Source organism: Micromonospora sp. NPDC005161 (assembly GCF_053599855.1).
Genome location: NZ_JBSFYQ010000013.1, coordinates 1 through 55,241, shown reverse-complemented (window position 1 = coordinate 55,241; position 55,241 = coordinate 1). Strand labels below are relative to the sequence as shown.

The 55,241-nt window shown below is 73.3% G+C and carries 56 protein-coding genes and 1 riboswitch (1 of these 57 running past the window's edge); of the genes, 25 read left to right on the top strand and 31 right to left on the bottom strand.

Features of this window, described 5'->3' with window-relative positions:
- On the top strand, positions 1-1,443 hold the 3' portion of the coding sequence (locus tag ACWD5O_RS15025; protein ID WP_450085632.1) for an LVIVD repeat-containing protein. It extends 3 nt beyond the left edge of the window; the window shows 1,443 of its 1,446 coding nt (coding positions 4-1,446); the start codon falls outside the window, past its left edge; it ends in the stop codon at positions 1,441-1,443.
- A 106-nt stretch (positions 1,444-1,549) separates the two neighbouring features.
- Here the strand turns inward: ACWD5O_RS15025 and ACWD5O_RS15020 are convergent, their stop codons facing one another.
- On the bottom strand, positions 1,550-2,557 hold the full coding sequence (locus tag ACWD5O_RS15020) for a linear amide C-N hydrolase (RefSeq protein ID WP_450085631.1): 1,008 nt from the start codon (positions 2,555-2,557) through the stop codon (positions 1,550-1,552).
- A 191-nt stretch (positions 2,558-2,748) separates the two neighbouring features.
- Between ACWD5O_RS15020 and ACWD5O_RS15015 the strand changes: the two genes are divergently transcribed.
- Entirely contained in the window at positions 2,749-2,961 is a 213-nt protein-coding gene (locus tag ACWD5O_RS15015) for a hypothetical protein (RefSeq protein WP_450085630.1), read from the top strand.
- Complete coding sequence (locus ACWD5O_RS15010) at positions 2,919-3,140, top strand: hypothetical protein (RefSeq protein ID WP_450085629.1); 222 nt, start codon at positions 2,919-2,921, stop codon at positions 3,138-3,140. The genes ACWD5O_RS15015 and ACWD5O_RS15010 overlap by 43 nt, the downstream gene beginning before the upstream one ends.
- Before the next feature lie 36 nt (positions 3,141-3,176).
- Here ACWD5O_RS15010 and ACWD5O_RS15005 read toward each other — a convergent pair whose 3' ends face one another.
- From ACWD5O_RS15005 to ACWD5O_RS14980, 6 genes are all read right to left on the bottom strand, one after another.
- Complete coding sequence (locus ACWD5O_RS15005) at positions 3,177-3,653, bottom strand: DUF1203 domain-containing protein (protein WP_450085628.1); 477 nt, start codon at positions 3,651-3,653, stop codon at positions 3,177-3,179.
- Between the two features lie 104 nt (positions 3,654-3,757).
- Positions 3,758-5,359, bottom strand: coding sequence for an asparagine synthetase B family protein (locus ACWD5O_RS15000; protein WP_450085627.1), 1,602 nt, complete (start codon positions 5,357-5,359; stop codon positions 3,758-3,760).
- 4 nt (positions 5,360-5,363) lie between these two features.
- The gene (locus ACWD5O_RS14995; RefSeq protein WP_354962200.1) at positions 5,364-6,332 is read right to left on the bottom strand and encodes a DUF5715 family protein; all 969 of its coding nucleotides are present in this window, start codon (positions 6,330-6,332) and stop codon (positions 5,364-5,366) included.
- A gap of 174 nt (positions 6,333-6,506) precedes the next feature.
- Entirely contained in the window at positions 6,507-7,304 is a 798-nt protein-coding gene (locus ACWD5O_RS14990; RefSeq protein ID WP_450085626.1) for an isocitrate lyase/PEP mutase family protein, read from the bottom strand.
- Positions 7,301-8,374, bottom strand: coding sequence for a cytochrome P450 (locus tag ACWD5O_RS14985; RefSeq protein WP_450085625.1), 1,074 nt, complete (start codon positions 8,372-8,374; stop codon positions 7,301-7,303). Before ACWD5O_RS14985 ends, ACWD5O_RS14990 begins: the two co-directional genes overlap by 4 nt.
- A gap of 183 nt (positions 8,375-8,557) precedes the next feature.
- The gene (locus ACWD5O_RS14980; protein WP_450085624.1) at positions 8,558-9,301 is read right to left on the bottom strand and encodes an ArsR/SmtB family transcription factor; all 744 of its coding nucleotides are present in this window, start codon (positions 9,299-9,301) and stop codon (positions 8,558-8,560) included.
- A gap of 146 nt (positions 9,302-9,447) precedes the next feature.
- On the opposite strand from ACWD5O_RS14980, the gene ACWD5O_RS14975 reads away from it, so the two are divergent.
- Positions 9,448-11,673 carry a family 43 glycosylhydrolase gene (locus ACWD5O_RS14975; RefSeq protein WP_450085623.1) on the top strand — a complete coding sequence of 742 codons (2,226 nt, stop codon included), beginning with the start codon at positions 9,448-9,450 and terminating at the stop codon, positions 11,671-11,673.
- A 103-nt stretch (positions 11,674-11,776) separates the two neighbouring features.
- Here ACWD5O_RS14975 and ACWD5O_RS14970 read toward each other — a convergent pair whose 3' ends face one another.
- From ACWD5O_RS14970 to ACWD5O_RS14960, 3 genes are read right to left on the bottom strand one after another with little or no spacing between them, the layout of a single operon-like run.
- Positions 11,777-12,298: a 2'-5' RNA ligase family protein gene (locus ACWD5O_RS14970; protein ID WP_354962205.1), complete on the bottom strand. Its 522-nt coding sequence runs from the start codon at positions 12,296-12,298 to the stop codon at positions 11,777-11,779.
- 30 nt (positions 12,299-12,328) lie between these two features.
- A complete protein-coding gene (locus tag ACWD5O_RS14965) occupies positions 12,329-12,934 on the bottom strand; it encodes a response regulator transcription factor (RefSeq protein WP_354962206.1) in 606 nt (201 codons plus the stop codon).
- Positions 12,931-14,085, bottom strand: coding sequence for a sensor histidine kinase (locus ACWD5O_RS14960; protein ID WP_450085622.1), 1,155 nt, complete (start codon positions 14,083-14,085; stop codon positions 12,931-12,933). The genes ACWD5O_RS14965 and ACWD5O_RS14960 overlap by 4 nt, the downstream gene beginning before the upstream one ends.
- A 760-nt stretch (positions 14,086-14,845) precedes the next feature.
- Here ACWD5O_RS14960 and ACWD5O_RS14955 point away from each other — a divergent pair.
- Together ACWD5O_RS14955 and ACWD5O_RS14950 are read left to right on the top strand one after the other, a co-directional pair.
- Positions 14,846-15,124 carry a hypothetical protein gene (locus ACWD5O_RS14955; RefSeq protein WP_450085621.1) on the top strand — a complete coding sequence of 93 codons (279 nt, stop codon included), beginning with the start codon at positions 14,846-14,848 and terminating at the stop codon, positions 15,122-15,124.
- A gap of 102 nt (positions 15,125-15,226) precedes the next feature.
- Positions 15,227-16,954 carry a DEAD/DEAH box helicase gene (locus ACWD5O_RS14950; protein WP_450085620.1) on the top strand — a complete coding sequence of 576 codons (1,728 nt, stop codon included), beginning with the start codon at positions 15,227-15,229 and terminating at the stop codon, positions 16,952-16,954.
- Between the two features lie 45 nt (positions 16,955-16,999).
- On the opposite strand, the gene ACWD5O_RS14945 is transcribed toward ACWD5O_RS14950, so the two are convergent.
- The 5 genes from ACWD5O_RS14945 to ACWD5O_RS14925 all read right to left on the bottom strand — a co-directional run bounded on the left by ACWD5O_RS14945 (position 17,000) and on the right by ACWD5O_RS14925 (position 21,909).
- Positions 17,000-17,404, bottom strand: a complete 405-nt coding sequence (locus ACWD5O_RS14945) for a DoxX family protein (RefSeq protein ID WP_450085619.1) — start codon at positions 17,402-17,404, stop codon at positions 17,000-17,002.
- A 131-nt stretch (positions 17,405-17,535) separates the two neighbouring features.
- Positions 17,536-19,866 carry an endopeptidase La gene (gene lon / locus ACWD5O_RS14940; protein WP_450085618.1) on the bottom strand — a complete coding sequence of 777 codons (2,331 nt, stop codon included), beginning with the start codon at positions 19,864-19,866 and terminating at the stop codon, positions 17,536-17,538.
- A gap of 38 nt (positions 19,867-19,904) precedes the next feature.
- Positions 19,905-20,189: a hypothetical protein gene (locus ACWD5O_RS14935; RefSeq protein ID WP_450085617.1), complete on the bottom strand. Its 285-nt coding sequence runs from the start codon at positions 20,187-20,189 to the stop codon at positions 19,905-19,907.
- Between the two features lie 43 nt (positions 20,190-20,232).
- Positions 20,233-21,093, bottom strand: coding sequence for a manganese catalase family protein (locus tag ACWD5O_RS14930; RefSeq protein ID WP_450085616.1), 861 nt, complete (start codon positions 21,091-21,093; stop codon positions 20,233-20,235).
- Positions 21,094-21,177: 84 nt separating this feature from the next.
- A complete protein-coding gene (locus ACWD5O_RS14925; RefSeq protein WP_354962215.1) occupies positions 21,178-21,909 on the bottom strand; it encodes a sensor histidine kinase in 732 nt (243 codons plus the stop codon).
- A 65-nt stretch (positions 21,910-21,974) separates the two neighbouring features.
- On the opposite strand from ACWD5O_RS14925, the gene ACWD5O_RS14920 reads away from it, so the two are divergent.
- Together ACWD5O_RS14920 and ACWD5O_RS14915 are read left to right on the top strand one after the other, a co-directional pair.
- On the top strand, positions 21,975-22,616 hold the full coding sequence (locus ACWD5O_RS14920) for a response regulator transcription factor (protein ID WP_354962216.1): 642 nt from the start codon (positions 21,975-21,977) through the stop codon (positions 22,614-22,616).
- 149 nt (positions 22,617-22,765) lie between these two features.
- The gene (locus ACWD5O_RS14915) at positions 22,766-23,113 is read left to right on the top strand and encodes a histone-like nucleoid-structuring protein Lsr2 (RefSeq protein ID WP_354962217.1); all 348 of its coding nucleotides are present in this window, start codon (positions 22,766-22,768) and stop codon (positions 23,111-23,113) included.
- A gap of 154 nt (positions 23,114-23,267) precedes the next feature.
- Here the strand turns inward: ACWD5O_RS14915 and ACWD5O_RS14910 are convergent, their stop codons facing one another.
- The 3 genes from ACWD5O_RS14910 to ACWD5O_RS14900 form a co-directional block, all read right to left on the bottom strand.
- On the bottom strand, positions 23,268-24,545 hold the full coding sequence (locus ACWD5O_RS14910; protein WP_450085615.1) for a hypothetical protein: 1,278 nt from the start codon (positions 24,543-24,545) through the stop codon (positions 23,268-23,270).
- Positions 24,546-24,835: 290 nt separating this feature from the next.
- The gene (locus ACWD5O_RS14905) at positions 24,836-25,708 is read right to left on the bottom strand and encodes a hypothetical protein (RefSeq protein WP_450085614.1); all 873 of its coding nucleotides are present in this window, start codon (positions 25,706-25,708) and stop codon (positions 24,836-24,838) included.
- A 108-nt stretch (positions 25,709-25,816) separates the two neighbouring features.
- Entirely contained in the window at positions 25,817-26,689 is an 873-nt protein-coding gene (locus ACWD5O_RS14900; protein WP_450085613.1) for a phytanoyl-CoA dioxygenase family protein, read from the bottom strand.
- Positions 26,690-26,869: 180 nt separating this feature from the next.
- Here ACWD5O_RS14900 and ACWD5O_RS14895 point away from each other — a divergent pair, with 180 nt between their 5' ends.
- The 4 genes from ACWD5O_RS14895 to ACWD5O_RS14880 are packed head-to-tail and all read left to right on the top strand — an operon-like array spanning position 26,870 to position 29,119.
- On the top strand, positions 26,870-27,229 hold the full coding sequence (locus ACWD5O_RS14895) for an Asp23/Gls24 family envelope stress response protein (RefSeq protein WP_354962221.1): 360 nt from the start codon (positions 26,870-26,872) through the stop codon (positions 27,227-27,229).
- A gap of 1 nt (position 27,230) precedes the next feature.
- On the top strand, positions 27,231-27,755 hold the full coding sequence (locus ACWD5O_RS14890; RefSeq protein ID WP_450085709.1) for a DUF6286 domain-containing protein: 525 nt from the start codon (positions 27,231-27,233) through the stop codon (positions 27,753-27,755).
- Positions 27,752-28,333: a hypothetical protein gene (locus tag ACWD5O_RS14885; RefSeq protein WP_450085612.1), complete on the top strand. Its 582-nt coding sequence runs from the start codon at positions 27,752-27,754 to the stop codon at positions 28,331-28,333. The genes ACWD5O_RS14890 and ACWD5O_RS14885 overlap by 4 nt, the downstream gene beginning before the upstream one ends.
- Positions 28,334-28,393: 60 nt before the next feature.
- On the top strand, positions 28,394-29,119 hold the full coding sequence (locus tag ACWD5O_RS14880) for a helical backbone metal receptor (RefSeq protein WP_450085708.1): 726 nt from the start codon (positions 28,394-28,396) through the stop codon (positions 29,117-29,119).
- A gap of 12 nt (positions 29,120-29,131) precedes the next feature.
- Here the strand turns inward: ACWD5O_RS14880 and ACWD5O_RS14875 are convergent, their stop codons facing one another.
- Together ACWD5O_RS14875 and ACWD5O_RS14870 are read right to left on the bottom strand one after the other, a co-directional pair.
- Complete coding sequence (locus ACWD5O_RS14875; RefSeq protein WP_450085611.1) at positions 29,132-30,091, bottom strand: TerC family protein; 960 nt, start codon at positions 30,089-30,091, stop codon at positions 29,132-29,134.
- A gap of 120 nt (positions 30,092-30,211) precedes the next feature.
- Positions 30,212-30,745 (bottom strand): CBS domain-containing protein, encoded by a 534-nt coding sequence (locus tag ACWD5O_RS14870; RefSeq protein ID WP_354962226.1) that lies wholly within the window; start codon positions 30,743-30,745, stop codon positions 30,212-30,214.
- A 190-nt stretch (positions 30,746-30,935) separates the two neighbouring features.
- Between ACWD5O_RS14870 and ACWD5O_RS14865 the strand changes: the two genes are divergently transcribed.
- Complete coding sequence (locus ACWD5O_RS14865) at positions 30,936-31,493, top strand: hypothetical protein (RefSeq protein ID WP_354962227.1); 558 nt, start codon at positions 30,936-30,938, stop codon at positions 31,491-31,493.
- Between the two features lie 198 nt (positions 31,494-31,691).
- On the top strand, positions 31,692-32,084 hold the full coding sequence (locus tag ACWD5O_RS14860) for an FKBP-type peptidyl-prolyl cis-trans isomerase (RefSeq protein WP_354962228.1): 393 nt from the start codon (positions 31,692-31,694) through the stop codon (positions 32,082-32,084).
- 62 nt (positions 32,085-32,146) lie between these two features.
- Here the strand turns inward: ACWD5O_RS14860 and ACWD5O_RS14855 are convergent, their stop codons facing one another.
- Entirely contained in the window at positions 32,147-32,533 is a 387-nt protein-coding gene (locus tag ACWD5O_RS14855; RefSeq protein ID WP_354962229.1) for an STAS domain-containing protein, read from the bottom strand.
- 274 nt (positions 32,534-32,807) lie between these two features.
- Between ACWD5O_RS14855 and ACWD5O_RS14850 the strand changes: the two genes are divergently transcribed.
- The gene (locus ACWD5O_RS14850) at positions 32,808-33,824 is read left to right on the top strand and encodes an SMP-30/gluconolactonase/LRE family protein (protein ID WP_450085610.1); all 1,017 of its coding nucleotides are present in this window, start codon (positions 32,808-32,810) and stop codon (positions 33,822-33,824) included.
- A 123-nt stretch (positions 33,825-33,947) separates the two neighbouring features.
- Here ACWD5O_RS14850 and ACWD5O_RS14845 read toward each other — a convergent pair whose 3' ends face one another.
- Positions 33,948-35,207, bottom strand: coding sequence for an Ig-like domain-containing protein (locus ACWD5O_RS14845; protein WP_450085609.1), 1,260 nt, complete (start codon positions 35,205-35,207; stop codon positions 33,948-33,950).
- Between the two features lie 647 nt (positions 35,208-35,854).
- Between ACWD5O_RS14845 and ACWD5O_RS14840 the strand changes: the two genes are divergently transcribed.
- The gene (locus tag ACWD5O_RS14840; protein ID WP_450085608.1) at positions 35,855-36,811 is read left to right on the top strand and encodes a sugar phosphate isomerase/epimerase family protein; all 957 of its coding nucleotides are present in this window, start codon (positions 35,855-35,857) and stop codon (positions 36,809-36,811) included.
- Positions 36,812-36,834: 23 nt separating this feature from the next.
- Positions 36,835-38,937 (top strand): PQQ-dependent sugar dehydrogenase, encoded by a 2,103-nt coding sequence (locus ACWD5O_RS14835; RefSeq protein ID WP_450085607.1) that lies wholly within the window; start codon positions 36,835-36,837, stop codon positions 38,935-38,937.
- A 46-nt stretch (positions 38,938-38,983) separates the two neighbouring features.
- On the opposite strand, the gene ACWD5O_RS14830 is transcribed toward ACWD5O_RS14835, so the two are convergent.
- The 4 genes from ACWD5O_RS14830 to pdhA all read right to left on the bottom strand — a co-directional run bounded on the left by ACWD5O_RS14830 (position 38,984) and on the right by pdhA (position 44,349).
- Positions 38,984-40,660 (bottom strand): right-handed parallel beta-helix repeat-containing protein, encoded by a 1,677-nt coding sequence (locus tag ACWD5O_RS14830; protein WP_354962234.1) that lies wholly within the window; start codon positions 40,658-40,660, stop codon positions 38,984-38,986.
- A 127-nt stretch (positions 40,661-40,787) separates the two neighbouring features.
- On the bottom strand, positions 40,788-42,173 hold the full coding sequence (locus ACWD5O_RS14825) for a dihydrolipoamide acetyltransferase family protein (RefSeq protein ID WP_450085606.1): 1,386 nt from the start codon (positions 42,171-42,173) through the stop codon (positions 40,788-40,790).
- A complete protein-coding gene (locus ACWD5O_RS14820) occupies positions 42,170-43,186 on the bottom strand; it encodes an alpha-ketoacid dehydrogenase subunit beta (RefSeq protein ID WP_450085707.1) in 1,017 nt (338 codons plus the stop codon). Before ACWD5O_RS14820 ends, ACWD5O_RS14825 begins: the two co-directional genes overlap by 4 nt.
- On the bottom strand, positions 43,183-44,349 hold the full coding sequence (gene pdhA / locus ACWD5O_RS14815; RefSeq protein ID WP_450085605.1) for a pyruvate dehydrogenase (acetyl-transferring) E1 component subunit alpha: 1,167 nt from the start codon (positions 44,347-44,349) through the stop codon (positions 43,183-43,185). Before pdhA ends, ACWD5O_RS14820 begins: the two co-directional genes overlap by 4 nt.
- Positions 44,350-44,527: 178 nt before the next feature.
- Here pdhA and ACWD5O_RS14810 point away from each other — a divergent pair, with 178 nt between their 5' ends.
- A complete protein-coding gene (locus tag ACWD5O_RS14810; protein ID WP_450085706.1) occupies positions 44,528-44,962 on the top strand; it encodes an Lrp/AsnC family transcriptional regulator in 435 nt (144 codons plus the stop codon).
- Between the two features lie 52 nt (positions 44,963-45,014).
- On the opposite strand, the gene ACWD5O_RS14805 is transcribed toward ACWD5O_RS14810, so the two are convergent.
- From ACWD5O_RS14805 to ACWD5O_RS14795, 3 genes are all read right to left on the bottom strand, one after another.
- Positions 45,015-45,986 carry a DNA polymerase domain-containing protein gene (locus ACWD5O_RS14805; protein WP_450085604.1) on the bottom strand — a complete coding sequence of 324 codons (972 nt, stop codon included), beginning with the start codon at positions 45,984-45,986 and terminating at the stop codon, positions 45,015-45,017.
- Between the two features lie 96 nt (positions 45,987-46,082).
- Positions 46,083-46,409, bottom strand: a complete 327-nt coding sequence (locus ACWD5O_RS14800; protein WP_354962239.1) for a hypothetical protein — start codon at positions 46,407-46,409, stop codon at positions 46,083-46,085.
- Positions 46,410-46,621: 212 nt separating this feature from the next.
- Complete coding sequence (locus ACWD5O_RS14795; protein WP_450085705.1) at positions 46,622-46,852, bottom strand: hypothetical protein; 231 nt, start codon at positions 46,850-46,852, stop codon at positions 46,622-46,624.
- Between the two features lie 142 nt (positions 46,853-46,994).
- On the opposite strand from ACWD5O_RS14795, the gene ACWD5O_RS14790 reads away from it, so the two are divergent.
- The 5 genes from ACWD5O_RS14790 to ACWD5O_RS14770 all read left to right on the top strand — a co-directional run bounded on the left by ACWD5O_RS14790 (position 46,995) and on the right by ACWD5O_RS14770 (position 52,448).
- Positions 46,995-47,726: a histidine phosphatase family protein gene (locus ACWD5O_RS14790; protein ID WP_450085603.1), complete on the top strand. Its 732-nt coding sequence runs from the start codon at positions 46,995-46,997 to the stop codon at positions 47,724-47,726.
- A complete protein-coding gene (locus tag ACWD5O_RS14785) occupies positions 47,710-48,579 on the top strand; it encodes an NAD(P)H-hydrate dehydratase (protein WP_450085602.1) in 870 nt (289 codons plus the stop codon). Before ACWD5O_RS14790 ends, ACWD5O_RS14785 begins: the two co-directional genes overlap by 17 nt.
- Positions 48,580-48,724: 145 nt before the next feature.
- Complete coding sequence (locus tag ACWD5O_RS14780) at positions 48,725-50,197, top strand: S8 family peptidase (protein WP_450085601.1); 1,473 nt, start codon at positions 48,725-48,727, stop codon at positions 50,195-50,197.
- 130 nt (positions 50,198-50,327) lie between these two features.
- Positions 50,328-50,828 carry a hemerythrin domain-containing protein gene (locus tag ACWD5O_RS14775; protein ID WP_450085600.1) on the top strand — a complete coding sequence of 167 codons (501 nt, stop codon included), beginning with the start codon at positions 50,328-50,330 and terminating at the stop codon, positions 50,826-50,828.
- A 75-nt stretch (positions 50,829-50,903) separates the two neighbouring features.
- A riboswitch (ZMP/ZTP riboswitch) is annotated at positions 50,904-50,993 on the top strand.
- 18 nt (positions 50,994-51,011) lie between these two features.
- Positions 51,012-52,448: a glycine hydroxymethyltransferase gene (locus ACWD5O_RS14770; RefSeq protein ID WP_450085599.1), complete on the top strand. Its 1,437-nt coding sequence runs from the start codon at positions 51,012-51,014 to the stop codon at positions 52,446-52,448.
- Positions 52,449-52,627: 179 nt separating this feature from the next.
- Here ACWD5O_RS14770 and ACWD5O_RS14765 read toward each other — a convergent pair whose 3' ends face one another.
- Positions 52,628-52,888: a hypothetical protein gene (locus ACWD5O_RS14765; RefSeq protein WP_089020799.1), complete on the bottom strand. Its 261-nt coding sequence runs from the start codon at positions 52,886-52,888 to the stop codon at positions 52,628-52,630.
- A gap of 263 nt (positions 52,889-53,151) precedes the next feature.
- Between ACWD5O_RS14765 and ACWD5O_RS14760 the strand changes: the two genes are divergently transcribed.
- Positions 53,152-54,075 (top strand): aminoglycoside phosphotransferase family protein, encoded by a 924-nt coding sequence (locus tag ACWD5O_RS14760; RefSeq protein WP_450085598.1) that lies wholly within the window; start codon positions 53,152-53,154, stop codon positions 54,073-54,075.
- Between the two features lie 19 nt (positions 54,076-54,094).
- Positions 54,095-54,499 (top strand): MmcQ/YjbR family DNA-binding protein, encoded by a 405-nt coding sequence (locus ACWD5O_RS14755; RefSeq protein ID WP_450085597.1) that lies wholly within the window; start codon positions 54,095-54,097, stop codon positions 54,497-54,499.
- Here ACWD5O_RS14755 and ACWD5O_RS14750 read toward each other — a convergent pair.
- Positions 54,496-54,909 carry a hypothetical protein gene (locus tag ACWD5O_RS14750; protein WP_354962246.1) on the bottom strand — a complete coding sequence of 138 codons (414 nt, stop codon included), beginning with the start codon at positions 54,907-54,909 and terminating at the stop codon, positions 54,496-54,498. The genes ACWD5O_RS14755 and ACWD5O_RS14750 overlap by 4 nt on opposite strands.
- Between the last annotated feature and the right edge of the window lie 332 nt (positions 54,910-55,241).

Sequence of the window (55,241 nt, the reverse complement as noted above, 5' to 3'; positions counted from 1 at the left end):
ATCAGACTCCACATGCCACGGTTACGACAACTCCGGATCGTCGGCCTCGCCGCGACCGGTCTCCTCGTCGCCAGCGTCCTCGTCGCCCCGGCAAGCAACGCCCAGGTCGTGCCGCAAGCGGCACCGGCGGCCGCCGCCACGAACACCATCCCCGGCGTCGATGAGATCGTGAGCAGCCCCAACCTGCGCCAGATCGCCAACCTGCCCAAGGTCGCTCCCCTGGACGCGACGAACAGCGACATCGCCTTCCAGGGCAAGTACGCGTTCGCCGGCAACTACAACGGCTTCGTCATCTACGACATCTCGCGGCCCAGCGCGCCGAAGGTCGTGTCCCGGGTGCTCTGCCCGGGGTCGCAGAATGACATCTCCGTCCACGGTGACCTGCTCTTCCTCTCCACCGACTCGTCCCGCAGCGACGACTCCTGCAGCAGCACCGCGCAGGGGGCGGACGTGAAGGAGTCCTGGGAGGGCATCAAGATCTTCGACATCAAGAACAAGGCCAACCCGCGGTACGTCAAGTCCGTGGAGACCGCCTGCGGCTCGCACACCCACACCCTGGTGCCGGGCAAGAGCAGCAAGACGGTCTACCTGTACGTCTCGTCGTACAGCCCGCGGGCCGAATTCCCGGACTGCCAGCCGCCGCACGACTCGATCTCCATCATCAAGGTGCCGGTGAAGAAGCCCACCGACGCCTCGGTGATCGCCGCGCCGAACCTCTTCCCGGACGGCGGATTCCCGGGCAGCGGCACCGGGTCGGCGACGACCGGCTGCCACGACATCACCGTCTACCCGGCCAGGGACCTGGCCGCCGGCGCGTGCATGGGTGACGGCATCCTGCTCGACATCCGCAACCGGGAGGTCCCCCGGGTCATCAACCGCGTGCGGGACACGGTCAACTTCGCGTTCTGGCACTCGGCCACGTTCAACAACGCCGGCACCAAGGTGATCTTCACCGACGAGCTGGGTGGCGGCGGCGCGGCGACCTGCAACGAGGCCATCGGACCGAACCGGGGCGCGGACGCCATCTACGACATCACCGGTCGCGGCGACGCCCGGACGATGCACTTCCGCAGCTACTACAAGATTCCCCGCAACAACGCGGACACCGAGAACTGCGTGGCCCACAACGGCTCGCTGATCCCGGTGCTCGGGCGGGACATCATGGTCCAGGCGTGGTACCAGGGCGGCATCTCGGTCTGGGACTTCACCGACTCGGCCAACCCGAAGGAGATCGCCTTCTGGGAGCGCGGGCCGCTCTCGGCCGACACGTTCGTCGGCGGTGGCACCTGGTCCGCGTACTACTACAACGGACACATCTACTCCAACGACATGGTGAAGGGCCTCGACGTCCTGGAGCTGAACGACTGGCGCACCTGGACGGCGAAGCTGGTCAAGTACAAGGAGCTCAACGTGCAGACCCAGCCCAGCTACCTGAGCCGGTAGGCACCGAGCACTGAACCGGTAGGCACCGAGCACGACGCCGGGCCCGGTCCCCGAATCCCGGGGGCCGGGCCCGGCCACGTCACGAGCGGGTGCGTACGCCGGGGAGTCAGCTCATCGGCAGCTGGTAGCGCCGCTCGCCGCCACCGGTCGCGGTGACCAGCCGGACCTCGCCGCTGCGCAGGCCGTACGTGACGGACCAGCGGGTGTGCCCCTGGCGGACCGACGCCAGCACCCGGTGCGCCGCGGCGGCGTCCACCACCCCACCGGCCCGGGTCAGGGCGGTGGCGATCTGCCCGTACCGGCGGTCCTCGCGGCGACGCTGCTCGGGCACCCCGGCGACCGGCACGTTGGTCAGCGCCTGCCAGCCGCCCGTGCCCCGCTCCACCCGCAGCTCACCATCGACGAACTCGATCACCGCCGAGGCTCCGGTCGCGTCGGCCAGCAGGTAGTGCAGTGGCGGCCCGCCGTCGAAGTCGAGGTTGTGCCGGGTGAACACGGCGATCGCCTCGTCGACCGTGGCGGCCCGGTCCAGCACCAGCCGCAGGATTCGTACCGAGCCGACGGTGGGCTTGCCCGGGTCGGGGCGGGCCGTCGCGGCGTCGTCGGCGGCCAGCCCCACCGCGAGGCCCCGCTCGTTCATCCCGTCGAAGGGCAGCAGCGGCGCGTTGAGCAGCCGCCGGTCACCGGCCGGGTCCGCGCCGACCCCGAGGTAGGAGATGTCGACCAGCGAGACGGCCGCGTACCCGTGGGGCGGATCGGTCCGCAGCACCAGCGCCGGGTTGGCGTCCCAGTCGAAGTTGCGGGCGAACACCGGCCGGGCGGGGTCGCCCGCGGCGACGAACAGCGAGCAGCCGAACGGGCTGGGCGGGGTGGCGTCGGTGCCCACCGTCGGGTCGTACGCCCCGACGTAGGTCATCTCGTACAGCGGCAGGTCGTCCACCCGGCGCAGGCTGGCCAGGGTCTGCGCGGCCTGGGCCGCGTCCTGCCGGGACGCGGTCGGCGTGGCCGCGGGCACCGGCGGCGCGGTGAGCAGCGGGCCTCCGGACCTGGGTGTGGTGCAGGAGGTGATTGCGAGCAGCAGGGCCGTCGTGACGGCCGGCAGGGTCCTGCGCATATCCGTTGGACGCTATGGGACCGATCGACGGTTGTCCACCGCGCCGGTGCGGTCTGTCGGATTCCGTCGCCGCGGTGATCCGGCCGGTCCATGCCCGGCGACCCGTGGACCGCACCGGTGCCTATGGGACCGGTCACCAAGGCGGTCGCAGCGGAGGCGGCCGACGGGACATTGTGCCAGCGTGATTCGACGTGAAACTTGCCGTCGGCGCGGCGCCCGCCCCACCCGAGCCGACCACACGCCGGCGTCCCCAGCCGCTCGACCTGGTGGCGGTGTTCCTCGCGGTGGCCGGCGCGGCCTGCGCGCTGGGCGGGCTGCTGCCCCGCGCCGAGACCACCGCCACCCTGCACCGGATCCTGCGATGCTGCACACCCGTGACGGGACCCGGCTGCTGGCGCTGCTGATCGGCACCAACATCGGGCCGCTGGCCGCACCCTGGGCGTCGCTGGCCACCCTGCTGTGGTTCGAGCGGTGTCGGGCGGCCGGGTTGACGGTGCCGGTGACCCGGTTCGTGGTGACCAGCGCCCTGCTGGCGGTCACCGGCACGCTCGCCGCGGTCGGCGCGCTGCTGTTGACGAGCTGAGCGCCGGTCACGCCACCGCCGGGGAGCGGGCCGGCGTCACCCGGCGGCCCGCTCCACGGCGAACATGAAGCAGCCGTACACCACGTTGCGACTGTGCAGCTCGTACACGGCCGGGTCGGCGAACAACTCCGCGATCACCGCCTCCGGGTCCGTGCCGTCGTGCAGGCGACCGCCGTGGATCCGGCCCTGCCGGTCGTACGCCCGCAGGACCTGGGGTCGCCCCCGCCAGTCCGGCGGGTGGCCGCCCGCCGGCTCCGGTCCCGGACAGGCGACGGCGTGCGCGAAGACCGGGCCGACCTCCCGGTACGGGCCGGCGGCGACCGGCGGCGCATAGCCGAAGAGCAGCAGCGCCTCCCCCGCCTCGGCGTCGCGCAGGCAGCAGCGCAGCGGTTCCCCGCCGCCCGCCGGGAGTACCTCGACGGGTCGGTCGGCGGCGTCCCGGCGGGTACAGCGGACGGTGTCGAGCGTCCCGGCCGGCAGGGCGCGGATCAGGAAGGCGGTGCTGGTCGTCATGCGTCCAGCCTGGCCCGGCGACGACGCGGGTGCTGGCGGTGATCGGACCTGGCGCTGGGCGCCAACCGGTCAGTCCGGTGCGCGGTCACGCCTCGGGCAAACGGTCAGCCGACCAGCGACCGGCGGGGCGGCCGGGGGCCGACCAGCCGACGGACCATCGGCGCGGCGTTCCACTTCGCCGCCCCGACGAGGTCGCGGGCGTGCTCCAGCACGGTGTAGTCGGGTCGGGTCAACCCGTCGGCGATGGCCCGGTCCAGGTCGTTGCCGCACCGGCTCAGCACGCTGTCGAAGTCGCGGCGCACCGGCTCGAGCAGGTCGTAGCCGAATGAGCGGTGCAGCCGGGCGAACAGCGGCTTGTACAGCCGGACCCGCTCGTGCAGGCCGGTGGAGTAGGACATCGGGTTCTTGGGTCGCTGCCGGACGTAGTCGGGCAGCACGTCGGCGAACGCCCGCCGGACGATCCACTTCTCCTGCCCGTCGCGCAGCTTCAGCCCCAGCGGCAGGCGCATCGCCAGCTCCACCACGCTCAGGTCGAGGAACGGCAGCCGCGCCTCGACACCGTGCCCCATGGCCGCCCGGTCGACCCGCTGCAACTCCGTGCGGCACAGGTTGCGGATCCGGTACAGGAACAACCGGCGGGACGCGGCGGCCTCGACCTGGTGGTACATCGGGTACCCACCGAACAGCTCGTCGGAGCCGTCGCCGGTCAGCACCACCTTGACGCCCAGGGCGCGCAGCCGCCGGAAGATCGGCACCGAGACCACCGCGTTGATGATGTCGCCGTACTCGGTCAGCTCGGAGATCCGGATGGCCTCGCGTACGTCGGTCAGCCGGATATCCCGCGGGCGCAGCTCGATGACCTCGTGCGGCACACCGAGGTCGGCGGCGAACCGCCGCGCGTACGCCACGTCCGGGCTGTCCGGCACGCCGACCGTCACCGCCACGCAGTCCGGGTGCACGTCCCGCACCTGCCGCAGGGTCAGCGAGCTGTCCAGCCCGCCGGAGAGCACCACACCGACGGTGAGGTCGGTCTCGACCCGCATCCGGATCGCGTCGGTCAGTGCGGCACGGACTAGCAGGGCGGCCTCGTCCGGGTCGTCGACGACCGGCAGACCGTCACCGAGGGTGAGCAGATCAACGTACGGTCGCAGCCGCACGTGGCCGTCCGGGTCCGCCCAGCCGTGGTGTCCCGGCGGCACCTCGGCGATCGGTGCGCCGTGCCCGACCAGCGCCTTGACCTCGGAGGCGAGGTGCAGGCACCCGGGCTGCCGGGCCCAGTACAGCGGCTTCACCCCGAGCGGGTCGCGGGCAAGGTACGCCCGGCCGGTGCCGCGTTCGACGACCACGAAGGCGTACTCGCCGCGCAGCCGGGTCACCGCCGCCTCGCCCCACTGCTCGAACGCGACGAGCAGCACCTCGGTGTCGCTCTCGGTGCGGAACACGTGCCCGAGCCGGGTCAGCTGCGCGCGCAGCTCCCGGTGGTTGAAGATCTCGCCGTTGAAGCAGAGCAGCCAGCGCTCGTCGATCGAGGTCCACGGCTGCACGGCCCGGTCCCGGTTCACCACCCGCAGCCGGCGGGTGCCGGCGAGCAGCCCGCTCTCCGAACGGGTCTCGGTGACCTCGCCGCGAGCGGCCAGGACGGCGAGCATCCTCCGGAAGGTCGTCGGGTCGGCCTCAGGGCCGATGCTCAACGCGATACCGCACATCGGCTCAGACCCCCATCTCGGTCTCGTACGCCCGACGCAGCCGACGCCGGGCGGTGGGCGCCAGGCAGAGATGCCAGGCCTGTCCCTCGTCGATCACGTTGAGCTCGCCGGCCTCCTGCCGGGCCAGCAGCAGCTCGCCGAGCGCCTCCCGCGCGCCGAAGCGCTCGTACCAGGCCAGCTCGACGTCCATCGAGTAGCCGAGGCAGTGCCCGCTGGGCAGCATCGCGGCGTAGCCCATGCGGCGCAGGCGGTACTGGTGCTCGGCGCTGCGGACCAGACTGGTCACCCACAGTGGCGGGGTGGCCGGCGGCGCCGCCGCGGCGAACTCCCGCCCGATGTCGTTGAGCAACGCGACCACCTCCCGCCGGGCCCGCCGGAAGAGGAGCCCGGCGGTGCGCGGGGTGGCGTCCGGCCGCAGTCGGCGACGCAGCCCCCGCGTGGCCCGGCCCAGCATGGTGGCGGGCTGCTCCTGGTAGCGGAAGCGCAGCAGGTCCCGCCGGCGCAGCCACTCCAGGTCGACCAGGTCGGCACTGCCGTTGACCTGATCGTCGGTGACGAAGGTGGGGGCGTCCTGCCACCACAGCACGTCGATGCGGGAGAGCAGGTAGATCCGGACCAGCGCGGTGAGGTCACCAGCCGAGGTGCGCTCGTTCGGCTGGTAGCGCGCCATCTCCAGCAGCAACGTCTCGCGCGCGCCGATCAGCCCCTGCGGGGTGGCGTCGAGCACCGCGGCGAGCGCCGGTTCGCGCAGCCGTTCGTCGATGAGCACCTGACGGGCGCGTGTGCTGGTCGCGTCGGCCAGGGCACCCACCTCGACCAGCAGGTCCGCGACGGCCGCCCGGTAGGCGGCGAGGTCCGGCGCGGTGGCGGGGAGGCGGCGGGGGGCGGTGCCGGAGGGTCGGCGGCGAGCCGGGGCGGTGGGCGACACGGGCGGACCGGGCTGCTGTCCCGGGCTACGGCTGGGCACGCGCATGACGGGGTCCCTTCTCCGGTCACGACTCTGGGTGGATCGCCCTGAACACACCGTAATCAAGCGGGACCGGAATGGGGCGAACAATCCTCCTATCTGCCCCGAAGGGAGCGGCGGGGCTGACGCGCGGCATGCGGCTCCGGCGGTGACGAACCACCGCCGGAGCCGGCGGGGAAATCAGTCGCCGTCCGCGGGCACCAGGCCCTGCACCGTCGCGTACGACGGCAGCCCCGGCGACGCCGTGAACCCACCGGCAGCGATCGCGTCGGCGGTGGCGACGACGGTGGCCAGCGCGGCCCGGAACAGCAGCGAGCCGGTGCTGACCCGGGCGACCCCGGCCCGCCTCAGCTCGTCGAGCCCGGGGCCGCCCGGTTGGTACAGCGCGTTCAGCGGCGCCTCGATCCGTTCGGTCAGCATCCGCAGCGTCGCCAGATCGACGGCGCCGGGGACGAAGATCCCGTCGGCGCCGGCGGCGCGGTAGGCCCGAGCGCGGGCCAGGGTCTGCGGCAGCGGATCGGCCACCCCGAGCCACCAGGTGTCGGTGCGGGCGTTGACGAACAGATCGGGCACCGCCGCCTTCACCGCCGCGATCTTGTCGGCGGTGCACTCCGGATCGGCCAGGGTGCCGTCGGCGCGCCCGTCCTCCAGGTTGATCCCGACCGCGCCGAGCCCGGCCAGCTCGGCCACGTACCCGGCGACCGCCGCCGGATCGTCGGAGAACCCGGCCTCCACGTCGACGGTGAGCAGGATCGGCAGCCGGGCGAGCCGGCGGGTCAGGGCCAGGGTCTCCGCGCCGGTGGCCGCCACGCCGTCGGGACGGCCGGCGGCCGCGGCGACCCCGAGGCTGGTGGTGCCGATGGCCGGATGGCCGCCCGCGGCCAGTGCCGCCGCCGAGGCGTGGTCCCAGGCGTTCGGCAGCAGCAGGGGGCGGTCGGTGTGGTGCAGGGCGTGGAACGCCGCACGGCGGTCGGTCATCGGACCGTCACCTCCAGGATCGCCGGAACGCGCAGGGTCGGGTGTGGCTCGTGGCGCAGCACGGCGTCGGTGCGTAGGCAGCGCTCGCGCAGCACGTCGAGCACCCCGGTGGCGAGGGCCAGCGCCTGCCGGTCGCCGGGGCAGCCGCGCTCCCCCGCGCCGAACGTGAGCAGCCCGGCCCCAGGCCGGCCGGGCCGGAACGCGGCCGGCTCGGCGAACGCCTCCGGGTCACGGTTGGCGGCGTCGAACCGGAGCAGCACGGGGCTGTTCGGCGGCAGGTCCTGGCCGCCCAGCCGTACCGCGGCGACGGTGACCCGTCGGGTGGCCCGCACCGGCGGGTCGAGCCGCAGCACCTCGGCCAGCAGGTCCGCCGTCGCCACGCCTGCCAGCGGATCCATCGCCCGCTCCGGGGCCGACGGGCCGGCGGACGCGCGGCGGGCGGGCGTGGGGAGCAGGTGGTGGGCGGCGGCGCCGATCAGGCCGGCGGTCGCGTCGCAGGCCTGGACCAGCAGGCCGATCAGGTTCGCCCGCACCTCCGGCCGTGCCGGTGGGCAGAGCTCCAGCAGCGTGGCGACTGCCCGGTCGGCCCGCCGGACCAGCGCCGGGTCGACCCCGGGGTGGTACGCGGCGGCGACGGCCGCGACCGCCGTCCCGGCGGCGGCCGGATCGGTCAGGCCGAGCCGGCCGGCCAGCACCCGCAGCGGAACCGGCCTGGCCAGTTCGCGCATCACGTCGAGGTGCGCACCGGCATCGTCCAGGGCGGCGGTGGTCCGTCGGGCCGCCTCCTGCCGTAGCTCGTCCGGGTCCAGCGCGGACAGTGCGGACGTCCCGATCGCGCGACGCTCGGCGTGCCACTCGGGCGGGCTGAACCGGCTGACCGCGCCGCGTAGCCAGGCGAGGGTGCCGGGCGGCCCGGTGTCCACGGGCGGCACCTGGAAGGCGGGATCGGTCAGCGCGGTCCGAACGTCGGCGTGCCGGGTCACCCACCAACCGCCACCGGTCTCGAACGTGGGCGGTCCGCACGCCGGCGTCTCGACAGCGGGCGGAACAACGGGCCAGTCATCAGTCACCGCCCGACCGTAGGACCCGAACCGTTCGCCCCCCACCGAACAATCCCGTCGCCCGCACCGCCGCGCCGCGCCGCCCGACCAAGATCGTGCTTCATCCTGGATCGAGTGGCCTGCGGGCCTGGGGAAGCCACTCGATCCAGGATGTTGCGTCTGCGGCTCCCTCTGCCACGGCGTCCCCGGGGTTCAGGCGCGGCCGCTGGTGGTTGGCGCAGGCGGCGTGGGGCTGAGGGCGTGTTCGGGGATGTTCAGGGTCGCGGCCAGGGCCGATCGGCCGGTCGGGGTGAGGCGGACAGCACGGCCGGCGCCCCGGGCCGTCCAGCCCCGCTCGCCGAAGCGACGGCAGAGCGCCGCGCCGAGCGCCCCTGCCAGGTGCGGCCGGCGCTCGGTCCAGTCCAGGCAGTCGCGCACCACCGGGCGCCGCGCGGTGCGCAGCACGTCCACGGGTACGCCCAGCCCGGCCGCCCACGCCCACCCGTCGGGCGTCAGCGTCAGCCCGCTGGCCCGGTCCAGCCGCCCGTCGGCCAGCAGCGCGTCGTACATCAACACGCCCAGCCGCCCGGCGAGGTGGTCGTAGCAGGTGCGGGCGTACGCCATCGCGGCACCAGCGGTGGACGCCCGCAGCGAACCGGTCGGCGCGGGTGGGGTCGGGGCGTGCCCGGCCAGGCCCTCGATCAGCTGGGCCACCGACGGCCCGGCCAGCCGCAGGTAGCGGTGCCGGCCCTGCCGCTCCTCGACCAGCAGCCCACCCCGGACCAGCCGGGTGAGGTGGTCGCTGGCGGTCGACGGCGCGACCCCGGTCCGGCGGGCCAGCTCCCCGGCGGTCCACGCGCGGCCGTCGAGCAGCGCAAGGCAGATGCCGGCCCGGGTGCCGTCGGCCAGCAGGGCGGCCAGATCGGCCATCCCCCGGCCCTCGGTGACAGCGCTCATCTCCCCATCATCGTCCTGCCCAGGGGCGTACCAGCCAGCAGGGTCCGGCATCGGCGGTCTTTACAACGTTGTATCCATCGTTGTAGAAACGGTGGACACACCGCTCCTGTCGATGCACCGCCAACCTCCCCCCGAGGCAGGTCCACATGCGACATCTCCGCCGTAGCGGCGCGCTCACCGCCGCGCTCGGTCTGATCCTGACCGCGACCGCACCCGCTCCCGCCGCCGGCTCCGACGGCCCGTCCCGCTACCGCAACCCGATCTCGACCGCCGTCGGCGACACCTTCGCCGACCCGGTCATCGTCCGCGGCGACGACGGCTTCTGGTACGCCTACGGCACCACCGACCCGCTCCGCGAGGGCGAGCGCGAGTTCCACCGGGTGCCCACCGCCCGCTCGGCCGACCTGGTCGACTGGACGTACGTCGGCGACGCGTTCGGCCCCGACCAGCGCCCGCCGTACGCGGCGCCCGGCGCGGCATTCTGGGCGCCGGACGTGCGCCGCCTCGGCGACCGGTGGGTCATGTACGTGACAGTCACCGACACCACCGTCTCCACCGAGGGCAGCGACTACGCCATCGGTGCGGCGACCGCGCCCACCCCGACCGGGCCGTGGACCTTCGCCGCCGAACCCGTCGTCGCCCCGCGTCCCGGTGGTGGTGGCGGCTACCTGTGGACCATCGACCCCAGCCAGTTCACCGACGTCGACGGCCGCAGCTACCTCTACCACGGCAGCTACTACGGCGGCATCTCGGTCACCGAGCTCAGCCCGGACGGGCTCACCGCGGTCGGCACACCGACCCTGGTGGCCATCGACAACAAGTTCGAGGGCAGCTACGTGCTGCGCCACGACGGCTGGTACTACCTGTTCGCCTCCACCGCGAACTGCTGCGCCGGCCCCGCCACCGGCTACTCCGTCCAGGTCGGACGCGCGCGCAGCCCGCGCGGCCCGTTCACCGACCGCGACGGGGTCGCGCTGACCGCGTCCCGGGCCGGCGGCACGCCGGTGCTCACCCAGAACGGCAACCGGTGGATCGGCACCGGGCACAACGGGTTCCTCACGGACATGTCCGGACAGGACTGGATCGTCTACCACGCGATCGACCGCGCCGACCCGTACCTGGACGAGCCGTTCGGCATCAACGAACGCCCGATGCTGCTGGACCGGCTCGACTGGATCGACGGCTGGCCGACGGTGAACGCCGGCGCCGGCCCGTCCGAGGGCAACCGACCCGCACCGGTGACCACCGGCCGGGTCGACGACCGGTTCGACGCCGCCGGGCTGTCCGGCTGGCGACGTGGCGCCGGCGAGTGGCGGGTCACCGACGGTCAGCTCACCGGCAGCGGCGCGCTGTCCAGCCGTACCACTGTCGGCGGCGACGTGCGGGCGGAGGCCGACCTGCGGTTGACCGGCGCGGCCACCGCCGGGATCACCCTCGGCGGCCGGGTCGAGGTCCGGGTGGACGCGGCCGGCGGCCGGCTGGTGGCCAGCGACGCCGACCGGCGTGCTACCGCGCCGCTGCCCGCCGGGCTCGACCTGGCCGCCCGGCACAACCTGGCCATCGAGGTACGCGGCCAGCAGCTGGTCGCCGAGCTGAGCCCGGCCCGCCTCGGTGATCAGCTCGCCGTGGTGTCGCTGCGACTGGACCGTCCGGTCGCCGGTCGCCCCGGACTGGCCGCCACGGGCGGCACGGCCGTGTTCGACAACGTCAGCGTGGCCCGGCTGTACCAGCCGGCGAAGCGGGCGGTGCCGGAGCCCCGGGTCGGCGCGCCGCTGCGGGCGTACTCCGACGAGTTCGGCGACGGGCTGGACGGCGGCTGGCGGTGGGTGCGCGAGGATCCGGCGGCCACCGTCGCCGGCGGCGCGCTGCGCTGGCCGGTGCAGAACGCCGACCTGACCGGCACCGGCAACACCGCAGGGTTGCTGCTGCGTGACGCGCCGCGCGGCGACTACGTGGCGGAGACGAAGGTGACGCTGGACCTGGGCGAGGAGACGGTCCGCAACTACCAGCAGGCCGGGCTGGTCGCGTACGTGGACGACGACCGGTTCGCCCGGCTGGCCCAGGTGGCGATCTGGAACACCCGGCAGGTCGAGTACGGCTACGAGCTGCCCTTCGCCGGCCAGCCGGTGTACGGCGGCAGCATCGTCGGCACCCCGGCCACCACCACCTGGCTGCGGCTGGCGCACCACGTCGACCCGGCCACCGGAGAGCACGAGTTCCGGGCCGGCTCCAGCCGGGACGGGCGGAGCTGGACCTGGGGTGCGGTGTGGACCTTCCCGGCCGACACCACCCCGCGCATCGGGCTGGTCGCGCACGGCGGCGCCGAGCCGCCGGTCACCGCCGAGTTCGACTACCTGCGCTTCTATCGCTGACGCAGTCGGGGGGCCTCCGTCCCGAGGACGGAGGCCCCCCGAGGCCGGTGCCGACGAAGATGGCGGCTCGGTGGACACATCCGAACAGGACGGTCGCGCGGGATCAGATCTGCCGGCGCGTCAGCGGTGCCACCGACCGGTCGGTGCCGTCGTAGCTACGGGCCCCGACGAACGCGCCCGTCGGCCGCTGACCGCCGGCGACGGCGCGGGCCAGCCGCAGGTCCGCGTTGCGGAACCGCAGCGCCACGCTCAGGTGCGGCACCCACCCACCCGGCGCGTGCCACGGACGATGTCCGGCGGCGTCGGCGAGCACGTCCCAGACGGCGGCGTGCAGTGCGGTCAGCGCCGGCGTGGGTCGCACGAGCCAGACCAACGGCGCACTGCCGTCGAGAACGACGATGCGGTCGAGCGTGACCGGCACCGGCAGCGCGGCGTCGAACAGGTCGGTCAGGCGGTGCTCGGCCCCGGGCGGGAACTCGTCCACCGCGGCGAGGGTCAGGTGCGGCCGGTTGGTCGGGTGGGTGTTGCGGGCCAGGCTGGGCAGCCCGGCCGCGGCCAACCGGTCCCAGGCGGACCGGACCGCCGCGTCCAACCCGGCCGAGCAGACCAGTTCCACCGTACGCACCAGGCCACCGTAACCGTGCCGGCGACGCGGTCAGAGCCAGCCGTTGTCCCGGGCGGTGCGCACCGCCTCCGACCGGTCGGCCGCCCCGAGCTTCTGCACGGCGGCGGAGAGGTGGTTGCGCACCGTGCCGGTGGACAGGTGCACCCGGCGGGCGATCACCGCCACCGGGGCGCCGAACTCGGCCAGCCGCAGGGTCTCCAGCTCGCGGGGGGTCAGCGGGCAGGTGGGCAGGGTCAGCGCGTCGGCGGCGAGCGACGGATCGACGTACCGGCCGCCGCCGTGCACCCGGCGGATCACGTCGGCGAGCGCCCCGCCCGGCGAGCCCTTGGGCAGGAATCCCCGCGCGCCCGCCGTCAACGCCTGCCGCAGGTGCCCCGGCCGGCCGTGCCCCGTCAACACCACCACCGCGCAGGCCGGCAGTGCCCGGGTCAGCTCGGCGGCCACCTCGATGCCGTTCAGGCCGGGCATCTCCAGGTCCACCACGGCCACGTCGGGACGATGCGCGAGCGCTGCGTCGACCGCGGCCCGGCCCTCGGCGGCCTGGGCCACGACCTCGATGTCCGGTTCCAGCCCGAGCAGCGCGGCGACGGCCACCCGCATCAGCTCCTCGTCGTCGGCGAGCAGGACGCGGATCACGGAACCACCGGCAGGATGGCTTCCAGGGTGAACACCGCGTCCTCGCGGCGCACCCGCAGCTCCCCTCCGGCGGCCGCGAGCCGTTCGGCGAGCCCTCGCAGGCCGTGGCTGTGCGCGTCCGGACCACGGTCGTCGGCGCCGTCGTTGGCCACCGTCATCCTGGCCACGTCGTCCTCCCGGTCGATGCTGATCCGGCACCAGCCGGCGCGACTGTGCCGCAGCACGTTCGTCCCCGCCTCACGCAGCACGGCGGCCAGCTCGGTGGCGGCGGCCTGCGGCAGGTCGGCCGGTGGCTGAGGCACCGTGCAGCGCACCCCACAGGAGCGCAGGACGCCCGCCACGGCGGCCAGCTGTTCGCCGAGGTCGACGGTCCGGTAGCCGTGCACGGTCTCCCGTACCTCGGTCAGCGCGGATGCCGCGAGCCGCTGGACGTCGGTGGCCTCCTGGCCGGCCCGTTCGGGGTCGATCGGGGCCAGCCGGGCGGCGAGTTCGGCCTTCAACGCGATCACGGTGAGGTTGTGGCCCAGCACGTCGTGCACGTCGCGGGCGAAGCGCAGACGCTCCTCGGCGGCGGCCAGCCGGGCGCGGGCGGCCTGCCCCTGTCGAGCCTCCACGAGCAGGTCCCAGAACCAGACCTGGAACCAGTTGACCGCGGCGACGGACAGCCCGATCCCGCCGGTGACAGCCAGGTGGCGCCCGACGGAGCCGTCGGTCCACCAGGCCACTCCCGCCGACGCCAGCAGGGCGCCGACCGCCACCGCCACCGCGGCCGGGAGCCGGACCAGCAGCGGGGCCATGCCGATCAGGGACGCGCCGAGCCAGGCCCAGGTCGGCCAGACACCTGCCGCCACCGGCCCCACCAGCGGGACGGTCAGCACCGCCACCCCGGCCAGGCTGAGCTGTGCCCGACGCCGCCAGCGGTGGTCGAGCCACGGCGTCACGGCGGCGTACAGCACGGCGGTCTGAGCGGCCGCGAAGGCGAGGATGCCGGCCGCGCCGAAGGAGACGCGGCCGGGATCGGGATCGCGGGTCAGGCCGACCGCGGGCAGCAGCACGCTCGCCCACACTCCGGTGGCCAGCGACAGCAGAGTCGCCTGCCGGGCCCGGTGCAGCCGCCGGTCCGCCCGGGGAGTCACCGCCTCGCTCGCCACGGCACCGATACTAGGGCCGCTCCGCGCCCGGTCCACCCCAGCGGATGTCACGGTCGAGCCGTGCAGTCCGCACGGTTTTCCGGTGACGGATGGAACTGCCGGCTGCTCGCGTACACCACCAGGGTGGACGGCATGGAGATGACACGGACAGACATTGACGCTCTCGCCGTACCGCCGACCGGGCCGCTGCCAGCCGAGCGGCCGGCACCGCCGGGCACGACGCCCGCCACCGTGGCGGGCGGCGGCACGCGGCACCTGCTGCGGCACCTCGCCGAGATGGCGCTCGCCATGGTCGCCGGGATGCTGCTGCTCGGCCCGTTGTGGGACGCGGCCGGCGCCGCGCTGGGGCTCGCCGGCCCGCTGGGCCGGCCGGAGGTGGCCGCCCTGGTGATGGCCACCGACATGACCATCGGCATGACGGTCTGGATGCGCTACCGCGCGCATCGCTGGCTCGCGGTCGGCGAGATGGCCGCCGCGATGTACGTCCCGTTCCTGCTGCTCTTCGCGCCGATGTGGGCCGGCCTGCTGGACGCCGACGCGATGCTGCTCGGCGGCCACCTGCTGATGGTGCCGGCGATGGTGCTGGTGGCGGTGCGACACCGTCACGAGGCCCCGGTGCCCGTACGCCGGCATCCGGCCGTGGTGGCGATCGCCCGCCGGTGGCCGACCGGGCTGGCGCTGCTGATGACCGTGGACAACTGGGTCGACCCGGGCGTACTCACCCCGTGGGCGATGCTGGTGCTGCCCCGGCGGCTACCTGGTGATCGGTCTGGCCCGCGGCACACTGCGCGGACCGGGCGTGCTCACCACCCAACTGCTCGGCCTGGCCGGCTGGGTCACCCTTACCCTGGTCGCGGTGACGGCCGGCGGACGGACCGCCGCGTGGCTGGTGGCGTTCGGTTGGCTGGCGCACGCCGCCTGGGACCTGGTCCACCACCGCATCGGGCGGGTGGTGCCGCGCGGCTACGCCGAGTGGTGTGGGGTACTCGACGCGGTTGTGGGGGTCACCGTGATCCTGGCGATCCTGACCACCGGGTGAACGGAGCGCCCGCCGGCACGGGGCGGCGGGCGGCAGGTCCTCCCGCGGCGCGTTGTGCCGGTCGCCGCAGCGGGTGCGGCGGCGTGATGAAAGGCTTGGCGCATGAGTTCCGCACCTGCACAGCACGACGCACCGACCGACACCACCCCCGACGGCACCGACGAGGCGAACGCCTTCACGGAGCTGGGGCTGCGCACCGAACTGCTGGGCGCGCTGTCCGCTCTCGGTTACGAGGAGCCGACGCCCATCCAGCGGGAGGCGATCCCACCGCTGCTGGAGGGTCGGGACCTGCTGGGCCAGGCGGCCACCGGCACCGGCAAGACGGCGGCGTTCGCGCTGCCGCTGCTGCACCGGATGCCGGCTCACGGCGACGGCGGGGACCCGGTCGCGTTGGTGCTGGTGCCTACCCGGGAGCTGGCGGTGCAGGTGTCCGAGGCGTTCCACCGCTACGGCAAGGACCTGGGCGCCCGGGTGCTGCCGATCTACGGTGGGCAGCCGATCGGGCGGCAGCTGCGGGCACTGGACAGCGGGGTGGACGTGGTGGTGGCCACCCCGGGGCGGGCCCTCGATCACATCGCCCGGGGCACGCTGCGGCTGGGTGGGCTGGCCACGGTGGTGCTCGACGAGGCCGACGAGATGCTCGACATGGGCTTCGCCGAGGACATCGAGGCGATCCTGGAGCACGCGCCGGCGCAGCGCCAGACCGTGCTCTTCTCGGCCACGATGCCGTCCCGCATCGACGGGATGGCCCGGCAGCACCTGCGCGATCCGGTGCGCATCGAGATCGGCCGGGAGCAGCCGGTGGCCGGCGAGGCGCCCCGGGTGCGGCAGAGCGCGTACATCGTGACCCGGGCGCACAAGCCCGCCGCGCTGGGCCGGGTGCTGGACGTGGAGTCGCCCACCGCGGCGATCGTGTTCTGCCGCAGCCGGGAGGAGGTGGACCGGCTGACCGAGACGATGAACGGCCGGGGCTACCGCTCCGAGGCGCTGCACGGCGGGATGAGCCAGGAGCAGCGGGACCGGGTGATGGGGCGGCTGCGGGCCGGCACCGCCGACCTGCTGGTCGCCACCGACGTGGCGGCCCGCGGGCTGGACATCGAGCAGCTCACCCACGTGGTCAACTACGACGTGCCGTCGGCGCCGGAGTCGTACGTGCACCGGATCGGCCGGGTTGGCCGGGCCGGGCGCGAGGGCGTGGCGATCACCCTCGCCGAGCCGCGCGAGCACCGGATGCTGAAGACCATCGAGCGGGTGACCGGTCAGCGGATCACCATCGACAAGATCCCGACGGTGGCGGACATGCGTACCCGCCGGCTGGAGCTGACCCAGGCGGCGCTGCGGGAGAGCCTGCTGGAGGACGACCTCGACCCGTTCCGGGTGATCGTGGAGACGCTGACGGACGAGTTCGACCTGATGGAGGTGGCCCTCGCCGCGGTGAAGCTGGCACACGAGGTGACCTCCCCGGGCTCGGACGACGAGGAGGAGATTCCGCAGGCGCCGGTGCGCGGCCCGCGCGAGGGCCGGCCCGAGGCCGGCGGTCGGGGCGGCGATCGGCGCGGTGGCGGTCGGCCACGGATGGCCGGCAACACCGTCCAGGTCTTCGTCGGCCTGGGCCGTCGCGCCGGGGTGCGCCCGCAGGACCTGGTCGGCGCGATCACCGGGGAGACCGGGATCAGCGGCCGGGACATCGGCTCGATCGAGATCGCCGACCGGTTCTCGCTGGTGGAGGTGCCGCAGGGCGTGGCCGACGAGGTGATCTCCGGGTTGCGCTCCAGCACCATCAAGGGCCGCAGGGCCACCGTGCGCCGGGACCGCGGCGGCGACCGCTGAACGACCGCCGGCGACCGTCGGGTACGACGGTCGCCGGCGCAAGGATCAGAAGGAGTACGGGCCGAACCGGCCCCACGCCACGACCGCGGCGAGGACGAGCAGCACCGTGCAGGTCACGGCGCCCTGCAGCTCCGTCCGGCGCCGGTCGTCGGTGTCCTGCCTCTTCATGTCGCGCAGGTGCACCAGGATGCCGCCGATCATGACGATGACCAGGCCGACCGCCGCGAGCGGGGTGAGCACGGTGGCGATGCCGGTGAGCGGCGGAAGCACCAGCCCGACGGCGGCCAGCAGCTCGGCGGCGCCGAGCGCCTTGACCTGGTGCGGCGGGACCGGGTCCACCCAGCGCATCAGGTCGCGCAGCTTGTCCTTGGGCTGCGTCAGTTTGGCCGTGCCGGCGCCGGCGAAGACGACGGCGAGCAGGATCTGGATGATCCAGAGCACCAGATTCACGGGGGGTTTCCTCCGGGGGTACCGCCTCGCGGCGGAGAGGTAGTTGAGGGTTCAAGCGAGACAGTAGCCCCGTGCGGCACAGCAGTGACCCCCGCCGTCGGAGAGACGGCGGGGGTCGCTGTGGTGTTGGGTCAGGCCGCGAAGAGAGCCGGACCGTCCAGCGCCTTCACGTCGGCCGGGCGCAGCGCCAGGGCGAGCACGTCGGACACGTCGGCCAGGGTGTGCACGGTCAGCGCCTCGCGCACCTCGGCCGGCAGGTCGTCCAGGTCCGGCTCGTTGCGCGCCGGGATGATCACCTCGGTGAGGCCGGCCCGGTGCGCGGCGAGCAGCTTCTGCTTCACCCCGCCGATCGGCAGGACCCGACCGGAGAGCGTCACCTCGCCGGTCATTCCAAACTCGGGGCGGACCGGACGACCGGTGACCAGCGACGCCAGGGCCGTCACCATGGTGATGCCGGCGCTCGGGCCGTCCTTGGGCACCGCGCCCGCCGGGAAGTGGACGTGGATCCGACGTCCGGCCAGAACGTTCGGGTCGATGCCGAAACGCCGCCCGTTGGAGCGCAGGTACGACAGGGCGATCTGTGCCGACTCCTTCATCACGTCACCGAGCTGGCCGGTCAGGGTCAGGCCCGGCTCGCCCTCCATGCTGGTCGCCTCGATGAAGAGCACGTCCCCGCCGGCGCCGGTGACGGCGAGGCCGGTGGCCACACCCGGCACCGCGGTGCGCTCGGCCGACTCCGGGGTGAACTTCGGCCGGCCCAGGTAGTCGGCGAGGTTGCCGGTGTCGACGCGTACCGGCGCCGGGTCCGTCGCCAGCGCCACCGCCACCTTGCGCAGGATCTTGGCGAGGGCACGCTCCAGCTGCCGGACGCCGGCCTCCCGGGTGTACTCCCCCGCGATCAGCGCGAGAGCCTCGTCGGCGACGCTGACCTCCTCGACGGTCAGCCCGGCCCGCTCCCGCTGCCGGGGCAGCAGGTGGTCCCGGGCGATGGCGACCTTCTCGTCCTCGGTGTACCCGTCCAGGGTGACCAGCTCCATCCGGTCCAGCAGTGGACCGGGGATGGTCTCCACCACGTTGGCGGTGGCCAGGAAGAGCACGTCGGACAGGTCCAGGTCGACCTCCAGGTAGTGGTCCCGGAAGGTGTGGTTCTGCGCCGGGTCGAGCACCTCCAGCAGCGCGGCGGCCGGGTCGCCGGCGTAGCCTGCGGCCAGCTTGTCCACCTCGTCGAGGAGCACGACCGGGTTCATCGAGCCGGCCTCACGCAGCGCGCGGACGATCCGGCCGGGCAGCGCGCCCACGTAGGTGCGCCGGTGACCGCGGATCTCCGCCTCGTCACGGACGCCGCCGAGCGACACCCGCACGAAGTTGCGGCCGAGCGCCCTGGCGACGGACTCGCCGAGGCTGGTTTTGCCGACCCCGGGCGGACCGGCGAGGGCCAGCACCGCGCCGGAGCCGCGACCGCCGACCACGCCGAGGTTGCGCTCGGCCCGGCGGTTGCGCACCGCGAGGTACTCCAGGATGCGGTCCTTCACGTCGGCCAGGCCGGCGTGGTCGGCGTCGAGCACCGCCCGCGCCGCGGCCAGGTCGGTGTTGTCCTGCGTACGCGTGCCCCACGGCATCTCGAGCACGGTGTCCAGCCACGTGCGGATCCAGCCGGCCTCCGGGGAGGCGTCACTGGCCCGCTCCAGCTTGCCGACCTCGCGCAGGGCCGCCTCGCGGACCTTCTCCGGCAGGTCGGCGCCCTCGACCCGGGACCGGTAGTCGGCCGAGCCGTCCGGCTCGTCCTCACCCAGTTCCTTGCGGATCGCGGCGAGCTGCTGGCGGAGCAGGAACTCCCGCTGGGACTTCTCCAGCCCCTCGCGGACGTCGCTGTTGATCTGCTCGGTGACCTCCTGCTCGGCCAGGTACGCCTTCACCCAGCCGACCAGCAGCTCCAGCCGGGCGGTGACGTCCGGCGCGGCGAGCAGCTCGGTCTTCTGCTCCAGGGTCAGCCAGGGCGCGTAGCCGGCCGAGTCGGCCAGCTCGGACAGGTCGGTCATCCGCTCCACCGCGTCGATGACCTGCCAGGCGCCACGCTGCTGGAGCACGGAGGTCACCAGGGCGCGGTACTCGCGGGCGAGTTCCCGGGCGCGGCCGGCGGGAGCGGGTTCGTCGAGTTCGGTCGCCTCGACCCAGAGTGCGGCGCCGGGGCCGGGCACGCCAGAGCCGATCCGGGCCCGGGACAGGCCACGGACGACGGCGGCTGGCTCACCATCGGGCAGCCGGCCGACCTTCTCGATGGTTGCGACCACACCGACCGGGCCGTACTCACCGTCGATACGCGGCACGGCCAGCAGCTTGCGGTCGCCGGTCGCCCGCGCCGCGTCGATCGCGGCCTGGGTGGTCGGGTCGAGGGTCACCGGGATGACCATGCCGGGCAGCAGAACGGCGTCGGTCAGGGGAAGTACCGGAAGAGTTGCCATCGAACACCTGCTATCGCGTTGACTTGAGCGTGTCTCACTCAAGTAACAAAGCGTTCCCCTTGTTCCGGACTGTGACCCAGACCACTGTCCCGCGTCGGACGACGGACCGGAAACAGCAGCTCACGCGCCAGCCGCCCGCCACCGGCCACCGCCACGGCGAGCGGAATCGCCAGGCTGATCACGGCCAGGGCGACCACGATCCGGCCGGGCAGCCCGGCGCCGGCGGCGAGCAGGGTCAACCCGGCGAAGACCGCCAGCTTCATCCGGGTGCGGGCCACGGGGACCACACCGGCCTCCCGGGTGGGTGCGGCGACCGACGGCATCGTTCCTCCTTCGGGGTACGGGCGAGCGGCGGGCACGTCGGCGTCAGGTGGCGCCGTCGTCGAGCAGTTCGTCCGCCAGATCCGGGTTGGTGCCGTACAGGCGGGGGTCGCCGGGTGCGAGCACCGGCTCGGGGGCGTGTGCGCGGGGGTTGTCGTCGTATCGGAACTCGCCCCTGCCGTCCGGGGTGGGGCCGGAGGCCCAGCGGCCCCGCGCGGCGTCCCGGCCGGGAGAGAAGTCCAGGTAGGTGTAGCTGAACTCGTCGGTGAACTGCGGGGAGTCGGTGAAGGCGTCCGGCACCGGCATCTCCTCCAGGCCGTCCTGTTTGAGCTGCTCGATGGCGGCCATCCACATGTTCTGGTGCATGGTGTCGCGGGCCAAAAGGAAGCGCAGCATCTGCTTGACCCCGGGGTCGTCGGTCATGTTGAACAGCCGGGCCACCTGCAGGCGGCCCTGCGCCTCCGCGGTGACGTTGAGCTGGAAGTCGGCCATCAGATTGCCGCTGGCGGTGATGAACGCGCCGTTCCAGGGCATGCCGTTGCTGTCGGTGGGCAGGGCGCCGCCACCACCGTGGATGAAGTGCGCCGGGTTCGACCCGCCGTAGACCGCGGCGACCATCGGGTTGTCGTCGGCGGCTTCCTGCAGTGACAGTGGGGCGTTCTCCAACAGGCGGGTGATCATGGTGGCGATCATCTCGACATGGCCCATCTCCTCGGTGCCGACGTCGAGCAGCAGGTCCTTGTACTTGCCGGGCAGCCGGCAGTTCCAGCCCTGGTAGAGGTACTGGTTGGCGACGGTCATCTCGCCCCACTTGCCGCCCAGGATCTCCTGCAAGCGGCGGGCGAACGCGGCGTCCGGGCCGTCCGGCTTGGCCTCGAACTGCAGGTCCTTGACGTGGCCGAACATCGGGTCCTCCTCGCTGCCGGGAGCTGGCGCGAGGAGGATCCCCACCCCGGTGACCCGGCCGGGCCAACCCGTGTCCCCGCGGGGTCAGCGCACCGGGCGGACCACCGGCAGCAGCACCTCCAGCGCCACACCACGCGGCCGCAACCGGTGCGCCCGCAGCACTCCCCCGTCCGCCGCCAACAACTGCCGCACGATCCAGAGACCGAGGCCGGACATCCCGACCGCCGGCGCCGGGCGGCGCATCGCGGCCAGCAGCGCGTCGTCCACCCGCCCCTCGTCGGTGACCAGGATGCTCAGCCCGCGGCGGCCCAGCTCGGCGTGGAGGCCGACCTGCCCCTCCGCCGGCCCGTGCCGCACGGCGTTCTCCACCAGGTTCACCAGCACCTGCCGGGTCCGGCCGGACGGCACCGGGCAGGAGCCGGCGCGCCGGGTGGCCCGCGCCCGCCGCCGGTACGCCGGCACCAGCGCGGCGGCCTCGCGCAGGATCCCGGCCAGCGGTACGAGCGGCTCCGGCTGGGGAGCCAACGCCAGCGCCCCGGTGCCGGCGGTCGCGCCGCGCAGCAGGCTCTGCAGGTGGGCGGCCTGATCGCGGGCCAGCTCGGTGATGGCCCGCCGGTCCGCGCCGGTCAGCTCCCGGCGTTCGTCGGCGAGCGCCCGGGTCAACGAGGTCAGGGTGCTGACCGGGGTACGGAACTCGTGACACAGCACGCGCAGCAGCAACTCGGAGTCGGCCGCCGAAGGTCGCAGCTCACCGGGTACGGGCTCGGTCCGGCGCAATCCTCGCAGCAGGCCGTGCAAACCGCTCCGTGCGCGCATCCACTCGACTCCCCTCGTTCGGTGCGTACCCGCATGATCAGTACCCGCTGGGGAACGGCGCAGACATGCCGGACGCCGCCACCATCCGACTCGCCGTCGTGGACGATCACCCCCTCTTCGTCCGCGGCCTCGAGTTGCTGCTCGCGGCGACCACCGACGGCCGCGCCGAGGTGGTCGGCTCGACCGGCGACGCCGCCGCCGCGGCCGCCCTGGTCAGCCGTTGCCGCCCCGACCTGGCCCTGGTCGACCTGCACATGCCACCACCCGGCGGCATCCGGGCGGTGGCCGCGATCCGGCGGACGACCCCTCGCGTACGAGTGGTCGCGATGTCCGGTTCCTCGGACCCGGCGCCCGCGCTGGAGGCGCTGCGGGCCGGCGCCGAGGGGTTCCTGCCGAAGACCAGTGAGCCGGAGGAGCTGCTCCCCCCGCTGGTCGCCATCCTCGACGGCTGGGCGGTGCTGCCGGCCGAGCTGCTGCGCGCCGTTCTGCGACCGTCGCGCGCCGCACCGGTCGACCTCGATGGCGAGGAGCGTCGGCTGCTGCGGGCGATCGCCGCCGGTCGCAACACCGTCGACATCGCCGAGGAACTGCACGTCTCGGAGCGGACGGTGAAACGGATGACCGCCGCACTGCTGCGCAAGCTGCGGGTGTCCAACCGGGCGGAGGCCGCCGCCGTCGCCGGACACGCCGGCCTGCTCGGCGAATGAGGCGGACCCCACGATTCAGCTTCCGTTCGCGGTTTTGCGAGCGTGAAATCGCGACGCGCCGAAATGAATGGGACGCATATTGTTGCGGATTCCCGTGGTGATAGGTCAGACTTTGGACACATCCCGCCACACACAGGGAGTAATCGGCAATGGCGAGAAAAGTAATCACGGTGCTGACCGACGACCTCGACGGTGGGAAGGCCGACCGGACCGTCGAGTTCAGTCTTGACGGCGTGGCCTACACGATCGATGTCTCGGACGAGAATGCGGGCGTCCTGCGCAAGACGCTGGATCCGTACATCAATGCGGGTCGGCGGATCGGCCGGGGCCCGGTGGAGAACACCCGGACAGTTCGGCGGCCGGGGCGGCCCAGCGGCGCCGGAATGGATCGGGAGCAGAACCGGGCCATCCGGGAATGGGCCGTCAAGAACGGCTACAAGATATCCGAGCGGGGCCGGATCCCGGTCGAGGTCGTCGAGGCGTACAAGAGCCGCTGACCGAACGACATGGGGACGGGGTCTCGCCGGCAACGGCGTGGCCCCGTCAGATTTTTCGCCGGCCTCCTCGCCCGGAAAGACACGCGGCGGCCGGTCACCTGGGCTGTCCGCCCCGGTGACCGGCCGCCGTTGGTCGGCTCGATCTGTTTCCGACTCAGTTGACCTCGATACGCACCGCATCGAACGCCGGGGTCTGGTTGGCCCTCTCCATCATCGGCAGACGGTGCGAGCCGTCACCGGCCCATACGGCGCACTGCGCGGTGCCCGTCTCGGGCAGACCCGGGATCTGGATGGTCACCTCGTCCGGCTGGGCACTACCGCGCCCGTCCTCGGTGGCGACGAAGAACGCGGGCACCTCCTGCGGCTCCGGCGGAGTGGTGAGGCTGTCCAGCATCCGGCAGGCGGTGTGGAAGTGTCCACGGACCAGGCCCTGGTCGTTGAGCAGCGAGCTCTCCACGTAGTACCCGCCCTGGCCGGCGGCCAGGAAGCGGTCCCGGATCAGGTTGCGGGTGCTGACCCGCAGGGTGAAGGCCTGGTTCTGGCCGACCTGGTCGGGGAACTGGGTGATCAGCAGCGAGGGGTTGTTGGCGGCCGCGCCGACCTCACCGAACTCGGTGCTCACGCAGCGGTTGCCGGTCTGGAAGCCGTCGTGCGGCTGGAGCTGGCTCTCGTCGCAGTTGTTGGCCAGCACGCCGAGCCCGGCGCCGGGAGCGTTGCCGCCGCCGTTGTCACCGCCGCCGTTGTCACCGCCGCCATTGTCGCCACCGCCACTGTTGCCACCGCCACTGTCACCGCCGCCGTTGTTGCCACCACCGCTGTTGCCGGTCGGCTGCACCTGGCATTCGGCGAGCTGCGCCAGACCCTGCGGGCGTGGCCCGACACGGTCGATGGCGGTCGTGATGCGGCTCAGCACCGCGCGCCGCTTGGCCGCCAGCGGCTGCAGGATCGCGTTGCGGATGAAGGCTTCGCCCTTGCTGCCCTCGGCGGCCAGCCGGCGGTCGGCCTCGGCGATCTGGGTCTGCAACTGGGCGAGGTTGCGGTCCACCTCGGCCCGGGCCCGGTCCGGCACCTGCGGCAGCTTGGCCGTCACGTCCGGGCAGGCGATGGCCGAGCCGCTGCCGACCGTGCCGTCCTTGCCGTCCTCACACTCGGGCACCGACTGCTGCCCGTCACCCCAGTGGTTACGCACCCAGCGACCGTTCTGCCACGTCCGGGTGGTTGAGCCGCCGCCATTCGGCGCGGTGGCGCCCGGGCTCGGCTGCACACACTGTCCAGAGGCCGGCCGGGGATTGTTCGGCCGCCGGTCCTGGGCCGACGAAATCTGGGTCACGGCGACTACTCCGCCGAAGACCACGAGCGTGCCGACAACGGCCAGCAGACGCTTGCTCCGCGCGTTGCCGGATGACCGGCGCGCCCGTGTGGACCTGCGCATCGAATTGCTCTCCTTCTCGATCCGGTAGTGGATTCCTGCCCTCGGCGGACCGACGGATGTGAGATGGCACGCCACGGCGACGACCACCGCGACCTACCCGGTGACGTGTCGATGGCCGACGATGCCCTTTCCGCACCGTCTCCCGCGTCCCGTCGACGCGGATGGGAGATCCTCTTCATTCGCGCAGGAGTACGGGACGGTGCGCGGGAAGGTTCAACCGACGCACAGGAAATTGCCGGATCTGGCGCGAGCCGTGCGGGAAGGGTCGACCGGATGCGGTGGGTGACGGATCAGTCGACGCAGAGGTGGTCGAACGCGAAACCGCCCACCAGTTCATGCCGGCGCCGGCTCAGCGCGACGATCTCCGCGGTGAGCTCGACGCGCGGCAGCAGGTCCGGGTCGACGGGTCCGGCGGCGCGCAGCCGTTCCCCGACGGCGACCGTGGCGAGGTCCTCGGCCAACCGGGCCGCGTCGACACCGCAGGAAAAGCGCTGTTCGGTCACCGACACCCGCTCGACCAGGCACGCGTCCGGGCGCACCTGCACCCAGCTCCACCCCTGCGCCGGGCCGTCCGCCCAGCTCACGTGCAGCCCCCGCACGATCGGGTCGGCCAGCCGCCGGGCGACGTACGCCTCGACCGCCGCCGCACGGGCCAGCGCGCCAAGGTCGTTGACCGGCCCGGTCCGCCCGTCCGGCAGCCGGCCGAGAATGTCCCGGAAGTCCACCGGGTTCAGCTCGTCCCCGGCGCCGCCCGCCGCGTAGTCCCGCGCGTCGATCACGTACTCCACCAGGCGTCGGCCGTGCTCCGCCGCGCGCAGGGTTGGCGAGCCGATCCGCAGCACGGGCAGCCCGACCGCCGCGCTCACCGCGTCCTTGAGTCGCTCGGCCCGCTGCTCCGCGGAGCCAGCGGCCGGGACCGGGCCGATCTCCACGGCGACGACCGGCCGGCCGGTGTCGGCGGCGCACACCACGAGGTCGAAGCCGGCCCGGCTGGCCGAACTCCACTGGCTGCCGGTGACACCGGGCGGACGCCCCTGGACCAGTTCGCTGAGCCGGCGCGCCGGGTACACCCGGTGACCGGCGCGGGTGAGAAGCGCGTCCTGCTCACCGTCGGCGGGCAACGCCCGCAGCCAGCCACGGTCGTCGCTGACGGTGCTCGTCATCTGCCTGATCCATCCGCCGGTCGGTCGAGCCGCGCCGAGTCTAGGCGGTCGATCATGGTGCGCGCCTCCGCGGGGCGGCCGGGACCGCCCGGCCGGCCGGACCGGCGGTTACTCGGCAGCGCCCATCACCAGACCCTCGATGGTGTGCTTCTGCCGGATCGGCTCCAGCCGGTCCACCACCGGGCAGGGCAGGTGCTCCCGGACCAACGCCGGCAGGCGCTTCCAGTAGCCGTGGGTGATGGCCATGTCGTGGTGGGCGGCGTTGCCCGCGCCGGGGGCGTCCACGCCGAGCACCAGCACCGGGCGGGCCGACCGGGAGACGTTCGGGGTGCCGCGGTGGATGGTCAGCGCCGACCGGGCGGAGATGTCCCCGCGCCGCGGGTACTTGCGCACGGCCCGCTGCTGGTAGCGGGGGTAGCGCTCCCGGGGCGGGAACATCTCGTGGTCGAAGTCGACGTCGTCGTCCCACTGTGTGCCGGGGGCGATCTCGAACGGCCCCATCTCCTCCACCGTGTCCACGGTGGTCAGGTTGAACGCCAGCGAGGTGAGCCGCCGCTGCCGCCGGGTGTCCTCCGGCATCGGGAAGTCCCGGTGCCAGGGCTGCATCGCCGCCCCGGGAAAGGGGATGTCGAAACCCAGTTCGACGATCTCGTACTCCGGGCCGAGCACCGCCCGGCAGACCGACACCACCCACGGGTGGCTGACCAGCTCGACGAAGCCGCGGAGTTGCTCCGGATGGATCTCCACGTACCAGCGCTGCGGGCCGCGACCGACCGCGGCGTCGGGTCGGGAGCGCGCCTCCTCGAACGCGACGGCCACATCGTTGCCGACCTGCTCCACCCAGGCCGGGTCGAAGGCGCCCCGGCAGGCGGTGATGCCGTCGCGGTAGAGGTCGCCGAGTGCCTCGACCGGCACCTCGTCGTCGCCGCTGGGCACGGGGTGGGCGGCGGGTGTCGCCGGGGGCGCCGGGGGAACACGCATGGGGTCTCCTCGGGACGGAAGCGAGCGTTACAACGTTGTAGAAGCGTGTCAAGGACCGCCGGAGCGCGCCAGCGCCCGGACCAGTGCTGTGACCCGGATCACAGGCGGGCCCGGGTTCCAGGGTCACCGCAGGGTGTATCCAGCGGGGGGCACCGGTACCGGACCGGTCGGGAGGTCAGCATGTCGCGACAACAGTTCGGCGTCCTCGCCGGTAACGGCGCGGGCCGGCGGGAACACGGCACCGCCGGATCGGCGGACGTCGCACGGATCGCCGCCGACGCCGCCGGCCGGGTCCCTGGCGTGTCCGGCGCCCACCCGGCCACGGTCCGCGTGGACGAGCGGTCCGTGAGCCTCGACCTGCACCTGGTCACCTGGTACGGGCACAGCGTCCCCGCCGTCGCCGAGGCGGTCCGGGTAGCCGTCGCCGACCGGGTGGCGGCCGACACCGGGCTCACCGTGGCGGCGGTGACCGTCACGGTGGACGACCTGCTCGTCCCCGGCGTCGACGGTCCCCGGACCGGGTGGACGGCTGGTGGCTGACATGCGGACCGGCAACCGGGTCGCCTCGCTGCTGCTTGCCGTCGCGCTGCTGGCCGGCGGCACACTGCTGGCCGCGCAGGCGCTCCTGGTGGCCCTGGATCGCCCGGCGCCGCTGGGCACGGGGACCGGCTGGTACGAGACGCTGACCAGCACCCGCTGGCGCGACCCGGGCGTCCGCGCGGTGGCCGGCGGGGCCGTGCTGCTCGGCCTGGCCGTCCTGGCCGCCCAGTTGCGACGCTGGGCGCCGGTCCGTCTGCGCGTCGACGAGCGGGACGGCTGGTACCTGCACCGCCGCTGTGTGGAACGCCGGCTGGCCGACGCGGCGGGCACCGTGCCGGGCGTACGCCGGGCCCGGGTCCGGGTCCGCCGACGCGGCGCCGAGTGGCGGCCCCGGGTACGCGCCACCGGCGACCCGGCGGCCCGTGCCGAGGTGGAGTTCGCGGTGCACCAGGAGCTGCACCGCCTCGCCGCGCCACGCGCCGGCCGGATCGAGGTCCGGCTGCTCCCCCGCGGGCGGCCGGTATGACGGACGCCGCGCACCGACTGCTGTGGACCATCGTCGCGCTGCTGCTGGTGGCGGGCGGCTCAGCGGCGCTGGCGGTCAGCTTCGGTGTGCTGCCCGGCGCGTTCGGTGTGCTGCCCGGCCCGGACCCCGGCGCGGCGCTGCTCGGTGCCGGTCTCCTGAGCCGGTGGCGGCTGGCCACGCCGTGGACCACCCTGGCCGCGGCGGTCGCCGGGGCGCTGCTCGCCCTGACCGGTCACCAGCTGCTGGCCTGGGAGCTGCGCCGACCCGGCTCCTCGGTGCGGGGCACGCTGACTCACCCCGGGCGGCGCCCGGGTCGCACCCGACTGGCCGCCGACGTCCTCGTCCACGCACTGGAACGCGACCTGACCGGCGCCCCGGGAGTACGCCGTGCCCGGGTGGTGCTCACCGGCGCGCCGCCGCGACCCGACGTGTGGATCCGGGTGGACCTGACGGCCGACACCCCGACCGCCGGTGCACGCGAGCACGTCCGCGCGGCGGTCCGCCGGTTCGCGACCACCGCCGGCTGCCAACCGGCGCACCTCGACGTGACCGCCCGGATCGAGCCCGGACGACCCTGACCCGCGCCGCACCAGCCCGGCCGGCATGATCGGTACCGGATGACCGACGGAGGTGCGCGGGTGCGGGTGGTGTCGCTGGTGCCGTCACTGACCGAGGCGGTGGCGCTGACCCTGCCCGGTGCGCTGGTCGGGGCCACCGACTGGTGCAGCCACCCGGCCGGGCTGGACGTCGCCCGGGTCGGCGGCACCAAGTACCCGGACCTGGAACGGGTCCGCGCGCTGCGGCCGGACCTGGTGCTGCTGAACGTGGAGGAGAACCGCCGGGACGACGCGGAGGCGCTGCGGGCCGCCGACGTGCCGGTGCGGATCACCTATCCGCGTACCGTCCCGGGTGCGTTGACCGAGCTGGCCGAGCTGCTGGCCGAGCTGGGCGCGCCGGCGGAGCCGGCCTGGCTTCGGGCGGCCCGACGGGCGTGGGCCGAGCCGCCCCGCCTGAAACCGGCCCCCCGGGCGGTGGTGCCGGTCTGGCGCCGGCCGTGGGTGGTGCTCGGCGGCGACACGTTCGCCGGCGACGTGCTGCACCGGCTCGGCGTGGTCAACGCGTACGACCAGCACGCCGAGCGTTATCCCCGTCCGAGTCTGGCCGAACTGCGCGACCAGCGGCCCGAGCTGGTGGTGCTGCCCGACGAGCCGTACCGGTTCACCGCCGGCGACGGGCCGGAGGCCTTTCCCGGCGTACCGTGCGCTCTGCTCTCCGGACGACACCTCACCTGGTACGGCCCGTCCCTCGCCGAGGCGCCCGCGCTGCTGGCCGACCAGCTGTCCCGTCCGGTGCTGAGCGGCTGAGGTCGAGCGGGGTCAGCCGGTGGTGCGGGCGCGCCGGGCGGCGATGAGGCTGGCCACGATGGAGACCGCGAGGGTCAGCACCACCACCGCGAGGGTCAGCCAGACCGGCAGCTTGCCCACCGGCGTCTCGGCCAGGATCAGCTTCAGCCCCGCGAAGGCGAGCAGCAGCGCCAGCCCGTAGCGCAGGTAACCGAAGTGGCGCAGCAGGCCGGCGAGGCAGAAGTAGAGGCTGCGCAGCCCGAGCACGGCGAACGCGGTGGCCGTCCAGACCAGGAAGGTGTTCGTGGTGATCGCCAGGATCGCCGCCACCGAGTCGATGGCGAAGACCACGTCGGTGGCCTCGATGGCGACGAGTGTCACCAGCAGGACGGTCGCCATCCGCCGGCCGTCGACCCGGGCGGTGAACCGGTCGCCGTGGTACCGAGGGTCGGTGGGGACCACCCGCCGGAACAGCCGGACCACCGGATTGCGCTCCGGGTCGACGTCCGGCTCCCCCCGCACCGCCAGCCGCCAGCCGGTCCAGATCAGGAAGGCGCCGAGCACGAACCCGGCCCAGGTGAGCCGGTCCAGCAGCTCGGCGCCGGCGAAGATGAAGACCAGCCGGAACGCGAGCGCGCCCACGACGCCCCAGAACAGCACCTTGTGCTGGTAGCCCGGGGGCACCCGGAAATAGCCGAAGAGCAGGGCAAAGACGAAGACGTTGTCCACCGAGAGCGCCTTCTCCAGCAGGTAGCCGGAGTAGTACGCGACCGCCGGGTCGCCGCCGAGGCCGAACCAGACGACCAGGCCGAACAGCAGGCCCGCGGCGATCCAGACGCCGCTCCAGACCAGCGCCTCCCGCAGCTCGATGACGTGGCTGTCCCGGTGCATGAGCACGTCCACCCCGAGCATCACGGCGATCACCGCGCCGACTGCCGCCCAGGCCCACAGCGGCACCGCGACCGTCGCCTCAGCCACCGGCGCCCCCCGCATCGACCCTGCGCACCGCCCGCCCGCACCGCCGGACGGCCGCTCCCGAGCCTAGGCGAGCGGCCGATCCCCCGGCGGCGCTCCGGCGAAGTCGGCACGCGCCAGCCGGGTTGGCGACGGTGCTCAGGCGACCGGCGTCACCTGCGCCGGATCGAAGGCGGTGTCGTCCGCCTCGTAGCCGATCGTGTTGGTCACCTGAACCACGCCGCTCACCTGGGCGGCGAGCCGCCCGGCGAGGTCGACTGCGGAGCGGCGGTCCAGCCGTCCGGCCAGGGTGACCTCGCCGTGGCGGACCTCGACGGTGACCAGGCCGTCCCGCACGGCGAGCACCCGGCGGAGCACCTCCTGCACCACGTCCTCGCGGATCTCGGCGTCCGAGCGCAGATGCACCCGCAGCAGGTCGGCGCGACTGACGATCCCGTCACGTCGGCGACGGCTCTCGAAGACCCGCCGCTGCGCCGGCTCGCCAGCGCGCTCGATCCGGTGCAGCAGGTCGGCCTCGGACACCACGCCCAGCACCCGGCGGAACCCGTCGACCACCGGCACCGCGCTGACCCCGTGACGCACCAGCACGTCCACGATCTCCCGGTACGGGGTCTCGGCCACCACGGTCGCGACCTCCCGGGTCATCACGTCACCCACCTGCCAGGTCCTCATCACGGCCTCCCTCTCGTCGTCCACCTCGGACGTTACGGCCGGACACCCGCCGCGGTCAGGGCCTCCGGGCCACGCCGCAGGGGTCGAAGGTCCCGAGCGGTTGCGGGTCCGTCGGCCCTGCCGGCGACGGCACGACCGGCGTCCAATGGAGATGCCACCGGGGAAGCGCGGTGCGAAGCAGAGAAGGGACGTGGAGACCATGGCCGCGACGATCGAGCGGATCAGCGCCGAGACCACCGCTCCGACGGCGGGCACCCCCCGCGAGAGCGCCGTCCGGTACATCCTGGCCGGCATCCGGCTGGCGCTCGGCTGGATCTTCCTCTGGGCGTTCGTCGACAAGCTGTTCGGCCTCGGGTTGGCCACCGAGTCGAAGAACGCCTGGATCAACGGAGGCAGCCCGACCAAGGGTTTCCTCACCTTCGGGGTCGCCGGTCCCTTCAAGGACGTCTACGCCGGGATCGCCGGGGCCGCCTGGGCGGACTGGCTGTTCATGGCCGGCCTCGCGGGGATCGGCGTCGCCCTGCTGCTCGGCATCGGCATGCGGGTCGCCGCCGTGGCCGGCGGGCTCCTCCTGGTGCTGATGTGGACCGCCGTCCTGCCTCCGGAGAACAACCCCTTCATTGACGACCACCTGATCTACGCCGCGGTGCTGGCGGTGCTGGCGCTGGTCAACGCCGGTGACACCTGGGGCCTCGGCCGGGTCTGGGCGCGGCAGCCGATCGTCCGGCGGATGCGCTGGCTCCGCTGATCCACACCGCACCATCCCCACGGCGGGCGTCACCACCGGTGACGCCCGCCGAGTCGTGCGGTCCGCCCGGCACCCGATGGATCATGGATCCGCCGGGTGTCGCCACGCCGTTGGCGGGTCCGCCGCACATCGGTGGGGTGCGATCCGGCAGGATCGACGGTGACCGGACACATCACCCAAATGGCAGGAGTTCCACGCATGAACCAGGCAGCAGGCGCCCGATCGGGCAAGCCCGAGGTGGGTCCGATCGAGGGTGCGCCGCCGGCCGACCTCGTGATCGAGGACGTCACCGTGGGCGAGGGCCCGCAGGCCCAGCCGGGCCAGCTGGCCAGCGTGCACTACGTCGGCGTGTCGCACTCCACCGGTGGCGAGTTCGACTCGTCCTGGAACCGGGGCGAGGCGTTCGAGTTCCCGCTCGGCGGCGGCCAGGTCATCGCCGGCTGGGACCAGGGCGTTGTCGGCATGCGCGTCGGCGGCCGGCGCCGCCTCACCATCCCGCCACACCTGGGGTACGGCGACCGCGGCGCGGCCGGCGCCATCAAGCCGGGCGAGACGCTGGTCTTCGTCGTCGACCTGCTCGGCGTGCGCTGATCGGTCCTTCAGGGGGTCGCCGGTTCGGCCGGCGGCCCCCGCCGCCGGGCGGAGGGCGATGGTCAGGCGGCCAGCACCAGGTGCGCGGCCTCGACCTCCGGGCGACGCGCGGCCTCGACCACTCGGGCCGGCTCCAGGATCGGCATCACCCGGTGCAGGGCGGTGGCGCGCAGCACCCGGGCCACCACCGGGGTCGGATCGACCAGGACCAGCTGGCCGCCACGGGCCCGGACCCGCAGATGCGCGGCGAGCAGCGCGCGCACCCCCGCGGCGGAGAGCAGTCGCAGCTCGGACAGGTCCAGCTGGAGCACCGGGCGGGCCGGTGCGGCCCACAGGGCGGAGCGGAACGCGGCCACCGTGGCGATGTCGACCTCGCCGGTCACCCGCACCAGGACCACCTGATCACCCACGCTGACCTGCACGTCGAACCGGTCGCTGCCCTCACCCATGCCCAGAAATCTAGCCCCCACCCCCGACAGTTTCGCCCCTCCACGGAGTGATTCCGGGTACGTCCAGGGTCAGACCCCGAGGCCACCCCGATCCCCCTTACGGCGGAGGCCAGGGGTCCCCCCGGCCCCGCGCCCGACACGACGGGCAACATCGGCCTCGCCGCTCGACGCACGCGCCGACCACCGGGAGCCGGACGCCGTCTGCTCGACCTCCCCCGCGCCGCGCCGCGGTGGTGAGCCGGCCCGGCCGGCATCGGCGGTGGAGAATGGACCGATGCTGATCCCCCGGCCCCGGCCACCCCGGCTCATCCGGCCCGTCCGCGAGCAGGCCACCGTCCCTCCCCCGCTCACCGGGGCCTGGGCGGCCACCGACCGCCGGCTCGACCAGGTCGACCTCCTGCCCCTGCCCGACGGTGCCGTCGGTCCGGAGGACGTGCTGGTCGACCCGACCGGCCGGGTGATCAGTGGGGACGAGGACGGCCGACTCTGGTGGTGGCCGGCCGACGCGCCGCCCGGCGCCCGACCCCGCCTGCTGGCCGAGACCGGCGGCCGGCCGCTCGGCATCGAGCTGGACCGGTCCGGTGCGGCGCTGATCGTCTGCGACGCGTACCGGGGGTTGCTGCGGGTCACGCCCGACGGAGCGGTACGCGAGCTGACCGGCACCGCGCCCCCGGTGCACCTGGCCAACAACGCGACGGTGGCCCGCGACGGCACCATCTTCTTCACCGACTCCTCCGACCGGTTCCCGGTCTCACACTGGAAGCGGGACCTGCTGGAGCACCGCCCCAACGGCCGGGTGCTCGCGCACGACCCGGCCAGCGGGCGCACCGAGGTCGTGGCCGAGGGGCTGTACTTCCCCAACGGCATCGCACTGACCCCCGACGAGTCGGCGCTGATGCTGGTGGAGACCACCACCCACCGGCTGCTCCGCGTCGAGCTGGGCGGCGGGGTGCGGGTGCTCGCCGACCTGCCCGCCTATCCGGACAATCTCTCCGCGGTGGGCGACGGAACGTACTGGATCGCGCTGCCCAGCCCGCGGGTGCCGATCGCCGAGCGGCTGCTGCCGCACCCGCGACTGCGCCAGCTCGCCGCCCTGCTGCCCGATGCGATGCAGCCGCAGCCGCGCCGCTACGGGCTGGTCGCGCTGGTCGACGGCGCGGGCACGGTCCGCCGGACGCTGCACGGCCCGACCGGGCACTACTGGATGATCACCGGGGTACGCCAGCACGGCGACCAGCTCTGGCTGGGCAGCCTGATCGGGCCCGGGGTGGCACGGGTACCGCTGGCCTGAACGCCCGGGCCGGCATCGTCCCCGGTGCCGGCACCCGCCGGCGACGTGTCCCCGGGGTTCCCGCACCGGGTCCGGGTCGGCCCGCCGCAATGGCGGGCCGACCCGGGGGCCGTCGGCGGTGTGTCAGCGGCCGCTGACCGAGGGCGCGGGTGCGGGTGACCCGCCGGCCACCGCTCCCGGGTGCGCCGGGGGCACTGGCGCCGGCCGCAGCCCGGGCGGCACCGGCAGGGCGCTGCCCCGGACGAACTCGTCCCAGCTCACGTTCCACGCCGTCCAGCCGTTGCCGGCCTGCAACTGCACCTCGGTGCCCTTCACTGTGACCAGGTCACCGACCTGGGTCACTCCCATCAACCAGTCCGCCGCGGTGGCGGCGACGTTCGTGCACCCGTGCGAGACGTTGGTGCTGCCCTGGTCGCCCTCCGACCAGGGGGCCGAGTGGATGAACTCGCCGCCCCAGGTGAGTCGCTGGGCGTCATCGACGTCGACCACGTAGCCGCCGTCCGGCTCACCCCGGGTGTCGAACGTGGTCCGCTCGTGCTTCTCCATGATCACCATCTTGCCGCTCGAGGTGGGTGTACTCGCCTTGCCCAGGCTGACCGGGATCCGGCGGACCTGCTTGCCGTCGCGCAACACGGTCATCTGCTTGGTGTCGTTGTCGATCTCCAGCGCGACCTGCCGTCCGATCTTCGAGGTCGCGGTCCGCTCGGCGTCGCCGACCCGGTCCTTGCCGATCGGCAGGCCCTGCAGACCGGCCCGGACGCTGATCGTCGTCCCCGGACGCCAGAAATCGGGCGCCCGGTAATAGGCCTGAGTCCCGTCCTCCAGCCACGACCAGGCACCGGGCTGCGGCGGATTGGTCTTCACGAACAACCGTCGCTGCACGTCTGCTCTGGCCTCTTTCGGAATTCCCGGGTCGAACGCCACGGTTACCGGCATCGCCGTGCCGTACGTCCGGTTGCCGACGAAATAGAGCGTGCTGGTGATCTGCGGTTTGGTGGATTTGGCCATCGTGCTGAACGTGGTGGTTCGGGTCGTCGTGGCGCCCGAGTCGCCGGTCGCGGTCACCTCGGCGGTGTACGTCCGCTTCGGTTGCAACGGCGCGCTCGGCACCCAGCCGGAGCCGTCCTCACGGGGCTCGGCCGCGATCTGCTTCCCCTTGTCGTCCGTGAGCCGCACACCGGTGACCCGTCCGCCCTTGACCACGGTGCCCACTTCGGCGCTGACCGGCACCTCCCGCGCCTTGTCGCCCGGCGTCACCGTGAGGTCCGGCGGAGCGGCGTGCCGCTTGCCCGACGCGTCCCGATCCGCGGTGCACCCTCCCACAACCAGTGGTACGGCTGCGATGGTTACCGCCAACAGCGTCAATCGCCGCCTCAACGTCATGTTTCAGTCCCCCCATTTTCGGCTTCCCTCCGCCATATTCTCGCCGCCTCGATCGGCGTGCCCATCCCATTCGGAAATAATCGGCGGCCCATTTATCGGCGCATTTTCCGGCGCTGAGCCAATTGGCGAAACAAAGGCATGACCGGCCCGGTCTGAGCGACACCGACCGACTCCGGCCGACCCGACCCGGGTCGTCCCGTCCGACCCCGACCACCACGATCTTGCACGTTCTGCCATCGTTGCGCGGGCTTTCGTCCCTGACCCGACGGGCAGGGATCCGGCCGTACGGCACCCGACTGCGCCGGGGTGGCGTCGGCGCAGGGAGGACGAGGTCAGGGCAGGTGACGCATCACGAGGATGGGCTTTTGTCGCCTGGAGCGCAACTTCTGCTGATCGAGACGAAGCTTTGCCTTCGTCCGGAGGCAAGGGTAAGGTCGCGAATCAGATAGAAGGTTGCCCATTCGTCGATCGCCTCGCCGCCACCCGCCGGGTCGCCGTGTTCTGCTCCCGACAGGTCCGGGCCGCACCCGCGCGCCGTCCGTCATCGTCCCGCCGGATCCCCGATCCGGCCGGTTCGGCGCGCCCGGAGGCGGCAGCCGGTCGACCTCCGCCGACGGCGTGCCAGCCGTCAGGAAGGGACCACCACCATGGATCAACAGACCAACGGACCGGAGTCGGCACCGGCCTCCGAGCCGGTCAGCCGGCGGGGCCTGCTCCGCGCCGCGACCGTCTCCGCCGCCGCCCTCGGCACCGCCGGCCTGCTCGCCGGCCCGGCCGCCGCCACGCCGGCCGGACATACCCACGGTCGGCGCCGGGTGCCGGTGGACCGGATCAGCATCCAGCTCTACACGGTGCGCGACCAACTCGCCGCCGACCTGCCCGGCACCCTGACCGCACTGCGGCGGATCGGCTACCGGCGAGTGGAGCACGCCGGCTTCGTCGGGCGTACCGCGGCGCAGTTCCGGGCCGCGCTGGACGAGGCGGGGCTGCGGTCCACCTCCGGGCACACCGGCATCCCGCAGCCGTTCGACGCCGCCACCTGGGAACGCGCCCTCGCGGACGCGAACATCCTGGGCTGCAAGAAGATCGTCCACCCGTACTTCGGTCGCGACGCAGAGGGGCGCCCGATCCGGGACCCCGCCGTCTACCGTGCCCTCGCCCGGGATCTGAACCAGGCCGGCCGGCTCGCCGAGCGCGCCGGGCTGGACTTCGGCTACCACAACCACCAACTGGAGTTCGTGCCGCTGACCGACGGGTCGACCGGCTTCGACATCCTCACCCGGCAGACGGACCCGCGACTGGTCCACTTCGAACTCGACCTCTACTGGACCTGGCGGGGCGCACACGACCCGGTCGACGTGATCCGGGCCAACCGCGGCCGGATCCGCCAGGTGCACGTCAAGGACCTCGACGTCGAGGGTGGCTTCGCCGACCTCGGCGACGGCGTCATCGACTTCGGACGGATCTTCGCCCACGAACGGGAGGCGGGCATCGAGGAGTACATCGTGGAACGCGACGACGCGGGCACCCCGCCGCGCGCGCCCGCCGACGCCCTGGACACCGCCCGGGTCGGCTTCGACTATCTCGCCTCACTCCGGTACTGACGACCACCTCGGGGGACGACCTGATGAACAGGACCGCATTCGTGTCCGCCCTGCTGCTGGTGACGGCCGGCCTGGCCGCGCCACCGGCGGCCGCCGCGCCCGCGCCGGCCGCGGCGCCACCGGACAGCAGCTTCCAGAAGGTGACACTGAACGACTTCCCGGGCGAGCCGATGAGCCTCGCCGTCCTGCCCGACCTGCGGGTGCTGCACACCTCCCGCACCGGCGAGGTCCGCATCCACGACCCGCGCACCGGGCTGAACACCCTCGCCGCCGACATCCCGGTGTACGAGCACGATGAGGAGGGGCTGCAGGGGGTCGCCATCGACCCGAACTTCGCCCAGAACAAATGGGTCTACCTCTACTACTCGCCGCCGCTGAACACCCCGGTGGACGACCCGGCCACCCCCGACGTCAACGAGGGGGACGCGCCGCTGGTCGGCACCGAGGCGGACTGGCAGCGGTTCCGGGGGGCACTGCGGCTGTCCCGGTTCAAGCTGGACGGGATGAAGCTGAACCTCGGCACCGAGCAGCAGATCATCGACGTGCCCACCGACCGGGGCATCTGCTGCCACGTCGGCGGTCAGATCGACTTCGACAGCAAGGGCAACCTGTACCTGTCGACCGGTGACGACACGAACCCGTTCTTCTCCGACGGTTACATCCCGATCGACGAGCGGGCCGACCGGAACCCGGCGTTCGACGCCCAGCGCACCTCGGCCAACACGAACGACCTGCGCGGCAAGCTGCTGCGCATCCGGGTGCAACCCGGCGGCGGCTACAAGGTGCCGGCCGGCAACCTGTTCAAGCCGGGTACGGCACAGACCCGCCCGGAGATCTACGCGATGGGGCTGCGCAACGCGTTCCGGTTCGCCGTCGACCGGCGCACCGATGACGTCTACCTGGGCGACTACTCCCCGGACGCGTCCTCGTCCAACCCGGGGCGCGGGCCCGCCGGGCACGGCCGGTGGATGCTCATCGACAAGCCGGCGAACTACGGCTGGCCGTACTGCGTGACACCGGACATCGCGTACCGCGACTACGACTTCGCCACCGGCGAGTCCGGTTCGACGTTCAACTGCAAGCGCCCGGTCAACGACTCACCCCACAACACCGGGAAGCGGCAGCTGCCGCCGGTCGAGCAGCCACAGGTCTGGTACCCGTCCGCCGCCGCCGGGGAGTTCCCGCAGCTGGGCACCGGCGGCATCGGCCCGATGGGCGGCCCGGCGTACGACTACGACGGAACCAGCACCTCGCGGACCCGGTGGCCGGCCTACTACGACGGTGTGCCGCTGTTCTACGAGTGGACCCGGGACTACATCAAGGAGTTCCGCCTCGACTCCGACGGCGACGTGAAGGACATCCGGCCGGTGGTGCCGTCGCTGGTGGTGGACAACCCGATGGACATGGAGTTCGGCCCGGACGGCGCGCTCTACGTGCTGGAGTACGGCGACGGCTACTTCGCCGAGAACCCGGACGCCCAGCTGTCCCGGATCGACTTCGTCCGGGGCAACCGGACGCCGATCCCGAAGATCAGCGCGGACCCGACCGCCGGTCAGGCGCCGCTGACCGTGACCTTCTCCAGCGCGGGCACCACCGACCCGGACGGTGACGCGCTGCGTTACGCGTGGGACTTCAACGCGGACGGCTCGGTGGACAGCACCGAGGCGAATCCGGCCTGGACCTTCCAGGAGAACGGCGCGTACACCCCCACGCTGAAGGTCACCGACCGCACCGGACGCTCCGCCGCGGCGACCCTGCCGCTGCTGGTCGGGCCGCGCGCGCCGATCGTCGAGTTCGTCGCCCCGCTGGCCGGGCAACCCTTCCAGTTCGGGCAAACGGTCGCGTACCAGGTGAAGGTCACCGATGACCTGCCGGTGGACTGCTCCCGGGTGAAGGTCACCTACGTCCTCGGCCATGACGAGCACGGGCACCCGCTCTCCTCGGCGACGGGGTGCTCCGGCACCATCGCCACCTTCGTCGACGGTGGGCACGGCGGTGCTGACAACCTCACCGCAGTCTTCGTGGCGGAGTACACCGACGCGCCGACCGAGCCGGGCGTACCGCCGCAGACCGGCACGGCGACGGTCGTGCTGGATCCCGACCCGGTGGCCGGTCTGGCCGGCTGACCGGTCCTGACGACGGCGGCGGCCGGTGCACTCCGGCCGCCGCCGCTCAGCCCCAGTCGCTGTCGTCGTGGTTGTCGCGCCAGCGGCCGCCCACCGGCGGGGTGTCCAGCCGCAGCCCCTCGTCGGCGTTGCCGCCGAGGTCGTTCCCCTCGACCCGGCAGTCGACGCAGCTGCCCCGCTCGGTGATCCACAACCCGTTGGTCTGGGTCCGGCTCTCACGGTTGTCCCAGATCCGGTTGCCCCGGATCGTCGCCGAATCGCACGCCGCGTCGATGGTGATGCCGGCCCGCCGCGCGGGCGCCGGGGACAGCTCGTACCGGCAGCCCGGCGGCGGGATGTCCCCGCTCCATGCGCTCAAGGCGTCGGGGCGGACCGGGGCGAGGGTGAGCTCGTCGCCGGTGTTCGAGGCGACCAGCGCCACGGATCGTCCGACCCGCAGCACCTTGCCCCGGTGCCCGTCGTGCGGCCAGTCGGCCGCCCGGTCCACCAGGGACCGCTCGCTGTAGCGGACCGTCTCGCCAGCACCGCCGGCCGCCTGCGCGAACTGCCGGCCGTTGTTGCGGATCCGGTTGTTGAGCAGTACCGCGTCGACCATCGGATGGTCGACCCGGACCGCGTCCAGTCCATTGCCCCAGAACTCGTTGCTCTCGATCACCACGTCCCGTGCCGGGCCCTGGTAACCGCGCCCGAGGTCGTGCCCGTGGTAGCCGTTCCGGCCGTTGTCGCTGATCCGGTTGCCCCGGATGGTGTAGGGGCCAGAGGTGTTGCCGATGCTGATCCCGTCGCCGATGTTGCCGTCGATGACGCAGTCGGTGAGCAGCCCACCCCGACCGGCCACGCCCGCGGTGCCCTCGGCCGAGACGTCGAAGCCGGCCTCCAGGTTGTCGGCCATCGTGCACGCGGAGACGATCAGCCCGTCCGCGCCCCAGTCGGAGATGCCGAACCGGTTGCCCTGACTGTGGCAGCCGATGATGCGGTACCCCCGGGGCGGGGACCAGTAGTCCTTCTGGAGTTCCAGGAAGATCCCGTTGGTGCCGTTGGCCAGGGTGGTGGAGTTGACGATGGTCAGCCGTTCCACCGCGCCCCAGCCGCCGATGCCCACGCCGATTCCCGCGCCGCCGATCTGCTCGCCGTTGTCCAGCCGGCCACAGCCGACCACCACCACACCGTCGATCAGGCTGTCCTGCAGGAAGTCGCACCCCAGCCCGGTGGCCGCGGTGTGGTGGATGTAGAGGTTGCGGAAGACACCGCGCACCACGTACTGGAGGCCGAGGCCCTTGGCCAGGTAGTTGTACTCGGCCATCGCCACCCCGGAGCCGTCGATCTCGAAGTCGGCGAAGGTGCAGTCGGCGATGTGCCGGTCCCGGCCCGCGCCGTGCTGCAGGACGGTCCAGTACGCCAACGGGGTCGGGTCGACCCGGTTGCACTCGTTGCTGAGCAGGAACCGGGTCGCCGCCGGCCCGGCCCCGACCAGCGAGACGCCGCTGCGCCACACCGTGCCGGCGTCCCGGATCGAGTAGATGCCCGGTGGGCAGTAGATGACGCGGGCCCGCCCGTCCGCCGCGTAGCCGTCGCCGAGCCGGTCCACGAGGGCAGCCAGCGCCGGCTGGTCGTTGGTTCGGCCGTCGCCGCACAGCCCGTACTCCCGCGCGTCGCAGTGCAGCGGCGCGCCGGCCGAGGCGGGCCGTCGCTCCCGGAACGCGTTGGGTACCTGGTACGCCACGAACCGGCTCCCTTCGACGCGGCGGTGCACTCCGCGGGGCCGACTTCCCGGTGACACGTTGGGGAAACCCCGGGCGTGCGCCGGCCCCGGCGCCGCACGGGCAGCGCCGGGGCCGGGGTACGCCGGGTCAGACGGCGGCGATCAGCAGCGCCGGCCGCTCCACGCAGTCGGCGACGTGCCGCAGGAAGCCACCGGCCACCCCACCGTCGCAGACCCGGTGGTCGAAGGTGAGGCTGAGCTGGGTCACCTTGCGCACGGCGAGCTGCCCGTCCACCACCCACGGCTTGTCCACGATCCGCCCCACGCCGAGCAGTGCCGCCTCGGGATGGTTGATGATCGGCGTGGAGCCGTCCACGCCGAACACCCCGTAGTTGTTCAGGGTGAAGGTGCCACCGGTCAGCCGGGCCGGCGCCAGGGTGCCCGCCCGCGCCGCCGCGGTGGTGGCCGCGAGTTCCGCGGCCAGCTCGGCGGTGGTGAGCCGCTGGGCGTCGCGCAGCACCGGCACCAGAAGGCCCCGGTCGGTCTGCGCGGCGATGCCCAGGTGCACCCCGGCGGACTGGACGATCCGCTGGGCCTCGGTGTCGACCCGGGCGTTGAGCTGCGGGAACCTGCGCAGCCCGGAGAGGCAGATCCGGGCCAGCAGGGCCAGGATGCTCACCGGCGCGTCCGGCGTCGCCGCGTTGATCGCGGCCCGGGTCTCCAGCAGCCCGGTGGCGTCCACGTCGACCCAGATGGTCACCTCGGGGATCTCCCGCCGGCTGCGGGAGAGCTTGTCGGCGATCGCCTTGCGGACGCCGGTGAGCGGGACGATCACATCGCCGTCGCCGCCCGGGATCACCGTCGCGTGCGGGTCCGGCACGGCCGCCAGCCGGGGGGCGGGCGCGGCCAGCGCCGCCTCCACGTCCGCGCGACGGATCACCCCGCCGGGCCCGGTGCCCCGCACCGTGCCCAGGTCGATCCCGCGCTCGCGGGCCAGCCGCCGGACGATCGGTGAGATGACCAGGGCGGCCGGGGCGGTCGTGCCGGCCGGGGCGCCGCCGGAGGACGCCTCGGTGCGGCCCGCCGGGCTGCCCGCGGCGGCCGGACCGGAGACATCGCCGGACGCGACGTCGGTGGGCTCGGGGGCCAGCGCCAGCCGGGGTCGGCGTCGGCGTCGGGTCGTCCCGCCGTGCCCGGTGCCGTACCCGATCAGCACGTTGCCGGAACCCGCGCGCTCCTCCTCGCGGTAGGTGGCGTGCCCGGCCGGCTCGGCACCGCCGTCCAGGGGCGCGATAGTGATCAACGGCTGGCCGACCGGACGGACCTCACCCGCCGCGCCGTGCAGGGTGACCACCCGCCCGGCGTACGGGCAGGGCACGTCGACGACCGCCTTGGCGGTCTCCACCTCGACCACGCTCTGGTCGACCGTGACCACGTCGCCGACCGCGACCCGCCACTCGACGATCTCCGCCTCGCTCAGCCCCTCGCCCAGGTCGGGCAGGAGGAAGACCTGCGTCCGCTCGACCGTGGTCATGCCGCGCTGCCCTGCATCGACCAGCGCGGGTCCGGCTGGTCGTCCCACTGCAACCGGGCCACCGCGTCGAGCACCCGGTCCACCCCGGGCAGGTGGGTGTGCTCCAGCATCGGCGCCGGGTACGGGATGTCCAGCCCGGCCACCCGCAGCACCGGGGCGTGCAGCGCGTGGAAGCAGCGCTCCTGCACCCGGGCGGCGATCTCCGCGCCGACGCTGGCGAACCCGGGCGCCTCCTGGATCACCACGCACCGGCCGGTGCGCCGGACGGAGGCGGTGATCGTGGCGTCGTCGAACGGCACGATGGTGCGCACGTCCACCACCTCCAGGTCCCAGCCCTCCTCGCGGGCGGCGTCGGCGGCCTCCAGCGCGACCGGCACCGCCGGCCCGTACGCCACCAGGGTGGCGTCGCGCCCGGGCCGGCGCACGACCGCCCGGCCGAACGGTTCGGTACGCGCCGGCAGCTCCGCGTCGGCGCTGGCGAAGTAGAGCTTCTTGGGCTCCATGAAGACCACCGGGTCCGGGTCCTCGATCGCCTCCCGCAACAGGGAGTACGCGTCCTGCACGGTCGCCGGGGTGACGACCTTCAGACCCGGGGTGTGCGCGTAGTACGCCTCGGACGAGTCGCAGTGGTGCTCCACCCCGCCGATCCCGCCGGCGTACGGCACCCGGATGACGATCGGCACGCTCAGCGCGCCCCTGGTGCGGTTGCGCAGCTTCGCCACGTGCGAGGCGATCTGCTCGAAGGCCGGGTACGCGAACGCGTCGAACTGCATCTCGACCACCGGCCGCAACCCGGACATGGCCAGGCCGACGGCGAAGCCGACGATGCCGGCCTCGGCGAGGGGGGTGTCGAAGCAGCGCTTCTCGCCGAACCGGGCCTGCAGGCCGTCGGTGATCCGGAAGACGCCGCCGAGCTGGCCGACGTCCTCACCGAAGACGACCACCCGCTCGTCGGCGGCGAGGGCGTCGGCGAGCGCGGTGTTGAGGGCCTTCGCCATGGTGGTGGCCATCAGGCGTCACCCTCCTCGTCGTGCGCGGCGGCCAGCTCGGCGCGGACCTGCTCGCGCTGCTCCAGCAGCTGCGGGGTGGGCTCGGCGTAGACGTGGTCGAAGAGGCTCAGCGGGTCGACCGCGGGCTGCTCGTTCATCCGGGTCCGCAGGTCCGCCGCGTACGCCTCGGCCTGCTCGGCGATCTCGGCGACCGCCGCGTCGTCGAGCACCCCGCGCGAGCGCAGGTAGGTCTCCAGCCGGGTGACCGGGTCCCGGTCCCGCCAGGCGTCGACCTCGGCGCCGTCACGGTAGCGGGTCGCGTCGTCGGCGTTGGTGTGCGGCTCCATCCGGTAGGTGTGCGCCTCGACGAGGAACGGCCCCTTGCCGGCGCGGGCGTGCTCCACCGCGCGGGTGAGCACGGCGAGCACCGCGACCGGGTCGTTGCCGTCGACCTGCTCGCTGGGCACGCCGTAACCGACGCCCTTGTAGGCCAGCGACGGCGCCGCGGTCTGCCGGGACAGCGGGACGCTGATCGCGTACCGGTTGTTCTGGACGAAGTAGACCACCGGCGCCTTGAACACGGCGGCGAAGTTGATCCCCTCGTGGAAGTCACCCTCGCTGGTCGCGCCGTCGCCGATGAAGGCCAGCGCCACCGTGTCGCGCCCCTGGTACGCCTCGCCGTGCGCCAGCCCGGCGGCGTGCACGCACTGGGTGGCGAGTGGCGTGCACTGCGGTGCGGTCCGCATCGCGGCCGGGTCGTAGCCGCAGTGCCAGTCGCCGCGCAGCAGGGTGAGCACCTCGACCGGGTCGATGCCCCGGGCGACCAGTGCCATCGACTCGCGGTAGGTGGGGAACACCCAGTCGGTGTCCCGGACCGCGAGCACCGCGGCGACCTGGCACGCCTCCTGTCCCCGGGAGGACGGGTAGACGGCGAGCCGGCCCTGCTTGGTCAGCGCCGTCGCCTGGGTGTCGAACCGGCGGCCGAGCACCATCCGGCGGTACAGCTCACGCAGCGCCTCGACGGGCGGCTCCGGGTAGTCGGTGCGGGCGGGCAGCGGGGTGCCGCTCGGGTCGAGCAGGCGGACGGGCTCGGCGTCGGGCAGCAGCGGGCGCGCCGGGTCGGGCGGGGTGGCCGCCCGACGGGTGCGCGGGGATGCCCTGCGGACCGCCTGGGGAGTGGTCGTCACGGCGGAACCTCCTGGGACGTGTGGTGGGCCTATGCTTCCGCCTGTCGGATGATTGACTCAAGATCCAGGTCGAAGGCGGGACGGTTGGCATGAGAAGGGCGCATCAGTGAGCCAGGAGGCCACCGACGGGGTGGGCCGGGCGACCGGATCGGGACGATCGGCCCGACCCCTGGACGAGGTGGACCGGCGGATCCTCGGCGAGCTGGTCCGTGACGGGCGGACCTCGGTGCGCACCCTCGCCGAGCGGATCCACATCTCCCGCACCAACGCGTACGCCCGGGTGGAGCGGCTGCTCCGCGACGGAGTGATCACCGGGTTCCGGGCCCAGGTGGCGCCCGTGGCGGCCGGCCTGGGCACCTCGGCGTACATCGCGCTGACGATCGAGCAGAACACCTGGCGGGAGGTTTCCGCGGAGCTGGCTCAGGTGCGCTACATCGAGCACGCCGCGCTGCTCGGCGGCGACCACGACGTGCTCGCGCTGGTCCGCGCACCGGACAACGCCGCGCTGCGGGACGTCGTGCTGGGCCGGGTGCAGAGCATCCCGGGGGTGCTGTCCACCCGCACCTGGCTGGTCTTCGAGGAGTTCGACGGGGCGGGCAGCCCCTGGGCGTGAGGTGCAAGGAAGGGTCCCCTATTAACGCCTGGCGTTAATAGGGGACCCTTCCTTACCGCTCCGGCGGGGCCTCCAGCCCCTCCCGGTCGGCCAGCTCCAGCAGTGGCTCCAGCGAGTGCCGGTCGCCGTCCAGGCCGGCGTGTGGGTCACCCCGCTCCGCGAACCGGGCCGGCACGGAGAGCACGTCGAAGTCCTCCGGGCGGGCGTCGTCCAGCTCCGCCCAGTCCAGCGGCGCCGACACCAGAGCCTGCGGCGTGGGCCGGATCGAGTACGCCGACGTCACGGTGTGGTCCCGGGCCATCTGGTTGTAGTCGACGAAGACCGGCTTGTCCCGCTGCTCGCGCCACCAGGTGGTGGTGACCAGCTCCGGCAGGCGACGCTGCATCTCCCGGCCCAGCGCGAGCACCGCCCGCCGGCACTCGCCGAAGCTCCACCGCGGCTCGATCGACAGGTAGACGTGCAGGCCCCGGCCTCCGGTGGTCTTCGGGTAACCGGTCATGCCCAGCTCGGCGAGGAACGCCCGCACCTCGTGGGCCACCGGCACGACCTGCGCGAACTCGACGCCGGGCATCGGGTCGAGATCGATGCGCAGCTGGTCGGGGCGCTCCACGTCGGCGGCGGTCACCGGCCACGGATGAAAGCGCAGCGTCCCCAGGTTGGCCGCCCAGATCACCACGGCCAGCTCGCTCGGCGCGACCTCGTCGGCGGTACGGCCACTGGGGAAGGTGATGTGCGCGGTGCGCACCCACTCGGGCGCGCCCGCTGGCAGCCGCTTCTGGTAGAACGCGTCACCCCGGTTGGTCTGCCGGGTGGCGATTGTCGCGCCCTCGAAGACGCCACGCGGCCAGCGTTCCAGCATGGTCGGCCGGTCCCGCAGCGCCCGCAGGATGCCGTCGCCCACCGCCAGGAAGTAGCGGACCACGTCCAGCTTGGTCAGCCCGCGCTCGGGGAAGTACGGCTTGTCGGGGCTGGAGACGCGGACCAGCCGCTCCCCCACCTGGATCTCCTCCGCCGCCGTGGCCACGCCCACGAGGGTACGACGCCGGCGGGCTCCTCGCGGTCATCGACCGGAGACGAGCAGGGCGCGACGCGGACCGATCTGCCCGGCCCGCGGGCCCGGTCAGGTGACCAGGAGGACGCCGACCAGGATCAGCGGCAACCCGACGAACAGGAAGATGCCGACGCCGGTGAGCACCCGCCCGCCCCCGGCCTCCTCGCGCTCCGGCGCGAGCCCGAAGGTGGCACGCGGGCCGAGCATGCCGATCCGGCTCAGCGTCAGGTCGCCGGTCACTCCGAACAGCGCGCCCACCACCATCAGCGCGATCCCCAGTCGGCCGGTGTAGTCACCCCCGTCGACCGCCACCCAGACCGCTGCGGCGGCCCCGACCAGAACAGCGGCGATCAGGAACAGCAGCAGCGCTTCGCGCAGACCCCGGACGACCGTCATCGTCGATTCCACCCCTCCGTCTCGGGGCGGCCCGGCCGTCCCGGACGGACATTGTTCCCCATCGACCTCCTGCGGCGCTGTCCCGAACCGGACCGGACCGCGCGGCATCGAGGGGATCGCCTGGACGTGGGTCGATGTGCCGTCGGGGGTCAGCGCGGCGGATGCCGGTCATCGACCGGCATCCGCCCGCGCCCGGGCGACATTCGCCGCGGTCAGCGCTTCTCCTGCTGCATCCGGGACATCAGCATCTGCTTGCCCTGCTCACCCGCCTTGCGGCTGTTGTCCTGGATCAGGCGGAACCAGTTGGCCAGTTCACTGTCGCCATGCTGCTCGGCGTCGGCGATGTACGTGTCCATCCGGTACACGTTCTCCAGTGACATCTGCAACGCCCGGATCAGGTCGTAGTTCTTGTCCTTCACCGGGCTGATCTGCTCTTTGACCATCGTCGCCACGGCGCACCTCCCCTGTCGGCTCGCGGTGAAGCCCACGCTTACCCGACCGAGTGGCGTTCACGCCCGACCCCCGACCCCCGACCTGCGCCGGTGGCGCGGTTACCCGGCAGCCGGGCCGGGTAGGGGGTGCCGCATGGCCGAACTGGCAACCTTGTGGATCATCCGACATGGCGAGAGCACCGCGAACGTGGCGGCAAGCGAGGCCGAGTCCTCCGGTGCCGACCTGATCGGGCTCACCCACCGGGACGCCGACGTGCCGCTCTCCCCCACCGGCGAGGACCAGGCCCGGGCCACCGGCCGCTGGCTGGCCGGGCTGCCCGCGGACCGGCGCCCGGGCGTGGCGGTGGTCTCGCCGTACCTGCGCGCGGTCTCCACCGCCGAACTGGCACTGCACGGCACCGGGGTGCCGCTCAGCCGGGACGAGCGGCTGCGCGACCGGGAGCTGGGCATCCTCGACGGGCTGACCGGGCACGGGGTGCGCCGGCGGTTCCCGGACGAGGCCGACCGCCGCGCCCGGCTGGGCAAGTTCTACTACCGGCCGCCCGGCGGGGAATCCTGGACCGACGTGGCGCTGCGGCTGCGGACGCTCCTCGGCGACCTGCGCCGGGACCATGCCGACCAGCGGGTGCTGCTCTTCGGCCACGACGCGCTGGTCTTCCTGCTGCGCTACCTGGTGGAGGGGTTGACCGAGCCGGAGCTGATGGCGCTGACCGGCGAACACGTCATCGCCAACTGCTCGATCACCCACTGGTCGGTCGACACCGACGGCCGGCTGGCGCTGGCCGGGTTCAACGAGGTGGGCCACCTACGCCGGCAGGGCGCCCAGCCGACCAGGGAGGACGAGATCCATGCCGAGCCGGTCTGAGGTGAAGGTGATCACGCCGGGGCTGCTGCGGAACTGGGAGCTGCCGATCCCGACCGGCGGCAAGGAGAGCCGGGGCACCGTGCTGGTGGTCGGCGGCTCCCGTTTCACCCCCGGGGCGGTGCTGCTCGCCGGGGTCGCCGCGTTGCGCGCCGGCGCGGGGGTTCTCCAGCTCACCGCCGCCGAGTCCACCGCTGCCACGCTGAGCGTCCAGGTGCCCGAGGCGCTGGTGATCGGGCTGCCGGAGACCCCGACCGGCGCGGTCGCCGCGGACCGGGACGGCCAGCTCGGCGAGTTGATCGGTCATGCCGACGTGGTGGCCCTCGGGCCGGGGCTGAAGGGGATCGACGAGACGCGCGAGCTGCTGCGCCTGGTCCTGGACGCGGCGGGGCCGCGCACCCCGCTGGTGCTCGACGCGTACGCCCTGGGCGCACTCAGCCACGAGCCGGGCCTGCTGGTCGGCTCGGGGCGACCGGCGGTGCTGACCCCGAACGTCACCGAGGCCGGGCACCTGCTCGGCCGCGACCCGGGCGACGACCTGGACGCCGAGGCGGCCGAGCTGGCCGTCCGGTACGAGGCGGTCGTCTCGCTCTACGGCCACGTGGCCACCCCGGACGGGCGGCGCTGGCGCGAGGAGAGCGGCGACGCCGGGCTGGGCACCTCGGGCAGCGGGGACGTGCTCGCCGGGCTACTGGCCGGGCTACTCTCCCGGGGCGCCGAGCCGGCCCAGGCCGCCTGCTGGGCGTCGTTCGCGCACGCGGTGAGCGGCCAGCGGCTGATCCCCCGGTACGGCCGGATCGGCTTCCTGGCCCGGGAACTGCTCGACGAGATCCCCCGCACGCTGGCCACGGTCTGACACCTTTCGTCCCACCTGCCGGGGTGTGTGTAACGCCACACCGACCGTCCGCGCTCGACTACCAGAGACGGGCATCCCGCCCGCCCTCGGCCGGTCACTCCCCGCCCGGGAGCGCACCGGTTGGTCCCCGCTCCTGGGAGTCCGCGTGAAAAACCTCCGCAACAAGACACTGGCCGCCGCGTCCGCGGTGACGCTCGGGGTCGGTCTCGCCGTCACCGGCGCACTGGCGCCGGCCACGGCCGCCGGCCCGGACACGACGTTCCTGGTTCTCGCCCCGCAGGGCGCGGCGAACGACAGGGCCGCTGCCCGGGTGGCCGCCGCCAAGGGCACCGTGATGGCCAGCTACGAGCAGATCGGTGTGCTCGTCGCCCGCTCCAGCAACCCCGACTTCGCCACCGAGGTGGCGGGAGCCGGGGTCGAGTCGGTGGCCGCGACCACCGGGCTCGGCACCGCTCTCGACGAGGGCGAGACCGTGGAGGTCTCCGCCGCCGACCTCGCCAGCGCCACCGGTGACCCGACCGCCGAGCCCCTGTTCGGCCAGCAGTGGGACATGCCGATGATCGGCGTCCCGCAGGCCCACGCCGTCACCACCGGAAGCGCGGACGTAGTGGTGGGCGTGCTGGACAGCGGCATCTCCTCCAGTCACCCCGACCTGGCCAGCCAGATCGCCAAGGACAAGAGCACGTCCTGCCTTGGCGGCGTCGTCGACACCACCGAGGCGGCCTGGAACCCGACCACATCCGATCACGGCACCCACGTGGCGGGCACCATCGCCGCCGCCATCAACGGCGTCGGCGTCACCGGCGTCGCCCCAGGCGTCAAGGTGGCCGCCGTCAAGGTGGTCAACAACGACGGCTTCATCTACCCCGAGGCGGCGGTCTGCGGCTTCCTCTGGGCCGCCGAGCACGGCATGAAGGTCACGAACAACAGCTACTACATCGACCCGTGGGAGTTCAACTGCCGCAACGACGCGCGCCAGCGACCGGTGTGGCAGGCCGTGCAGCGTGCCATCCGCTATTCGCACAGCAAGGGCGTGCTCAACGTCGCGTCCGCGGGCAACTCCAACGTCGATCTGGCCCACAAGACGGTCGACGCGGGCAGCCCGAACAACGGGACGCCCGAGGTGCGCGACATCAACAGCGCCTGCCTCGACCTGCCGGCCGAGGCGCCGGGCGTGGTGACCGTCTCGGCGGTGGGCCCGACCGGGGAAAAGAGCTACTACTCCTCGTACGGCCAGGGTGTCGTGGACGTCACCGCTCCGGGTGGTGACACCCGGTTCCGCACCCAGGGTGCCCGGTCGACGCTGACCGACGGCATCCTGTCCACCACCTTCAACACGGCGACGCGGACCAACGGCTGGGGCTACAAGCAGGGCACCTCGATGTCCGGCCCGCACGTCGCCGGCGTCGCGGCGCTGGCGGCCTCGGCCCACCCGGACATGTCCCCGGGCCAGCTGGCGTCGTTCCTGGAGCGCACGGCTCGGGCGCAGAGCTGCCCCGCGGGTGTCTACAACCCGGTCCCGCTGCTGGGTGCCGTCTACGACGCGACCTGCTCCGGCGGGGCGCGGAACGGCTTCTACGGCGCGGGCATGGTGAGCGCGTACGGCGTGGTCCGCTGACCAACGGTACGACCAGTGTGGGGCCCGGCGCTTCGGCGCCGGGCCCCACCCGTTCGGGGTAACCCTGTTTCCGCAGTTCATCCCTCGGGTACGGGATCGACACCAGACGAGATCCAGGGAGGTCATGCCGGTGTCGACCGATGCCATCGTCCTGCTCAAAGAGGACCACAAGGAGATGCGCCGCCTGTTCAAGGCCTTCCAGGATGCCGAGGAGGGGCCGGCGAGCCAGCGGCAGAAGCTGGTGGGCCAGATCCTGGAGGCTCTGACGGTGCACACCTACCTGGAGAACGAGGTGATGTACCCGGAGATCCGCCGGCTCCTGCCCGACCTGGAGGACGACATCCTCGAGTCGTACGAGGAGCACCACGTCGCCGACCTGCTCTGCTTCGAGCTGGCCAGCATGGACGCCGACGACGAGCGCTTCAACCCCAAGACGACGGTGCTGATCGAGAACGTGACGCACCACGTCGAGGAGGAGGAGCAGGAGTGGTTCCCCAAGGTGCGCGAGCAGCTCGGCCGTAAGCAGCTCCAGGAGATCGGCGAGAAGATGATCGCGCTGCGCGCGGACGCGCCGCGTTCGCCCGGCGAGCCGAAGGCGATCAAGAAGGCGATCGATGCCGTGACCGCCTGAGCGGTGCTCGACCAACCACCCCGGCGGTCGCGTCCGGAGGTCGGCCGGGCGGGCCCGGGCCGGCCCGGTAGGATCGGCGCGGGCCGTTACTGGCGCGTGGGGATGGAGAACCATCGGGGAGCGGCCCCGTCACGAGGACGTTTGCCGAGCGCCTGGGCCTTCCGCACGTCTGTAGGAGGTCGCATGTCGCGCAACGCCGAGTCCACCGCATTCCGGAGTGCCCTTGAGGTGATCCGGGCTGTCGAGCCGCGGGTGGCCGACGCCATCGGCGCCGAGCTGACCGATCAGCGGGAGTCTCTCAAGCTCATCGCCAGCGAGAACTACGCCTCCCCGGCGACCCTGCTCGCGATGGGCAACTGGTTCAGCGACAAGTACGCCGAGGGCACCGTCGGGCGCCGCTTCTACGCCGGTTGCCAGAACGTCGACACCGTCGAGGCGCTCGCCGCCGAGCACGCCCGCGAGCTGTTCGGCGCGGCGCACGCCTACGTGCAGCCGCACTCGGGCATCGACGCCAACCTGGTCGCGTTCTGGGCGGTGCTGGCCGACCGGGTGGAGTCCCCCGCGCTGAAGAAGGCGCAGGTGCGTCAGGTCAACGACCTCACCGAGGCCGACTGGTTCGCGCTGCGCCGCGAGCTGGGCAACCAGCGGATGCTCGGCATGTCGCTGGACGCCGGCGGCCACCTCACCCACGGCTTCCGGCCGAACATCTCCGGCAAGATGTTCGACCAGCGCAGCTACGGCACCGACCCGGCGACCGGCCTGATCGACTACGACCGGGTGGCCGAGGCGGCCCGCGAGTTCAAGCCGCTGATCCTGGTCGGCGGCTACTCGGCGTACCCCCGGAAGGTGAACTTCCGGATCCTGCGGGAGATCGCCGACTCGGTCGGCGCCACCTTCATGGTCGACATGGCGCACTTCGCGGGCCTGGTGGCGGGCAAGGTGTTCACCGGCGACTTCGACCCGGTGCCGCACGCGCACATCGTCACCACCACCACGCACAAGTCGCTGCGCGGCCCGCGTGGCGGCATGGTGCTCTGCCAGCCCGAGCTGGCCGACCAGGTGGACCGGGGCTGCCCGATGGTGCTCGGTGGCCCGCTGCCGCACGTGATGGCCGCCAAGGCGGTCGCCCTCGCGGAGGCCCGCCGCCCCGACTTCGCCGACTACGCCGAGCGGATCGTGGACAACGCGCAGGCCCTCGCGGAGGGGCTGCTGCGCCGGGGCGCGAAGCTGGTCACCGGCGGCACCGACAACCACCTGGTGCTGATCGACGTGTCCGGCTACGGGCTCACCGGCCGGCAGGCCGAGCAGGCGCTGCTGGACTCGGGCATCGTCACCAACCGCAACTCGGTCCCGCACGACCCGAACGGCGCGTGGTACACCTCGGGCATCCGGGTCGGCACCCCGGCTCTGACCACCCGGGGCCTGGGCACCGCGGAAATGGACCAGACCGCGGAGCTGATGCACACGGTGCTCACCCAGACCACGGCCGGCGCCAACGCCGACGGCACCCCCTCGAAGGCCAAGTACACCCTCGACCCGGCCCTCGCCGACAAGATCGCCCGCCAGGCCACCGAGCTGCTGGCCCCCCACCCGCTCTACCCCGCCATCGACCTGGCCTGACGCTCAGGCTGGTCGCCGCGCCGGGCCGCCTCGATCACGGTGGGTAACGCCGTCGGTGGCGCTCGCTCGGACGAGTGCGATACCTCTGAGTCATCGATATGACTTAGAGGTATCGCACTCGCGGAACCGACCTGGCCGACACCGGCCGGCCCCGCACCGGTCCGGCGGGCGGGCGCGCCTCAGGCTAGGGGGCGCTTGAGGTGGTAGCGGTGAACCTCGGTGCTGCCCTGGACGTTGTTCACGTCCTCGGCGGCGGAGACCAGTTCCCAGCCCTCCCGGCCGACCCGATTGAGGTGGGCGATGGCGGTGTCACCGAAGGCGGTGATGTCCCTGCGCGACCCGTCCGGCGCGTACCAGACGAACGAGACGTGAAAATTGCGGCCCTGTCCCTGATAGCGGCGGACGAGCAGGGCGTACTCCCAGGCAACCATGCGGCCCATTATGACCGCCGCCGGCTGCCAGCGCGCAGCTCGGCGGGCGGCCGACCAGCACCTCGGCTGCGCCCAACGCGAGCGCCCGCACCAAGACGTCCACTGTTACCACCACCGTCCGGCAACCCGCCGCGACGACCCGGTCCAGCAGGTCGCGGACCAGTGCCCGCCCACGTCGATGATGGGCTTCGCAACCCGCACCCGCCACCGACCCCAGCCGTCCGGCGTAAAGTCGGTTGCGGACCTAGTCCGGTCCCCGCAGGCTCGGGCGGATGAACGCACAGGACCTCCCCGACGTACCCGACACCGACGACGCCGTGGCCGGCCGGATCGACGAGGCACTGGTCCGCCGCCTGGTCGCCGACCAGTTCCCGCACTGGGCCGAGCTGCCGGTACGCGCGGTGGAGGTCGACGGCTGGGACAACCGCACCTTCCACCTGGGCGACGCGATGACCGTGCGGCTGCCCAGCGGCGAGGGGTACGCCCTCCAGGTCGCCAAGGAACAGCGCTGGCTGCCGGTGCTCGGCGAACGGCTGCGACTGGAGGTGCCCACCCCCCTGGCCCACGGTCGGGCGGGCGCCGGCTACCCGTACCCGTGGTCGGTCTACCGATGGATCGACGGACGGACCGCCCGGCCCGAGCGGATCGACGACCTGACCCGATTCGCCACCGACCTCGCCGGCTTCCTGCGCGCCCTACGGCGCGTCGACGCCACGGGCGGCCCCACCGCCGGCCGGCACAGCGCCTGGCGGGGCGCGCCGCTGTCCACCTACGACGCCGAAACCCGGGCCGCGATCGAAACGCACCGTGACCAGCTACCCGTCGCCGCCGTCAACGACATCTGGCAGGCCGCCCTCGACGCCACGTGGGCCGGGCCGCCGGTCTGGTTCCACGGCGACGTCGCGGCCGGCAACCTGCTGGTCCGCGACGGCCGGCTGGCCGCCGTCATCGACTTCGGCTGCTGTGGTGTCGGCGATCCCGCCTGCGACACCGTGATCGCCTGGACGCTGCTGCACGGCCCGAGCAGGGCCGCCTTCCACGACGCGCTCGACGTCGACGCGGCCACCTGGGCTCGCGGGCGCGGCTGGGCGCTGTGGAAGGCGCTGATCACCCTGGACAATCCGGAGCCGGCCAAGGCGGCCGAAGCCCGACACGTGCTCGGCCACCTGCTCGCCGAGCACACCGTGGCCCGCTGACCCCCCGTACGGTGTGGACATGGCAAGCTGGGAGGACGCCCGCCGGATCGCGCTCGCACTGCCCGGGACCACCGAGCGGGCCTCGTACGACGGGCTGCCCGCCTGGCGGGTGCGGGACAAGGCGTTCGTCTGGGAGAGGCCGCTGCGGCGGGCCGACCTGGCCGCCCTCGGCACCGCCGCGCCCGACGGGCCGATCCTCGGCGTCCGGGTGCCCGACCTCGGCGTCAAGGAGGCCCTGCTCGCCGACGACCCGTCGGTCTACTTCACCACCCCGCACTTCGAGGGCTACCCGGCGGTGCTGGTCCGGCTCGACCGGATCGGCGTGCCCGAGCTGACCGAGGTGATCACCGAGGCGTGGTACGCCCGCGCCCCCAAGCGGCTCGCCTCCGCCCACCGCGCCCAGCAGGAGCCGGCCGGCGGCTAGCTCGGCGGGGTGCGGCAGATGCACGCGATCGTCTTCGACCTGGACGGCACGCTGATCGCCTCCACGTCAGCGGCCGGCCAGGGCCGGGGTGGCGTGTTCGGTGCCGCAGCGCGGGCAGCGCAGCTGGACCTCGGCGGCCCCGGGCGCCCGTAGCCGCTGACCGCAACCGCAGGTGAACACCGGCCGGGCCGCCCGCAGGTACTCGTGAAGGCCAGCAGGGACAGCACGAAGACCGCCCGCACCCCGCCAGGCGCCCAGCGGGCCACGCCGTACCCGCCGCAGCGCGGGCAGTTCGGCGTGGCGCGGTGCGGCACGGACCGCAGCGCCTTCGGTGCGAGCCACTCGACCAGTCGCTTGAGGATCTCCTCGACCATCTTGGTCGCCATGGTCTGGAGGAACGAGCTGAGCACTGACGCCACCTCCGGCCCGCATCGCCACGACTCCGGCCCACCGCAATCGTGACCGGCCGGCGCCATCAACCCGCCCCAGCGCGCCGACGCCGCCGCACGGGCGACATCAATCCGACGGTGCGAGCCACACCCGGCCGGGGAGTTCGTCGCGCGTTCGTCTCGTGGCCGTGCGGGCGTCGGCTGGGGCGGCTAGCGTCGGCCGTCGTCCCCCCGCTCCGGGCCCGGGCGGCCGGCCCGGCGGGGGGCGCGGGGGCGGGGCACCCCCGGCCCCCCCCGAGCGGGGCCGGGGACAGGGCGGCCCCCCGAACGGCCCGCCCAACCCCACCCCAGGC

Coding starts and splice junctions, on each gene's coding strand:
- ACWD5O_RS15020 (WP_450085631.1), bottom strand. CDS start 2,557: ATGCGCAGGACCCTGCCGGCCGTCACGACGGCCCTGCTGCTCGCAATC.
- ACWD5O_RS15010 (WP_450085629.1), top strand. CDS start 2,919: ATGCTGCACACCCGTGACGGGACCCGGCTGCTGGCGCTGCTGATCGGC.
- ACWD5O_RS15005 (WP_450085628.1), bottom strand. CDS start 3,653: ATGACGACCAGCACCGCCTTCCTGATCCGCGCCCTGCCGGCCGGGACG.
- ACWD5O_RS15000 (WP_450085627.1), bottom strand. CDS start 5,359: ATGTGCGGTATCGCGTTGAGCATCGGCCCTGAGGCCGACCCGACGACC.
- ACWD5O_RS14995 (WP_354962200.1), bottom strand. CDS start 6,332: ATGCGCGTGCCCAGCCGTAGCCCGGGACAGCAGCCCGGTCCGCCCGTG.
- ACWD5O_RS14990 (WP_450085626.1), bottom strand. CDS start 7,304: ATGACCGACCGCCGTGCGGCGTTCCACGCCCTGCACCACACCGACCGC.
- ACWD5O_RS14980 (WP_450085624.1), bottom strand. CDS start 9,301: ATGAGCGCTGTCACCGAGGGCCGGGGGATGGCCGATCTGGCCGCCCTG.
- ACWD5O_RS14975 (WP_450085623.1), top strand. CDS start 9,448: ATGCGACATCTCCGCCGTAGCGGCGCGCTCACCGCCGCGCTCGGTCTG.
- ACWD5O_RS14950 (WP_450085620.1), top strand. CDS start 15,227: ATGAGTTCCGCACCTGCACAGCACGACGCACCGACCGACACCACCCCC.
- lon (WP_450085618.1), bottom strand. CDS start 19,866: ATGGCAACTCTTCCGGTACTTCCCCTGACCGACGCCGTTCTGCTGCCC.
- ACWD5O_RS14935 (WP_450085617.1), bottom strand. CDS start 20,189: ATGCCGTCGGTCGCCGCACCCACCCGGGAGGCCGGTGTGGTCCCCGTG.
- ACWD5O_RS14930 (WP_450085616.1), bottom strand. CDS start 21,093: ATGTTCGGCCACGTCAAGGACCTGCAGTTCGAGGCCAAGCCGGACGGC.
- ACWD5O_RS14925 (WP_354962215.1), bottom strand. CDS start 21,909: ATGCGCGCACGGAGCGGTTTGCACGGCCTGCTGCGAGGATTGCGCCGG.
- ACWD5O_RS14920 (WP_354962216.1), top strand. CDS start 21,975: ATGCCGGACGCCGCCACCATCCGACTCGCCGTCGTGGACGATCACCCC.
- ACWD5O_RS14915 (WP_354962217.1), top strand. CDS start 22,766: ATGGCGAGAAAAGTAATCACGGTGCTGACCGACGACCTCGACGGTGGG.
- ACWD5O_RS14910 (WP_450085615.1), bottom strand. CDS start 24,545: ATGCGCAGGTCCACACGGGCGCGCCGGTCATCCGGCAACGCGCGGAGC.
- ACWD5O_RS14905 (WP_450085614.1), bottom strand. CDS start 25,708: ATGACGAGCACCGTCAGCGACGACCGTGGCTGGCTGCGGGCGTTGCCC.
- ACWD5O_RS14900 (WP_450085613.1), bottom strand. CDS start 26,689: ATGCGTGTTCCCCCGGCGCCCCCGGCGACACCCGCCGCCCACCCCGTG.
- ACWD5O_RS14895 (WP_354962221.1), top strand. CDS start 26,870: ATGTCGCGACAACAGTTCGGCGTCCTCGCCGGTAACGGCGCGGGCCGG.
- ACWD5O_RS14890 (WP_450085709.1), top strand. CDS start 27,231: ATGCGGACCGGCAACCGGGTCGCCTCGCTGCTGCTTGCCGTCGCGCTG.
- ACWD5O_RS14885 (WP_450085612.1), top strand. CDS start 27,752: ATGACGGACGCCGCGCACCGACTGCTGTGGACCATCGTCGCGCTGCTG.
- ACWD5O_RS14875 (WP_450085611.1), bottom strand. CDS start 30,091: ATGCGGGGGGCGCCGGTGGCTGAGGCGACGGTCGCGGTGCCGCTGTGG.
- ACWD5O_RS14870 (WP_354962226.1), bottom strand. CDS start 30,745: ATGAGGACCTGGCAGGTGGGTGACGTGATGACCCGGGAGGTCGCGACC.
- ACWD5O_RS14860 (WP_354962228.1), top strand. CDS start 31,692: ATGAACCAGGCAGCAGGCGCCCGATCGGGCAAGCCCGAGGTGGGTCCG.
- ACWD5O_RS14855 (WP_354962229.1), bottom strand. CDS start 32,533: ATGGGTGAGGGCAGCGACCGGTTCGACGTGCAGGTCAGCGTGGGTGAT.
- ACWD5O_RS14850 (WP_450085610.1), top strand. CDS start 32,808: ATGCTGATCCCCCGGCCCCGGCCACCCCGGCTCATCCGGCCCGTCCGC.
- ACWD5O_RS14845 (WP_450085609.1), bottom strand. CDS start 35,207: ATGACGTTGAGGCGGCGATTGACGCTGTTGGCGGTAACCATCGCAGCC.
- ACWD5O_RS14840 (WP_450085608.1), top strand. CDS start 35,855: ATGGATCAACAGACCAACGGACCGGAGTCGGCACCGGCCTCCGAGCCG.
- ACWD5O_RS14835 (WP_450085607.1), top strand. CDS start 36,835: ATGAACAGGACCGCATTCGTGTCCGCCCTGCTGCTGGTGACGGCCGGC.
- ACWD5O_RS14825 (WP_450085606.1), bottom strand. CDS start 42,173: ATGACCACGGTCGAGCGGACGCAGGTCTTCCTCCTGCCCGACCTGGGC.
- ACWD5O_RS14800 (WP_354962239.1), bottom strand. CDS start 46,409: ATGACGGTCGTCCGGGGTCTGCGCGAAGCGCTGCTGCTGTTCCTGATC.
- ACWD5O_RS14795 (WP_450085705.1), bottom strand. CDS start 46,852: ATGGTCAAAGAGCAGATCAGCCCGGTGAAGGACAAGAACTACGACCTG.
- ACWD5O_RS14790 (WP_450085603.1), top strand. CDS start 46,995: ATGGCCGAACTGGCAACCTTGTGGATCATCCGACATGGCGAGAGCACC.
- ACWD5O_RS14785 (WP_450085602.1), top strand. CDS start 47,710: ATGCCGAGCCGGTCTGAGGTGAAGGTGATCACGCCGGGGCTGCTGCGG.
- ACWD5O_RS14770 (WP_450085599.1), top strand. CDS start 51,012: ATGTCGCGCAACGCCGAGTCCACCGCATTCCGGAGTGCCCTTGAGGTG.
- ACWD5O_RS14765 (WP_089020799.1), bottom strand. CDS start 52,888: ATGGGCCGCATGGTTGCCTGGGAGTACGCCCTGCTCGTCCGCCGCTAT.
- ACWD5O_RS14760 (WP_450085598.1), top strand. CDS start 53,152: ATGAACGCACAGGACCTCCCCGACGTACCCGACACCGACGACGCCGTG.
- ACWD5O_RS14755 (WP_450085597.1), top strand. CDS start 54,095: ATGGCAAGCTGGGAGGACGCCCGCCGGATCGCGCTCGCACTGCCCGGG.